Here is a 56,399-nt window from a genome sequence, read left to right on the forward strand (position 1 = left end):
CCACCCGGCTGAGCAGCAGCAGCGGCTCGTCCCGCGCGCCGCTCAGCACCACCTGGGTGCGCGGGTCGGGGATGACCTGGGACATGCGCAGCCAGCGGCCCCAATGGCTTTGCGAACCTTCGACCGGGGCGCCCTGCAGGCCGGCGGTCACCGGGTGGCGCTCGCCCTCGTCGGTCAGGCGCGGCAGGAACGGCTCGTCATAGACCCGGCCGGTCGGGCGCGCAGGCAGGATCGCGCCCAGCGGCGACAGGTTCAGGCTTTCGACCGAGGACATCTCGGGCCCGGCCGAGACCAGGATCGCGCCGCCCTCTTCGACATAGCGCCGGATGTTGTCGTAATATTGCGGCAGCAGGATGCCGCGCACCCGGTAGCGGTCGAAGATGATCAGGTCGAAATCCCGGATCCGCTCCATGAACAGCTCCTGGGTCGGAAAGGCGATCAGCGACATCTCCTCGACGGGGACCGCGTCCATCTTGTCCGGCGGCCGCAGGATGGTGAAGTGGATCAGGTCCACGTTCGCATCCGATTTCAGCAGGTTGCGCCAGGTCCGTTCCCCCGCGTGCGGCGCGCCCGAGACCAGCAGCACCCGCAGCCGGTCGCGCACGCCCTGGATCTGCACGGCGGCCGCGTTGTTGCGGTCGGTCAGTTCCGGCACCGCCGCCTCGGGCGGGTCGAATGCGATCGAGACCACGTTCTGCCCGGCATGTGCCGGCACCACCGGCAGGTCCAGCGTCACCCCCGGCGGCAGGTCGAGGCTGCGCATCTCTTCTCCGTCCAGCAGGATGCGCAGCCGGGCGGGGGTCTGCGCCACCTCGACGGGAACGGCGCCCTGGTCCTCGACGCGCAGGCGGATGGTGACGGGCTTGCCGATCAGCCCGTAGGCCGGCGCTTCCTCGATCACCAGCCGGCGATCCCAGTCCTGGGCCTGCCCGGTCAGCAGCACATGCACCGGCGCCGGGGCCGAGGCCGGGACCATCGGCGCATCATGGGCCAGCCCGTCGGTGACGGCGATCACCCCGGCCAGCCGGGCCTGCGGCTCGGCCGCCAGCGCACGGGTCAGCGCGGTGCCGGCCTGGGTGCCGTCCGGGTCGTCGCCCACGGTCACGCGACGGATTTCCGTATCGGGCAGGGCGGAAAGCTGGCGGGTCAGTTCCTCGACGGCGGCATCGGTCTGTTCGGCCCGGCCCGGCAGGGACTGGCTGGCGCTGCGGTCGTCGAGCAGGATCACGATGTCCGACAGCTTGTGGCGGATGCCCGATTCCAGCGCCGGCCCGGCCAGCGCCGCCGCCGCCGCCAGCCCGGCGATGCCGCGCCAGGCCCAGCCGCGCAGGCCGCGCCACAGCGACCACAGCGCCACCAGCAGCGCCAGCGCCGCAAGCCCGCCGACCAAGGGCCAGGGCAGCAGCGGATCGAAGGCAAGGCCACTCATTGCACGACCTCCTCCTGCCGCAGCCGCTCCAGCAGGGCGGGCACATGCACCTGGTCGGATTTGTAGTTCCCGGTCAGCACATACATGATCAGGTTGACGCCGAAGCGATAGGCCATCTCGCGCTGCCGCTCGCCCTCGAAGCCCGAACCGATGCTGAACATGGGCAGGCCGTTCTCATCCATCGCCCAGGCCTCGGCCCAGGCATTGCCGCCGATGATGACCGGCGAGACGCCGTCGTTGAGATTGCGGAAGGGCACGCCCTCGGCCGCCTGGGCATCGGCGGGGGGCGCCTCGGCCCAGACCTCGCGGCCCTGGTAGCGGCCGGGAAAATCCCTGAGCAGGTAGAAGCTGCGGGTGATGACGTGATCGGCGGGGATCGGCGCCAGCGGCGGGATGTCCAGCGGCGCCGCCAGCCCCTGAAGCGCGGCGCCGCCGTCCGGCCCGCCCAGCCCGGCGATGTCGCCGTCGCGGGTGTCGAAGAGGATCATCCCGCCCGAGCGCAGGAAATGGTTCAGCCGGACATAGGCCTGGGGCGAGGGCGGGGCCTGCGCCTCGGTCACCGGCCAGTAAAGAAAGGTCAGCAGCGACAGGTCGTCCCGTTCGGGGTCGATGCCGATGGGCGTGCCCGGCTCGACCGTGGTGCGGGCGGTCAGGACATGGGACAGGCCGCGCAGCCCCGCTTCCGAAGCGGCATCGACCTCGGCATCGCCGGTGATCACATAGGCCAGCGCCACCTCGTCGGCGGCGCGCATCAGATGGGGGTCGGGCGGGGCCGCGGGATCGTCCTGCGCCCAAAGCGCGCCGGCCCAGATCAGCGCGGCCAGGGTCAGAAGCCACCTCATGCCGTCGCCCCCTGCCTGCCGCGCGCCAGCCAGGCGCTGCCAAGCGCATCCAGCGCGAAAAGGACCGCCGCCAGCGCGACCAGCCAGCCGCGCAGGTCGAGGCCCGGCGCCTCGGCCGCGCGCTCGATGCGGGCGCCGGGCCAGTCGGCGGGCGCCATCGGCCCGCCCGCGTTCAGCGCCGCCACCCGCTCGCCGCCGCGATAAAGCCCGGCCGGGGCGCCCGGCGCCGGGCCGCGCGCGAAATCGGCCGCGGCGACCGGCGTGGCATCCTGCGGCTCGGTCGTGCGGCCGAAGCCGTCCAGCACCAGTTCGGGCAGCCAGAAGGGCTGTTCGGCGCGATCCGCCTCGGGCGCCGCGCTGCCGACCCGCGCGCTGCGCACCAGCCGGTCCAGCATCTCGACGAACAGGCCCGAGATCGCCAGGTTCGACCATTCCGCATTGGCCGTGGTGTGGAACAGCACCAACTGCCCCTGCCCCAGCGCCGCCCGCGTGACCAGGGGCGTGCCGTCGGAAAGCTGTGCGATGGTGCGGTCGCCCAGGTCGGGCGCGGGCTCGGCCAGAAGCTGGGCGCGCACGGTGGCGTCCTGGGGCACCGAAAGCCCGGCAAAGGGCCCGTCGGCGGCAAAGGGCGCGACGCTGCGCGGCTCGCCCCAGGCCAGGGCGCCGCCGATGTCGCGCCCGCCGGCGCGCAGCCGCACGGGCAGCAGCGGCTCTTCGGCCAGCCGTTCCGAGGCGGCCATGCGCGGCCCGGCAAAGCGGATCAGCAGCCCGCCGCCCTCGACCCATTCGCGCAGGCCCGGCTCTTCGGCCAGGCCGAACTGGTCGGCCAGCACGATCACGTCGGGCGAGGCTTGCAGCACGTCGCCCAGCCCCCCCTCGATCAGGTCGGTGGTCGGCGCCAGGGCCCGGCGCAGGTAGTGCAGCGGCGAGAGCAGCCGCTGGCCCTCGCCGGCGCGGTCGTCGCCGGCCAGCGCGACCTTGCGCCGGCGCAGGGAATCGTCGGCCAGCAGCACCGCCCCGGCCGAGCCATGGCCCTCGACCTCGAAGCGGGTGATGCGGTTGCGCAATTCCGAGGGCAGGTCGATGGGCACCAGCCAGCTGGTCACGCCCGCATCCGCCGAAGCCCCGCCGCCCTCGCCGGGGCGCAGCCGCGCCAGCTCGCGCGGCGTGCCCTGCGGGTCGAGGCCGATGGCCAGCACATCGGCAGCGGCCGCCCCGGTCGAGCGCAGCCGCAGCGCCGGCTGGTCGCCCGCCACCAGTTCCAGCGACTGCCGCGGGCCGTCGGGCGGCACCACGGTCACGCCGCCGCGCCCGGCAAGCGCCGCCAGCCATTCCGCCCGGCCGGGATGGTCCAGCCCGTCGCTGAGCCACAGCACCGACAGGCCCGCGGGCGCCTCGGCCAAGGCCGCCTGCGGGTCGGGGGGATAGCGCGTCTCCCATGCCGCGGGACGCAGGGCGCGCAGCTGCGCCGCAAGCTCGGTCGCGGGCAGGAAAGGCAGCGCGCCCGTCGCGGTGCCGTCGGCGACCAGCAGCGCCGCCGGCTGTCCCGCCGCCGCCGCGCGGTCCAGCGCGCGCAGGGCGCGGGCCTGGCGCTGCGGCCAGTCTGGCGCCGCCGCCCAGCCGGCATCCATCACCACCAGCAAGGGCCCCTGCCCGGCCTGATCCGGCGAGGGCTTCCACACCGGGCCGGCAAAGCCCAGGATCAGGGCCGCGATCGCCAGCACCCGCAGCAGAAGCAGCCACCAGGGCGTGTGCCGCGCCACCGGATGCGGATCCTTGAGCCCCAGCAGCAGCCGCGTGCCGGGAAAGCGCACCAGCTTCGGCGAAGGCGGCATGGCGCGCAGGATCAGCCACAGCACCGGCAGCGCCGCCAGCGCCGCGAGGATCCAGGGCGTCAGGAAGCCGATGGGACCGATCAGCAGCATCAGCCCTCCAGCACCGACCAGAGCCACAGCAGCGCCTGCGACGGCGCCGCCCCGGTGTCATGCGTGCCGAAATGCCAGCCCGCCATGCGCGCGGCGCCCGTCAGTTGCGCCCGGCGCTCGGCCAGCCGCGCCAGATAGGCCGCGCGCAGCCCGGCCGCGTCGCGCGTGTCGTGGCGCAAGGCCCCCGAGGCCGAGCGGAACAGCACCGCCCCCCGCCAGGGAAAGCCCTCTTCGTCCGGGTCCAGCACCTGCAGCAGCGCGCCCTGCACGCCCAGGCCGGCGGCACGGGCCAGATAGTCCAGCACCGGCTGCGGATCGCCCAGGAAATCGTCGAACAGGATGACGCGCTGGCCGGGACGCAGGGCCTCGGCCGGGGGCGCGTCCTCGTCGCCCGGCAGGGGCGCGCGCGCGACCAGCGCCTCGGCCATGCGCTCGGCCTGCAGGCGGCCGGGGCGCGGCGGCTGGCCGGCCAGCGCCACCCGCTCGCCACCCGCCAGCAGCGCCATGGCCAGCGCCAGCGCCAGCAGGTCGGCGCGGTCGCGCTTGCTGGGCCGCTCGGCGTTGCCGGTGTAATCCATGCCCGCCGCGGCCGAGACCCAGATCGCCGCCGATTGCGCCACCTGCGCCTCGCGGTCGCGCACGAATTGCGCATCCGACCGGGCCGAGCGGCGCCAGTCGATGCTGCGCGCCGTATCGCCCGCCGTGGCCGGGCGGTATTGCCAGAAATCCTCGCCCATGCCGGCGCGGCGCTGGCCATGCGCGCCGGGCACCAGCGCCGCCGCCAGCCGCTCGGCCGACAGCATCAGCGCAGGCAAGGCGGCCGAGGCAGCCTCGGCGCCGGCGCGCAGCTGATCGGCCTGGGGTTTCACGCCGCCGCCCGCATCCGGTCGCCGAGCAGGCGCGCGATCACGCCCTCGATGGTCTCGCCGCGGGCGCGGGCGGCAAAGCTCAGCGCCATGCGGTGGCGCAGGACCGGGGCGGCCATGGCCTCGACATCGTCGAGCGTCGGGGCAAAGCGGCCGTTCAGCGCCGCCCGCGCCCGCGTGACCAGCGTCAGCGCCTGCGCCGCGCGCGGCCCCGGCCCCCAGACCAGCGTGTCGGCGATCCAGCCCGGCGCCTCGGGCGCGCCGGGACGCGCCGCGCGCACCAGGTCCAGGATCGCGTCCAGCACCGTCTCGCCCACCGGCATGCGCCGGATCAGCGCCTGCGCCGCGACCAGCCCCTCGGCGTCGAAGACGGCATGGGCCCGGCCCTGCTCGACCCCGGTCGTCGCCAGCAGGATGGCGCGCTCCGTGTCGCGGTCGGGATAGTCCACGTCGATCTGCAACAGGAAACGGTCGAGCTGCGCCTCGGGCAGCGGATAGGTGCCCTCCTGCTCGATCGGGTTCTGGGTGGCCAGCACGTGGAAGGGCCGGCCCAGCGGGCGATGCTCGCCGCCGATGGTGACCTCGCCCTCCTGCATGGCCTGCAGCAGCGCCGATTGCGTGCGCGGGCTGGCGCGGTTGATCTCGTCGGCCATCAGCAGCCGGGTGAAGACCGGCCCCTCGATGAAGCGGAAGGCGCGGGTGCCGTCGGGCCGGATGTCCAGCACCTCGGAGCCCAGGATGTCGGCCGGCATCAGGTCGGGGGTGAACTGGATGCGCGCCGAGTCGAGCCCCAGCACGGTGGCCAGCGTATCGACCAGCATGGTCTTGCCCAGCCCCGGCTGGCCGACCAGCAGGGCATGGCCGCCCGACAGGATCGCCGCCAGAACCTGCTCGACCACGGCATGCTGGCCGACGAAGCGATGCTCGACGCTGGCGCGGGCCTGGGCCAGGCGGTCGGTCAGCGTCAGGACTTCGGAAACCAGTTTCTCATTCTCGGCCATGACAATGCCCCGTTTCTGTTCTAGGACAACATAAAGGCAGGTGTGACGGGGTCCACAGGGAATGGAGGAAAAGACTGACAATGCCGTGAGCGATGCGGCCGGAATCGCCGCCTCGGCCAGCCGCGCCTCGAAAAAGGGGCCGCCGCCGGTGCATCTGTGGAACCCGCCCTTCTGCGGCGACCTGGACATGGAGATCCGCGCCGACGGCAGCTGGTTCTACAACGGCACGCCCATCGGCCGGCCGGAAATGGTGCGGCTTTTCGCCTCGATCCTGAAGCGCGAGGGGGATGGCTATTTCCTCGTCACCCCGGTCGAAAAGGTCGGCATCCGCGTGGTCGACGCGCCCTTCATCGCCGTCGATGCCGAAATCGGCGAAGACATCGTCTTCACCACCAATGTGGGCGACCGGGTCAGCGCCGGCCCCGAGCATGCGATAGAAATGCGCGGGACGCCGGAGGAGCCGCGGCCCTATGTCCATATCCGCCGCGGTCTTTGGGCACTGATCGACCGCAAGACATTCTACCGACTGGCCGATGCGGCTATGCCCGGCGAAAACGGGCGTATGGAATTGCACTCGGGAGGGACGGTCTTTCCCCTGGAGCCCTGACCATGGCGCGATTCGCCGCCAACCTGACCTATCTGTTCACCGAAATGCCCATGCTGCAGCGCTTCGCCGCCGCAAAGCGCGCGGGCTTTCGCGGGGTGGAAATCCTGTTTCCCTATGACCTCGCGGTCAAGGAACTGGCCCAGGCCGCGCAGGCGGCGGGGGTGGAGTTCGTGCTGATGAACACGCCGCCGCCGAACTGGGCTGGCGGCCCGCGCGGCTTTGCCGCCGAGCCGGGCAACGAATCGCGCTTTCGCGGCGATTTCGACCGTGCCCTGCGCTTCGGCCGGGCGCTGGGGGTCAAGCATCTGCATGTGATGGCCGGCAAGGCCCAGGGCGGGCTGGCGCGGCGCACCTTCGTCGAGAACCTGAAATGGGCCTGCGCCCGCGACGCCCGCGCCAGCCTGACCATCGAGCCGATGAACCGCAACGACATGCCGGGCTATTTCCTCGACAGTTTCGAACTGGCGGCCGAGATCCTGGACGAGGTCGGGGCCCCGAACCTGGGCCTGCAATTCGACGTCTATCATGCGCAGATGATCCATCGCGATGCGCTGACCGTCTGGCAGCGCCATGCCCGCCGGGTGCGGCATATCCAGATCTCGGACTGGCCCAGCCGGCACGAGCCGCGGCAGGGCGACATCGACTTCGCCGAACTGTTCCGCGCCATCGACGCCTCGGGCTATGGCGGCTGGGTGAGCGCCGAATACACCCCCCGCACCTCGACCGAGGCCGGGCTGCGCTGGCTGCGCCTGGCCTGACCGGGCGGCGGGGCACCTCTGCCCGCGGTTTTCGGCCGCGTGCGCCGCACGGACCGCGTCCCCTCGGCCTGGACGGCAGGCGTTCGGCGGATCGCGGGCTTGCAGCCCTCGGCACCGGCCAAGCCACCGGCACCGCGACCGGGGCCAAGCTGCACTGACTGCGCCCGGCGCGACCGGGCGGCGGGGCATCTCTGCCTGCGGTTTTCGACCGCGCGCGCCGCACGGACCGCGTCCCCTCGGCCTGGACGGCAGGCGTTCGGCGGATCGCGGGCTTGCAGCCCTCGGCACGGCCAAGCCACCGGCACCGCGACCGAGCCCAAGCTGCGCTGGCTGCGCCTGGCCCGATCGGGCGGCGGAGCGCCTCTGCCCGCGGTTTTCGACCGCGTGCGACCCGCCCGGACCGCGCCCCCTTGGTCTGGACGGCAGGCGTTCGGCGGATCGCGGGCTTGCAGCCCTCGGCACGGGCCAAGCCATCCGGCACCGCGACCGGGGCCAAGCTGCGCTGACTGCGCCCGGCGCGACCGGGCGGCGGGGCATCTCTGCCTGCGGTTTTCGACCGCGTGCGACCCGCCCGGACCGCGCCCCCTTGGTCTGGACAGCCGGCGTTCGGCGGATCGCGGGCTTGCAGCCCTTGGCACCGGCCAAGCCACCCGGCACCGCGACCGAGGCCAAGCTACACTGGCTGCGCTTGGCCCGACCGGGCGGCGGAGCGCCTCTGCCTGCGGTTTTCGACCGCGTGCGCCGCACGGACCGCGTCCCCTCGACCCGGACGATGCGTCGGCGGATCGGAGGCTTGCAGCCGTGGGGCACGGCCAAGCCGCCCGGCACCGCGACAGAGGCCGGGCTTGCCGCGGCGGGGCGCTGTTCTTTGCGTTCCCCTCATGAGATTTGCCAGCCTGCTGGCGACTGTCCCTTGCGATCCCATGGCGGGGCTTGTCGGCCTTCGGATGAATGTCCTTTGCCACCCCCAGCAAGGCTTGCCGGCCTGCGAACAAATGGCCTCCGCGATCCCATGGTGGGATTTTCCGGTCGGCGGGCGAATACCCTTTGCGATCCCCTCGCAAGGTTTGCCAGCCCTCGAACCAAAGGCAGGTTCGGTGGAACCGATCCGCAGCACGCCGCCTCCGAACCGGAGTCGCAGCCCTGCGGCGAGCCGAGGTTTCGGCGCCAGGACCATGAGGGCGGCCCCTGGCAGGGAAAGAACGCCGCCGCAAAGCGCGTGGTGTTCGTCGGCGAATGCCGTGATCTTTGCGCTTCGCCGGCGCAGGATGCCACGGAAGGTCGGGGATAGCCGTTGCAATGCAACCGATCGACCCGCCGAGGGATCGAAGCCCTCGTTCTCCGGCAATGGCGCAGGCGCGGACCGGCTGCCGCGCCGTTCGAATCCCGCCGTCCAGCCCCTTGTCGCGCCTGTCCCGGCCGCCGTTATCGAGGCTCAGCGGCTAGGCATCCCCCGGCCGCCGCCTTGCCATCGCTTCGGCCATCGCCGCGTGCCCGCTGACCCTCAGCCCTGCGATGGCGCCCTGATAATCGCGCGCCTCGCGGTTCTGGCTCAGCTTGGACTTTGCCAGCGTCCGGCGGATCTCGATGCGAAAGGCGACGATGCCGGCCAGCATCTGCTGCATGTAATCGGCCGGCGCATCGGCCATGCGCCAGGCATCGGCGCCGTTCAGCCGCCGCTCGTGGCTGCGGGTCAGCAGGCCGACCGCCGCGCGCTTGGCGCGCTCGTCATGCTGGAAGGCAATGCCGCCATGGACATGGACCACCTGGTAGTTCCAGGTCGGGACGTGGCGGTGATGCTCGGGCTTGGTCGGGTAGAAATTGGGCGAGACATAACCGTCCTCGCCGCGAAAGATCGCCAGCACCTCCTGGCCCTCGGCGATCAGCCGGTGCATGTCGTTGGCCAGCGCCACATGGCCGATCAGCGTGCCGTCGGGGCCGGCCAGCAGCGGGACGTGGTTGGCGACCAGCCCCTCGGGGGTCTGCGCCACGATGCAGGCCAGGGGCGCCGCCTCGATGAGCGCGGCGATCTCCTGCGGGTCGATCTCGTGGAAATGCGGCGGGATATACATGGGCGATTCCGATGCTGGGACCGCCCGAGTTTGTCCGCTGGGCGCGCGGATGACAACGCCATCCGCCCACCGCAGTCGATGAACTAACAGGCTGCTGAAAAAGTCCTTGCGACAGGACAGCGCGGGCGGGGAGCCGGGAAATCCGCCTCAAATTTGCCGAAAACACCCCATTTCGGGCCGATATTAGCTGGATCCAGAACGATTTCCGCTGCGCCGCCCTCTCAAAATCCTTTTTCAGCAGCCTGCTAATAGGCCGCGCTGCCGGTGCCGGCGGGAAGCGCGCCATAGGGCAGCCAGACGGTCTTGGTCCGGCTGGCGGCGCGCAGGAACTCGCGGCCCTGCGCCTGCGGATCGCTCCAGTCGCGCGGCGCCGGGGTCCAGACCGGGATCAGGGTCTCGGCCGCGGCGCGCTGCACCTCGGCCAGCCCCTCGCCCTGGCCGGCATGCCAGATCGCCGAGACGCCGTCATGGCCGGCCAGCGCCCGCGCCAGTTCGTCACGCGGGCCGGTGACGATATTGACCACGCCGCCCGGCACGTCCGAACAGGCCAGCACCTGCGCCAGCGTCAGCGCCGCCATCGGTCGGTCCTGCGACGGGATCGCCACCACCGCATTGCCCATGGCGATGGCCGGCAGCACCAGCGCCATGAAGCCCGCCAGCGGCGCGGCCGTGGGTGCGACCAGCCCCATGACGCCATGCGGCTCGGGCTGGACGTGGCACAGGTGGCCGGGCTTGGCCGAAACCGTGGCGCCGTCGTATTTGTCGGCGAAACCGGCATAGAAGAAGCAGCGGCGGATCGCCGCATCGACTTCGGCCGGGCTGGCATAGCCGGCGAATTCGGCGCGGCGCTGCGCCAGGTTCTCGGCCAGGAAATACAGCACCTGCGCGCGGCCGTGGCCGCCCAGACCCTGCCATTTCGCCAAGGCCCCTTGCGCCGCTTCGACCGCGTTGCGGATGTCCTTGCGGTTGCCCAGGGGCACCAGTTCGTCCTGCGCCGCATAGCTGGCGCCGCCGTCCGGGCGCTTCTGCGCGCCGCCGATGTAAAGCTTGACCGTGCGGTCGATCTCGGGCGCCTCGGCCGGGGCGATTTCCGACGGCGCCGGGTCGCGCTGCGCGGCGACCGGGGCGGCCAGATAGTCCAGCATCCCCTCGCGCCCGCCCTCGCGGCCATAGCCCGAATCGCGCAGGCCGCCAAAGGGCGCGGCGGCGTCGAAGAGATTGGCGCAATTCACCCAGACCACGCCCGCCTTGATCCGCGCCGCCATGTCGGTGGCCACAGTCGCGCTTTCCGACCAGACCGAGGCCGCCAGCCCATAGAGGGTATTGTTGGCCAGGTCCGCCGCCTCGTCCGGGGTGCGGAAGGTCGAGAGCGTGGCGATGGGGCCGAAGATCTCCTCGACCATGCCGGGATTGGCGGGGGCGATGTTTCGCAGATAGCCCGGCGCGATGAAGCAGCCCGGCGCCGCGGCGCCGCCGACCAGTTCCGCCCCGGCGGCGGTCGCGCGGTCCAGGATGCGCAGGATGCGGTCCTTTTGCACCGGATCGACGATGGCGCCGACATCGGTGGACTTGTCGAGCGGCGCGCCCAGCCGCAGCTTGCCCATCCGCGCCCGCAACAGCGCCTCGAACCGCGCGGCGACCGATTCGGCGACCAGGATGCGCGAGCCGGCGCAGCAGACCTCGCCCTGGTTGAACCAGACCCCTTCGACCACGCCCTCGACCGCGGCGTCCAGGTCGGCGTCCTCCATGACCACGAAAGGCGACTTGCCGCCCAGTTCCAGCGTCAGCCGCTTGCCCGAGCCGGCGGTGGCGCGGGCGATGCCGCGCCCGACCTCGGTCGAGCCGGTGAAGGCGATCTTGTCTACCGGGGCCTGAACCAGCGCCGCGCCGGTTTCGCCATCGCCGGTGACGATGTTCACCACCCCGGCGGGCAGGCCGACATGGGCGCAGATCTCGGCGAATGCCAGCGCGGTCAGCGGCGTGTATTCGGCAGGCTTCAGCACCACGCAATTGCCGGCGGCCAGGGCCGGCGCCACCTTCCAGGCCAGCATCAGCAGCGGAAAGTTCCAGGGGATGATCTGGCCGCAGACGCCCAAGGCGGCATGGCCGGGAAACTCGGTCTCGGCCAGTTCGGCCCAGCCGGCATGGTGGTAGAAATGCCGCACCACCAGCGGCACGTCGATGTCGCGGCTTTCGCGGATCGGCTTGCCGTTGTCCAGGCTCTCCAGCACCGCAAGGAAACGCTCGCGCTTCTGGATGGTGCGGGCGATGGCATAGAGAAAGCGCGCCCGGTCGTGCCCCGGCATGGCGCCCCAGCTGCGCTGCGCCCGGCGGGCGGCGCGCACCGCCTTGGCGATGTCGCGGGCGGTGCCCTGCGTGACCTGCGCCAGTTCCTCGCCACTCGAGGGATCGCGGCTGGCGAAGGTCTCGCCCGGCCTGGTGAACCGCCCGGCGATGAAATGGCCGAAGCTGCCGCGTTCGCGCAGCCAATCGCGGACGGCCGAGGCGTCCTCGGGCGCGGGACCGTATTCCATGCTTTCCATGATCTCGCTTACCTTCGGCATCATCACCCCGCGGCCAGACGATGGGCGGCTGCATAGCGCCCGGTGACGTGATGGGAAACCTGCCGCTCGATGTCAGAGAGCAGCGAACTGGCACCGATGCGGAAAAGGCTCGGGTCCAGCCAGTCGCGGCCCAGCTCCTCGGCCATCAGCACCTGCCAGTTCAGCGCGTCCTTGGCCGTCTTCAGCCCGCCCGCCGGCTTGAAGCCGACGGCGAAGCCGGTCCGGTCGCGATAGTCGCGGATCGCCCGCAGCATGACCAGCGACACCGGCAGCGTGGCGTTCACCGGCTCCTTCCCGGTCGAGGTCTTGATGAAATCGGCGCCGGCCTGCATGGCGACATGGCTGGCCCTGGCGACATTGGTCAGGGTCTTCAGCTCGCCCGTCGCCAGGATCGCCTTCATCCGGGCCGCGCCGCAAGCCTCGCGCATCTCGCAGATCTCGTCGTAAAGCGCCGCCCATTCGCCGCGCAGCACCAGCGCGCGGGAAATCACGATGTCGATCTCGTCCGCGCCCTGGTCCAGCGCATAGCGGATCTCGGCCAGCCGCAGGTCGAGCGGCATCAGCCCGGCAGGAAAGCCGGTCGCGACCGAGGCGACGGGGATCGCGCTGCCCCGCAGCGCCCGTTTCGCCGCCGCCACCATGGTCGGATAGACGCAGACCGCGCCGGTAGTCAGGTGATCGACCCCCAGCGCCGCCAACTGGCCGGCATCGACCGGCTGGCGCGCCTTGGCGCAAAGCCGCGCCACGCGGTCGGGCGTATCGTCGCCCGCCAGCGTGGTCAGGTCGATGCAGCGCACCGCGTTCAGAAGCCAGGCCGCCTGCCATTCCTTTTTCAGGCTGCGGCGCGCGGTCAGGCTCGCGGCGCGGCGCTCGGCCGCCGGGGTGTTGACCTGGATGTTCTCTAACCAGTCGAGGCGAAAATCGGTGCCGGGGTTCTTGCGCTCCATCGCTCAGCGCCCCCGCAGCCCGTCCCACCAGCGCCGCATCCGCCCGCGTGCCCGGTCGCGCGCCGCGTCGGCGCGGGCGTCGAGCCGGTCCCATGCCTCGTCAGCCGAACGCACGGCCGGGTCGATGGTGCGCTCGCGGAACTGGTTCCACATCCGCCAAAGCAGGAACAGCAGCGCCCCCAGGATCAGCAGGATGATCTGTGCCGCCCAGTTGAAGGGCTTCACCTCGGGCCCCGCCACCGGCTTGATCGAGATGGCGTTGGGATAGACCGAGAGCCAGGCGATGCGCCAGCCGTATGAGGTCACGCTGACCCATTCCGGGCTCGCCGCGGTCGAGCGCAGGTCGGTCGCCTGCGCATGCAGGTTCGAGCTGTCGTATTTGAAATAGGGTGGCCAGATCCAGCCGGTATCCTCGTTGCGATAGACATGGGGCTTGCCGTTCGGGCGCACCGTGTCGATGAAGCGCACGTCGCGCTGGCCTTGGGCGTTCTGCACCGTGCCGGTATCGGGCGAGGCATAGAAGAACGCATTGGCGCCGATGTCGGTCAGCCGGTTGTAGGTGTTGGTGATGCGGACCGTCTGCTTCGAGGGCAGCGTGTAGTCCAGAAACAGAAAGACCACGATCCCGAAGATCACCCCAAGGACGGTCAGGAACCAGCGCATCGGCGCCCCCTCAATAGTAGTTCACGATCACGATGATCACGATGATCGCGACCACCGGCAGGACCAGCACCAGCAGGGCAAGCCGCCCCCGCAGGGTCTTGCTGAAGCCCACCATCGAACGCCGCACGAACTCGGCGCGTTCCGGGGACAGGCCCGCGCGCTCGGGATGGCGGCGATCCCATTCCTTTTCAAGCTCCTCGCGGCGCAGGCTGCGGATATAGGTTCCGATGAGCAGGTAAAAGACCAGCTCGACAAGCAGGACCATGCCGATCAGGCGAAGAAAGGCGATCATCGGGCAGACCCTGGTTGCGAAAAGCCAGCCCCATGGAAGGCCGGCGCGCTGCGACTGTCAATGACCCCATTGCCGCGCCGCCGCGCCCGGCCTAGCCTTGCGCCATGGACGCCCTTGCCCTCGAGATCGAAAACCGCCGCGACGACCTGGTCCGCCTGACCCAGGATCTGATCCGCATCCCGACGCTGAACCCGCCGGGCCGCAACTATCGCGAGATCTGCGAATACCTGCAGGCGCGGCTGGCGCCCCAGGGCTGGGCCTGCGAACTGGTCCGCGCCCATGGCGCGCCCGGCGACAGCGAGGCCTTTCCGCGCTGGAACCTGGTCGCCCGCCACCGCGGCGGCCCGCCCGGCGAATGCGTGCATTTCAACAGCCATCACGACGTGGTCGAGGTCGGCCACGGCTGGAGCCGCGATCCCTTCGCCGCGGAACTGGACGGCGGCCGCATCTACGGCCGCGGCGCCTGCGACATGAAGGGGGGCTTGGCCTCCAGCATCATCGCCGCGGAGGCCTTCGTGGCGCTCTACCCCGGCCATCCCGGCCAGATCGAGATCAGCGCCACCGCGGACGAGGAATCGGGCGGCTTCGGCGGCGTGGCCTACCTGGCCGAACAGGGCGCCTTCGCCCATGTCGGCCATGTCATCATCCCCGAGCCGCTGCACAAGGACCGCATCTGCCTGGGCCATCGCGGCGTCTGGTGGGCCGAGATCGAGACGCATGGCCGCATCGCCCACGGCTCGATGCCCTTCCTGGGCGACAGCGCCATTCGCCACATGGGCGCGGTGCTGGAGGAAATGGAGCGCACGCTGTTCCCGCTGCTGATGACCAAGCGCACCGAGATGCCGGTGATCCCCGAAGGGGCGCGGAACTCGACGCTGAACATCAACTCGATCCATGGCGGCGAGCCGGATCTCGGCCCGGATTTCACCGGCCTGCCCGCGCCCTGCGTCGCCGACCGCTGCCGCATCACCATCGACCGCCGCTTCCTGATCGAAGAGGAACTGTCCGAGGTGAAACGCGAGGTCACGGCGCTGCTGGAAAAGGTCAAGGCGGCGCGCCCCGGTTTCACCTACGAGATCCGCGACCTCTTCGAGGTGGTCCCCAGCATGACCGACCGCGAGGCGCCGGTGGTGCGCTCGACCGCCACCGCCATCCGGCGGGTGCTGGGCCGCGAGGCGGGCTATGTCGTCAGCCCCGGCACCTACGACCAGAAGCATATCGACCGCATCGGCAAGCTGCAGAACTGCATCGCCTACGGGCCGGGCGTGCTGGACCTGGCGCATCAGCCCGACGAATGGGTGGGCGTGCAGGACATGCAGGATTCCGCCCGCGTCATGGCGCTGGTGCTGGACGACATCCTGCGCGGCGCTTAGGGGATTCCCCCGACGGGCCGCCTGTGGCATGATCCGGCCAAAAGAATGAGCAGCCCAACGAGCAGCCCCATGGCCCAAGCATGACCCAGCGCCTGTCGATCAGCGCCATCATCTTCTTCGTCGTGATGATCCTCCTGGGCGTCTATTTCGCCTATGCGGCGGTGCAGGGCCCCTCGGGCATCCTGCGCCGGGTGCAGCTGCAGGCCGAGACGCAGGAACTGGTCCAGCAGCGCGACAAGCTGCAGGCCGAGGTGGACCGGATGCGCAACCTGGCGCGGCGGCTGTCGGACGAATACCTCGACATCGACCTGCTGGACGAACGCGCCCGCGACGTGCTGGGCCTGGTGCGCGCCGACGAGATCATCATCCGCTGACGGCCCCCAGGGCCCCCGGCCTCCGGTTTCTCCGTTGTCCAAATACCCCTGCGGCCGCGCCGCCGGCGCGACCGGCGACGGCTGGGGCAAGCGGCTTTCCGCATCTGCCCTCTGGACGGATGCACAACGCCGGTTTACTTCCCCCGAAAGCTTCGCCTAGAATTAGTTTAACGCTGAACTATCCCCGCCCCGAGGAGGAGGCCCATGGTCAGAAAGCCCGCAGCCAAGCAAAGCACGCCCAACGTGTCCAAGGATGAGCTGCTCAAATACTACCGCGACATGCTGCTGATCCGGCGATTCGAGGAAAAGGCCGGCCAGCTTTACGGCATGGGCCTGATCGGCGGCTTCTGCCACCTCTACATCGGCCAGGAAGCCGTCGTCGTCGGCCTCGAGGCCGCGGCGAAGGAAGGCGACAAGCGCATCACCTCCTACCGCGACCACGGCCACATGCTGGCCTGCGGCATGGAAGCCCGCGGCGTGATGGCCGAGCTGACCGGCCGCATCGGCGGCTATTCCAAGGGCAAGGGCGGCTCGATGCACATGTTCAGCCGCGAAAAGCATTTCTACGGCGGCCATGGCATCGTCGCGGCGCAGGTGCCGCTGGGCGCGGGCCTGGCCTTCGCCGACAAGTATCTGGGCAACGACAACGTCACCTTCGTCTATTTCGGCGACGGCGCCTCGAACCAGGGCCAGGTCTACGAGACCTACAACATGGCCGAGCTGTGGAGCCTGCCCGTCGTCTTCGTCATCGAGAACAACCAATATGCCATGGGCACCTCGATGAAGCGCTCGACCAAGTCGACCACGCTCTACGGCCGCGGCGAAGCCTTCGGCATCAAGGGCGAACAGGTGGACGGCATGGACGTGCTGGCGGTCCGGGCCGCGGGCGAAAAGGCGGTGGCGCATTGCCGCGCCGGCAAGGGGCCCTACATCCTGGAGGTCATGACCTATCGCTATCGCGGCCATTCGATGTCCGACCCGGCGAAATACCGCACCCGCGAGGAAGTGCAGAAGATGCGCGACGAACGCGACGCCATCGAACATGTGCGCGAACTGCTGCTGCAAGGCCAGCATGCCTCCGAGGACGACCTCAAGGCCATCGACAAGGAGATCAAGGACATCGTGAACGATTCCGCCGAGTTCGCCAAGGAAAGCCCCGAGCCGCCGCTGGAGGAGCTCTGGACCGACATCTACGCCCAGGACGTGCCGCAGGGCGGCGCGGAACAGAACGCCTGAGGGGAGGGAACCATGGCAACCGAAATCCTGATGCCCGCCCTGTCGCCGACCATGGAGGAAGGCACGCTGGCCAAATGGCTGGTCAAGGAAGGCGATAGCGTGAAATCCGGCGACATCATCGCCGAGATCGAGACCGACAAGGCCACGATGGAATTCGAGGCGGTCGACGAAGGCATCCTCGGCAAGCTGCTGATCGCCGAGGGCACCCAGGGGGTCAAGGTGAACACCCCCATCGCCGTCCTGGTCGAGGAAGGCGAATCCGTCGATGCCGCACCCAAGGCCGAGCCCGCGCCCGCCGAGGCCAGGGCCGAGGCTCCGGCCGCCCCCGCGCAGGCCGCGGCCCCCGCGCCGGCCCCGGTCGCAGACCAGTCGCCCGACTGGCCGGAAGGCACGCCGATGAAGACCATGACCGTGCGCGAAGCCCTGCGCGAGGCCATGGAAGAGGAAATGTCCGGCGACGAGACCGTCTTTCTGATGGGCGAGGAAGTCGGCGAATACCAGGGCGCCTACAAGATCAGCCAGGGCCTGCTGGACAAGTTCGGGCCCCGCCGCGTGGTCGATACGCCGATCTCGGAAATCGGCTTCGCCGGCATCGGCACCGGCGCGGCGCTGGCCGGGCTGCGTCCCATCGTCGAGTTCATGACCTTCAACTTCGCCATGCAGGCGATCGACCATATCATCAACTCGGCCGCCAAGACGCTTTACATGTCCGGCGGCCAGATGGGCTGCCCGATCGTCTTCCGCGGCCCGAACGGCGCCGCCGCCCGCGTGGCGGCCCAGCACAGCCAGGACTATGCCGCCTGGTATGCGCAGATCCCCGGCCTCAAGGTGGTGATGCCCTATTCGGCCGCCGACGCCAAGGGCCTGCTCAAGACCGCGATCCGCGACCCGAACCCGGTGATCTTCCTGGAAAACGAGATCCTCTACGGCCGCAGCTTCGAGGTGCCGGACCTGCAGGATTTCACCATCCCCTTCGGCAAGGCCAAGATCGTGCGCCCCGGCCGCGACGTGACTCTGGTCAGCTTCGGCATCGGCATGGTCCATGCGCTGGAGGCGGCCGAAAAGCTGGCCGCCGACGGCATCGAGGCCGAGGTGATCGACTTGCGCACCCTGCGCCCGCTCGACTACGGCACGGTTATCGAATCGGTCAAGCGCACCAACCGCTGCGTGACGGTGGAAGAGGGCTTCCCGGTCGCCTCGATCGGCAACCACCTCTCGGCCCATATCATGGAAAACGCCTTCGACTGGCTCGACGCGCCGGTGATCAACTGCACCGGCAAGGACGTGCCCATGCCCTATGCCGCGAACCTTGAGAAACACGCGCTGATCACCGCCGCCGAGGTCGTCGAGGCGGTGAGAAAAGTCACCTATCGCTAAGGGGAGGGCAGAAGATGCCGACTGAAATCCTGATGCCCGCCCTGTCGCCGACCATGGAGGAAGGCACGCTGGCCAAATGGCTGGTGAAAGAGGGCGACGAGGTCAAATCCGGCGACATCATCGCCGAGATCGAAACCGACAAGGCCACGATGGAGTTCGAGGCCGTCGACGAAGGCCGGATGGGCAAGATCCTGGTGGCCGAGGGCACGGCGGGGGTCAAGGTGAACACCCCCATCGCCGTGCTGCTAGAAGAGGGCGAATCCGCCGATGACATCGCCGCCGCCCCGGCGCCCAAGGCGGAAGCCCAGCCCGAGACGGCGAAAGCCGAAGCCGCCCCGGCAGCGACGGCCACCGCCGCCCCTGCCCCGGCCCCGCCGAAATCGGCCGATGGCGGGCGCATCTTCGCCTCGCCGCTCGCCCGGCGCATCGCGGCGGAAAAGGGCATCGACCTTGCCGGCGTGACGGGTTCCGGCCCGCATGGCCGCATCGTCAAGGCGGATGTCGAGGGCGCGAAGCCCGGCGCGGCCAAGCCGGCCGCCGCCGAGGCGCCGAAAGCCGCCCCGGCACCCGCCGCGGCCGCAGCCCCGGCCGGCCCCTCGGCCGAAACCATCCTCAAGATCTACGCCGACCGCGAGACCGAGGAAGTGGCGCTCGACGGCATGCGCCGCACCATCGCCGCGCGGCTTTCCGAGGCCAAGCAGACCATCCCGCATTTCTACCTGCGCCGGTCCGCCAAGCTCGACGAGCTGATGAAGTTCCGCGCCATGCTGAACAAGCAGCTGGACTCGCGGGGCGTGAAACTGTCGGTCAACGACTTCATCATCAAGGCCTGCGCCCTGGCGCTGCAAGAGGTGCCGGATGCCAATGCCGTCTGGGCCGGCGACCGCATCCTCAAGCTGAAACCGTCCGACGTGGCCGTCGCCGTCGCGGTCGAGGGCGGGCTCTTCACCCCGGTCCTCAAGGACGCGCAGCAAAAGACGCTCTCGGCGCTCTCGGCCGAGATGAAGGACCTGGCCAACCGCGCCAAGACCAAGAAGCTCGCGCCCCACGAATACCAGGGCGGCAGCTTCGCCATCTCGAACCTCGGCATGTTCGGGATCGAGAATTTCGACGCGGTGATCAACCCGCCGCATGGCGCGATCCTCGCCGTCGGCGCCGGCATCCAGACCCCGGTGGTCGAGAATGGCGAGGTGGTGATCCGCAACGTCATGTCGATGACGCTTTCGGTCGACCACCGGGTGATCGACGGCGCGCTCGGCGCCCAGCTGCTGGAAGCCATCGTCGGGCACCTGGAAAACCCGATGGGCATGCTGGCCTGAACCCGGCTGCCAGGAACGAAGGAAAGGGGGCCCTCGCCGGCCCCCTTTATTCTTTCGTGTCCAAATATCCCGCGGGGGTCCGGGGGCGCGAAGCCCCCGGTCCGGCCTTACTCCCCGGCCGCCTCGGGTGCCGCGTTCAGCCCGATCCGCCGCCGCAGCCAGCCGCCGATGCGCACCTGCCCGCCATGCACGACGGAAAACAGCGAGGGCACGAACAGCAGCGACAGCAGCGTCGACAGCAGCAAGCCCCCGATCACCGCGATGGCCATGGGCGCGCTGAACTCGGCCCCCTCGCCGGTGCCGATGGCCGAGGGCACCATGCCCGCCGTCATGGCGATGGTGGTCATCACGATGGGCCGGGCGCGCTTGTGGACCGCGTCCAGGATCGCCTCGCGCTTCTCGACCCCGCGGTCTATGGCGCTGACCGCGAATTCCACCAGCATGATGGCGTTCTTGGTCACGATCCCCATCAGCATCAGGAAGCCGATCACCACCGCCATGCTGATGGAATTGCCGGTCAGGAACAGCGCCAGGATCGCGCCGCCGATGGCCAGGGGCAGCGACATCAGGATCGAGACCGGGGTGACGAAATTATGAAACAGCAGCACCAGCACGACATAGGTCAGCACCACGCCCGAAACCATCGCCACGGTAAAGGCCTGGAACACCTCGCCCATGATCTCGGCATCGCCCGAGGGCTGAATCTCGGTCCCGGCCGGCAGCTCGACCTGCTGCTGCAAGGCCGTGACCTGCGCGTTCACCGGCCCCAGCAGCGCGCCGCCCGCCAGGTTCGCCGATACCGTGGTGCGATAGCGCCGGTCGTAGCGGCCGATCTCGGTCGCCCCGGCCGAGATCGAGACATCCGCCACCACCTCCAGCGGCACCTGCCCGGCCGAGCTGGGCACCCGCAGGTTGCGCACCGTCATCAGGTCGCGCCGCGCCTCCTGGTCCAGCCGCACCATGATCGGGATCTGCTTGTCGCCGGTGTTGAACTTGGCAAGGTTCGATTCCGTGTCGCCCAGCGTCGCCACCCGCAGCGTCGTCGCCAGCGCGCTGGCGGTCACGCCCAGCTGGGCCGCGACCTCGGGGCGGGGATGGACCTGGATCTCGGGCCGCTGCAGGCTGGCCGAGGATGTCACCCCCTCCAGCACCGGCAGGGTCTTCATCGCCGCCATCAGCCGCTCGGCCGCCTGGGCCGCGCCCGCCTCGCTGTCGCCCAGGACCGAGATCGACAGGTCGGCATTGCCCTCTTCGTTCTGGAAATTGATCCGCAGGTCGGGGATCTGCGACAGGTCGCGCTTCAATTCGTCCTCGATCACGAAGCTCGACCGCTCGCGTTCCTCCTTGGGGCCGTAATTGACCATCAGCTTGGCCTTGGCCACGTCGTCCTCGCCGCCGTTGACGAAGACCGAGCGCACCTCGGGCACCGCCTCGATGCGCTGCGAGATCATCCGCGCCGCGGCTTCGGTTTCCGACACCGTGGCGCCGGGCGGCAGCTCGATGCTGATCTGGCTGCGGCCGACATCCGAGGCCGGGATGAACTCGGTCGGCAGCAGCGTGGCGGAATAGATCGAGCCGGCGAAGACCCCCAGCCCCATCAGCAGCGTCAGCCCGCGATGGCGCAGCGTCCAGGCCAGCACCGCCATCAGGCCCCGCAGCACCGGCCCGTCGCGTTCCTCGGCCAGGCGGGTGTTGTCGCGCAGGAAATAGGCGGCCAGCATCGGCGTGATCAGCCGCGCCACCAGAAGCGAGAACAGCACCGAGACCGCGACGGTCAGCCCGAACTGCTTGAAATACTGCCCCGGAATCCCGCCCATGAAGCTGACCGGGGCAAAGACCGCGACGATCGAGAAGCTGATGGCGATGACGGTCAGGCCGATCTCGTTCGCGGCCTCCATGCTGGCCTCATAGGCAGGAACGCCCATGTTGATGTGCCGCACGATATTCTCGATCTCGACGATGGCGTCGTCGACCAGGATGCCGGTGACCAGGGTGATCGCCAAAAGGCTGATGCCGTTCAGCGTGAAGCCCAGCCAATGCATGACGAAGAAGGTCGGGATGATCGACAAGGGCAGCGCCACCGCGGCGATCAGCGTCGCGCGCCAGTTGCGCAGGAACAGGAACACCACCACCACCGCCAGCGCCGCGCCCTCGTAGAGCGTCTCCATGGTCGAGTGATAGCTGCCCGAGGTATAGGTGGTCGCATCGTCGATCAGGGTGATCCGGGTGCCGGGGTTGCGCGCCTCGATCTCGGCGATGCGGGCCTTGGTGCCGTCGCCCGCCTCCAGGTCGGATTCGCCCGAGGCGCGAAAGACGCCGAAGGCCACGACGGGCTGGCCGTCGAGCAGGGCGAACTTGCGTTCCTCGCTGGCGCCGTCGGTGACGCTGCCCAGCTGGTCGAGCCGCACCGTGCGCCCGCCCCCCTCGCCCGAGCCGATCAGGATCGGCGTCGCCGCCAGCCGGGCCACGTCGCCCGCCGATCCCAGCGCGCGAATGGAATATTCCGTGCCGGCCAGGTCGCCGCGCCCGCCGCCCATGTCGATGTTCTTAACGCGCAGCTGCTCCGAGATCTCGGCCGCCGTCAGCCCGAAGGCCATGATGCGGTCCGGGTCCAGGTCCACGTTGATCTGGCGGTCGGCACCACCGATGCGGGTGATGCTGGCCACGCCCGGCATCGTGGACAGGTCGCGCGACACCACGTCGTCGACGAAATCCGACAGTTCCTCGATGCTCATGCCGGGATTGCTGACGGCATAGGTCAGGATCGCCATGCCGCTGACATCGACGCGATGGACCAGCGGCTCGACGATGGATTCAGGCAGGTCGGCGCGGACATTGGCCACCGCGTCCTTGACGTCGTTCACGGCGCGGTCGGTGTCGGTCTCCAGCTCGAACTCGACATAGATCCGCGCCGAACTGTCGGTCGCGGCCGAGGTGATATGCCGCACCCCGGTGATCGAGGCGATGGAATCCTCGATCGGCTGGATCACCTGCCGGGTCAGCTCGCTGGGCGCCGCGCCCGGTTGGTTGACCACCACGCTGACCAGCGGCAGGTCGATGTTCGGCATGGCCGTCACCGCCAGCCGGCTGAAGCTGTAGAACCCCATCATCACCAGCACGAGGAAGATCGCGATGGGCGGCACCGGATGGCGTATGGACCAGGCCGAGAAGTTCATGGCGCCGCCCGCACCTGATCGCCGCTGCGGAAGAAGGCGCCGGCGCGGGCCACCACCGTCTCGCCCGATGCGACGCCCTCCAGGATCTCGCGCCGGCCCTGCCAGATCAGCCCGCTGCGGACCTCGCGCGTCTCGATCCGGCCGTCCTTGACCACCTGCACCCGCTCGCCCGTGGCATCGGCCAGCACGGCCGATGCGGGCACCGTCACCGCCTGCCGCCGGTCGGTGATGATCCAGCCGCTGGCGAACAGCCCGGTGCGCAGCCGCGGATCGGGGTCCAGCGCGATGCGCGCCGGCCCCAGCCGCGTCACCGGATCGACCGCCGCCGGCGCCAGCCGCAGCTTGCCCTCGACGTGGCCAAGGCCCGCGACCTCGATCTCGGCGGCATCGCCGGGCTTGAGCTGGCTCAGCGCGGTTTCGATCACATCCGCCTCAAGCTCGACCTCGCCGCCGGCAATCAGGGTGAACAGCGGCTCGCCGCCGCCGCCCGGAATGGCGCCTAGCCGGGCGGTCCGCGCCACCACCAGCCCACCGACCGGGGCGGTGATGCGGGCATGGTCCAGGTTCAGCCGCGCGATGCGCCGCGCCGCATCCGCCTGCGCCACGGCCGCCCGCGCCACGCCCAGCCCGTCCGAGGCCGAGGCGGCCGCCGCGCGCGCCGAAGCCTCGGTGGCGACGGCCTGGTCCAGCACCGCCTGGCTGGCATTGCCGCTTTGCCGCAGGCTGCGGGTGCGCTCCAGCGCCGAGACCGCCTGGGTCAGGCTGGCCTGGGTGCTGGCGATCTGGCTTTCGGCCTGGCTGACACCGGCCTCGGCGCGCTGATATTCGGCCTCGGCCTGCGCCAGCTGCGCCGACAGCACATCCTCGGACAGCCGCGCCAGCACCTGCCCCGCCTCGACACGGTCGCCGACCTCGGCCTCGATGCTGGTGATCTCGTGCCCCGAGACGAGGGCATGGACCTGCACCTCCTGCCGGGCGACCAGCGAGCCCGAGACCGGCACCCGCGCCTCGATCCAGTCCTGCTGGGCCGTGGCCAGCGTGACCACGGGCAATTCGGACTGCTCGACCGCGCCCGCCGTCTCGGCCATGACCGGCGCGGCCGGTCCCAGGGACAGGGCAAGCGCCAGCATCGCGATCCCGGTGATCCGGCAGGTTGCCGTCATCGTCCCCTCCAAACCAATCTGCGGCGCAACATAATGGCGCCGGCCATCGGCAACAATGCCGGCCGGGTTTCAGAACGAAACGCTGACGCCGGGTAGGTTCAACTCGCCGATCAGGTCGCGCAGTTCCTGCCGGGCGGCGATGTTGGACATGCTGAGCTGTTCCGTGCCGATGTCCTTGAGATCCAGCAGCGTCAATCCGCGCGGAAACAGCTCGCGGAAGATCACCCGCTCGGAAAAGCCCGGCGCCACGCGAAAGCCGATGCGCCTGGACAGGGTGGCGAGCGCGCCGCCGACCTTGCGCTTGTTGTGCATGGCCTGCGTGCCCAGCCGGTTGCGCAGCACCAGCCAGTCGATCGGCCCGGCCCCCGCCTCGCCGCGCAGCTGGCGGGCGGACCAGACCATCTCGGCATAGATCGAGGGGCCGAGGATCCTGCCCTCGGGCGACATCCGCGCCAGAAGGTCGAAATCGACGAAACTGTCGTTCATCGGCGTGATCAGCGTATCGGCCAGCGTATGCGCCATCTGGCTGAGCCGCGTGTGCGAGCCGGGGCAGTCCAGCAGGATGAAGTCGCATTCCGCCTCGAGCGCGGCCACCGCCTGCGACAAAGGGTCCGGGCCGCCCTGGGTCTCGGGCTCAAGGCGCCCGAGCAGGGGGGTGGGCAGGTCCAGCCCCTCGCGTTGGGCGAAGGCGGCACGATTCTCCAGGTAGCGGCCGAAGCTGCGCTGGCGCACGTCCAGGTCCAGCGCGCCGACCCGGTGGCCCATGCGGGCCAGCGCGGTCGCCACATGCATCGAGGTCGTGGACTTGCCCGAACCGCCCTTTTCGTTCCCGACCACGATGATATGCGCCACGAATCCCCCTGCGATGCCGGCCCGCGTCGCGCCGGACAATAGGCCGCGCCCGGCACGATGAAAAGCGCCGAGACCGGCCGAATCGCGGCCCGGCGCGCGCTTTTCGCTGCGGGACAGCCCTGCCCCGCCGGCCGTTCAACCATCTGTTCCAGCTTCATTCTTTCATCACGACAAAGCCGGTCGATATTTATCTTGCAAAAGACGATCAGCTATGTCGTTATATAGCCATGCCGGGATCTCCGGCCGGGTCAGTCAAGGGAAGGAGCCAAAGATGACCATGCTGAACCATCTGTCGGCCTTTGCCGATCGCGCGCTGCAGGCCGCCATGCCTGTCTCGCCTCGCTATGCCGTCAGCCTGATCGACCGGCGCACGGGCAAGCCGCATCGCATTTCCGACATTCCGCTGCGGCTGATCACCTGCGACCCCTTCGAGACCGCGCGCGACCTGATGCGCGACCGTGATCCGGCGCGCTGGGACACCGCCATCCATCGCCTCGACCGGAAAGGAGCGATCCAATGATCCACGCCGTTTTCTCCAAGCCGAACCGCGGCTATGCCACCATCGCGCTGTCGCCCTATCAAAGCGCGCAAGGCCCGGTGCTGCGCGAATATCGCGACGGCCGCGTGGTGATCGACACCGGCCGGGGCGAATTGACCGGCCTGGCGCTGAACCGCACGCCCAGCATGCCCGCCTGGATGCCGATCTTCGGCCTGGCCTATTGAGCCGCCGATCCGGCGCGGCCTGCCTGGCCCGGCCGCGTCCCCTCCCCTGGGCCGCCCACCGCCCACGAACGAAAAACGCCGCCCCTTTCGGGGCGGCGTTTGCAAGTCCGGTCGGCAGCGGGATCAGAAGCCCAGGCCGGCGTATTTGTTCTTGAACTTCGACACGCGGCCGCCGGTGTCCATCAGCTTGGCCGAGCCGCCGGTCCAGGCCGGGTGCGAGTTCGGGTCGATGTCCAGCGACATGGTGTCGCCTTCCTTGCCCCAGGTCGAGCGCACCTGATAGGTGGTGCCGTCGGTCATCTTGACCTCGATCAGGTGGTAGTCGGGATGGATGTCTGCTTTCATGGCGCGTCTCCTCAGGCCTTGGCTTCGGCTTTGGGCTTGTAGTTGCTGACCTCGGCGATGCGGGCGGACTTGCCGCGGCGATCGCGCAGGTAATACAGCTTGGCGCGGCGGACGCGGCCACGGCGCACGACGGTGATCGAGTCGATGTTGGTCGAGTAGAGCGGGAAGACGCGCTCGACACCCTCGCCGAACGAGATCTTGCGCACGGTGAACGAGGCGCCGATGCCGCCGCCCTTGCGCGAGATGACCACGCCTTCGTACATCTGCACGCGGGTGCGGGTGCCCTCGGTCACCTTGTAGCCGACGCGAACGGTGTCGCCGGCCTTGAAATCGGGGATGTCCTTGCCGAGCGCGGCGATCTGCTCGGCTTCCAGTTGGGCGATCAGGTTCATCGCTTTGGTTCCTTCGGTTGCTCGCGGTAGTCCCGCGATTGGTCTGATGCGCCCGAGAGCTGTCGGTCCTTTGCCGGGTCCACATGAGCCTGCTCATATGCCCGCCACAGGTCGGGGCGGCGTTCCTTGGTCAGCCTTTCGGCCATGTCGTGACGCCAATTGGCAATAGCCGCGTGATTGCCGGACAACAGCACGTCCGGGATCGCGCGGCCTTCCCAAAGGGCGGGCTTCGTGTACTGCGGATGTTCCAGCAGGCCGCCATGGTCCGGGGAAAAGGATTCCTCGGCCAGAGAGTCCTGATTCCCCAGCACGCGCGGTATAAGGCGAACCGTCGCGTCGATCAAGACCTGAGCCGCCAGTTCCCCGCCGGTCAGGACATAGTCGCCGATGCTGATCTCTTCGACGCCATGGGCGTCCAGCACGCGCTGGTCCACGCCCTCGAACCGGCCGCAGATCAGGGTCATGCCGGGCCCCTGCGCCAGTTCGCGGGCGCGGGCCTGGGTAAAGGGCCTGCCGCGCGGCGACAGATAGATCACCGGCAGGTCGGCCCCCGCCTCGCGCAGCGCCGCATCCATCACGTCGGCGCGGATCACCATGCCGGCGCCGCCGCCGGCGGGCGTGTCGTCCACGTTGCGGTGCTTGCCGATGCCAAAGGGGCGCAGGTCGATGCTGCGCAGGTTCCACAGCCCCTCGGTCAGCGCCCTGCCGGTCAGGGAAAGCCCCAGAACCCCTGGAAAAGCCTCGGGGAAAAGCGTGACGACCTGCGCGGTCCAGGCGCCCCTGACCTGCGGCTCGGCCATCAGGTCGCGCGGCTGCAGGCTGGCGCGGATCGACAGCCGGCCGTGGGATTTCATCGCCCCGCCGGTCATTCCTGCTCGTCCGGCGGGTCGGCGACGATGCGGCCCGCGGCCAGGTCCACCGTGGGCACGAAGGCACGGGTAAAGGGCAGAAGCAGCACCTGCCGCCGTCCGGGCCCGTGGATCTCCAGGATGTCGCCCGCGCCGTGGTCGTAGATCGCGCGGACCTTGCCGATCAGCGCCCCGCCGGTGTCATGGACCGACAGGCCGATCAGGTCGGCATGATAGAATTCGTCGTCCGGCAGGGCCGGAAGCTTGTCGCGGTCGGCCCAGAGCGTCACGCCCTTCAGCGCTTCGGCCTGTTCGCGCGTCTCGACGCCCGACAGCCGGGCGCCAAGTCCGCCCGTCACCGGCCGCGTCAGGCGGACGGTGAACGAGCGGCTGCCGTCTTCGGTATAAAGCGGGGCATATGCGGCAATATCGTTCGGTTGCGAGGTAAAGCTCTTCAGCCTCACCTCGCCCCGGACGCCAAAGGCGCCCGCGATCGCACCGACGCAGACCCGCTCGGTCATTATTCCGAAGCGGCTTCTTCGGCCGGGGCGTTGGCGGCGGCTTCACGCGCGGCGCGCTTTTCGGCGCGTTCCTTGGCGGCCTTGCCGGGCTCGCCCTTCTTCAGGTTCTTGCGCTCGGTCTTTTCCTTGACGCCGGCGGCTTCCAGGAAGCGGGCGACGCGGTCGGTCGGCTGCGCACCCTGCGAGAGCCAGTATTGCACGCGCTCGAGGTTCATCTTGATGCGCTCTTCCGAATCCTTCGGCAAGAGCGGGTTGTAGGTGCCCAGCTTCTCGAGGAAGCGGCCGTCGCGCGGCATGCGCGAATCGGACGCGACGATGGCGTAATGGGGGCGTTTCTTCGAGCCACCACGGGCCAGGCGGATTTTCATTGCCATTGCGTTTTCTCCTTTGGAATGGCGGGGTCGGCGGGGGAAAACCCCGCCTCAGGGGAGGAGTTTCTCGTGATGCCGGATCACTTCGGCGATCACGAAGTTCAGGAATTTGCGCGCGAATTCCGGGTCCAGGTCGGCCTCGCGCGCGAGGCGTTCCAGCCGCTCGATCTGTCTCGCCTCGCGGACGGGATCGGACGGAGGAAGATCGTGTTCGGCCTTCAGGCGGCCGACGGATTGGGTGTGCTTGAACCGCTCGGCCAGCGTATAGACCAGAATCGCGTCCAGCCGGTCGATGCTGGCACGATGCTCCTTGAGCAGGGTCGCGGCGCGGGCGGTCGGATCACTCATTCGGGTCTCCAGGGATTGAAATGCGCAGCACCGCATCTACACGGGACGCGCCATTCATGCCGCGGCTCCGGCGGGATGGCGAAAGACATGCGGCGGGGCGCGGTCATCGCCGAAATGCGGCGCCTCCGCCTTGGGATCGCGCAGGGCGCCCAGCCGCCGGGCAAGCGAGATCGAGCGCGCATTGGCCGGGTCGATATAGCTGACCGGCCGCGACCAGCCGAGCGTGCGGATGGCAAAATCGCGCGCCGCCAGGGCCGCTTCCTGCGCATAGCCCCGGCCCTCCAGCCCGGCGGACCACAGCGTCCAGCCGATCTCATGCTCGGGCCAGCCGTCGGGAAACCACGGCCCGACCGCCCCCAGCGCCCGGTCCGATCCACGCTCGGTCAGCACGAACATGCCATAGCCGCGCAGCACCCAATGGCCGATGAAATGGCCAAAGGCGCGCCAGGACTGGCCGGGCTGCACCATCGGCCCGCCGACGAAGCTGGCGCGGTCGCTTTCGAAGAAGTCGCGCCATGCCGGCCAGTCGCCGGCCTGCGGGGCGCGCAGGACCAGCCGCTGGGTCGTCAGCACGGGCGTGTCGGCAAGCCGGATCATGCGCTCACTTCTTCCCGAACAGGCCGGAAAGCCCGCCCGGCAGGCCCATGCCGCCCAACTGGCCGCCCAGCCCCTTGGGGTCTTGCAGCATCCGCGTGGCCTCGGCCATCTTCTCGGGATCGACATTGGCCATGTCGGGCAGCCCGCCGCCCTTGCCGGTCATGGCGCGCATGGCCTGCTTGAGCATGCCGCCCTTGCCCATCTTGCCCAGCTTCTTCATCGTGTCGGCCATCTGCTTCTGCATCTTCAGAAGCTTGTTGAGTTCCGACACCTCCATGCCCGCGCCCGCGGCGATGCGCTTCTTGCGGCTGGCCTGCAGCAGGTCGGGATTGGCGCGTTCCTTTTTCGTCATCGAGTTGATCAGCGCGATCTGGCGCTTGATCGCCTTGTCGTCGAAACCGGCCGCCTCGGCCTGCTTGGCCATCTTGCCCATGCCGGGCATCATGCCCATGATCGACTGCATCCCGCCCATCTTGAGCATCTGCTCAAGCTGGTTGCGCAGGTCGTTCATGTTGAACATGCCCTTCTGGAAGCGCTTCATCATGCGCTCGGCCTGCTCGACCTCCAGCACCTCCTGCGCCTTCTCGACCAGGGCGACGATGTCGCCCATGCCGAGGATGCGGCCGGCGATGCGCTGCGCGTCAAAGACCTCCAGCGCATCCATCTTTTCGCCCAGGCCGACGAAGCGGATCGGCTTGCCGGTCACGGCGCGCATCGACAGCGCCGCGCCGCCGCGACCGTCGCCGTCCATCCGGGTCAGCACGACGCCCGAGATGCCGACCTTGCCGTCGAATTCGCTGGCGACGTTCACCGCGTCCTGGCCGGTCAACCCGTCGACGACCAGCAGCGTCTCGCGCGGGCTGGCCACGTCGCGGACCGCCTGCACCTCGTCCATCAGCACTTCGTCGATATGCAGCCGGCCGGCGGTGTCGAGCATGTAGACGTCATAGCCGCCCAGCGTCGCCTGCTGCTTGGCGCGCCTGGCGATCTGCACCGCATTCTCGCCCGGCACGATGGGCAGGGTATCGACGCCGATCTGCTGGCCCAGGATCGCCAGCTGCTCCATGGCGGCCGGACGGTTGGTGTCCAGCGAGGCCATCAGCACCCGCTTCTTCTCGCGGTCCTTCAGGCGCTTGGCCAGCTTGGCCGTGGTGGTGGTCTTGCCCGAACCCTGCAGGCCAACCATCAGGATCGGCGCCGGGGGATTGTCGATGCGCAGCGCATCGGGCGCGCCCTCGCCCTGCAAGACCTTGATCAGCTCGTCATGGACGATCTTGACGACCTGCTGGCCGGGGGTGATCGACTTGGTGACGGCCGCGCCGGTGGCCTTCTGCGTCACCGCCTTGACGAAGCTGCGCGCCACGGGCAGCGAGACGTCGGCCTCCAGCAGCGCGACGCGCACCTCGCGCATGGCGGCGGCCACGTCATCCTCGGACAGCGCGCCCTGCTTGGTCAGCCGGTCAAAGACGCCGCCAAGGCGGTCGGACAGGTTTTCAAACATCGGCGGCCCTCCAATGGTTGCCGTTTGCCCGGGGAACGCGGGCGCGAATAAACAGGTGCGCCCCCGTGGGCGCAACGCGCTGACGGGGGGCGATCCCCGGACGAGGCGCGGGGACCGGAAGGACAGACCTTCCGGGAATCCCGGCGTGGATAGGGCCAATGCCCGCCAAAGTCAAGCGCGCCCCGGTTGACCCTGCCCCGGCTTTGGTGAAAACCTCGCGCCCCGGAGGACCGAGCCATGACCCATCCCATCAGCCGCTTTCCCGTGCCCTCGCTGGACGAGATGCCCGAAGACATCGCCCTGCGCATCCGCAAGGTGGCCGAGAAATCGGGCTTCGTCCCGAACGTCTTCCTGGCGCTGGCGCATCGCCCGGACGAGTTCCGCGCCTTCTTCGCCTACCACGACGCGCTGATGGAGCGCGAGGGCGGCCTCACCAAGGCCGAGCGCGAATTGATCGTGGTCGCGACCTCGGGGCTGAACCAGTGCCAGTATTGCGTGGTCGCGCATGGCGCCATCCTGCGCATCCGGGCAAAGAACGCCTTCATCGCCGACCAGGTGGCGGTGAACTGGCGCAAGGCCGACCTCACGCCACGCGAACGCGCCATGCTGGCCTATGCCGAAAAGGTGGCGCTGAACGCGCAAGGGATCGACGAGGCGGATCATGTCGCGCTGCGCGAGGCCGGCTTCGACCAGGACGAGATCTGGGACATCGGCGCCATCGCCGCCTTCTTCGGCATGTCGAACCGGCTGGTGAACGCGGGCGACATCCGGCCGAACGACGAATTCTACATGCTCGGGCGCGGCTGATGGCCGAGCTTTCGGCGGTGCCGCAGATGCGGCGCGAGGCGTTGCAGGGCCACGCGGCGATGCTGCTCTTCTCGGCCGCGATCGCGGGCTCCTTCTCGCTGGGCGCACGGGCGGCGAACCTGATCGACCCGGCGGCGATCTCGGCCGCGCGCTTCGCCATCGCCGCGGGCGTGGTCGGCGGCGTGGCCATGGCCGGGCCGGGCATCCCGCGGGAAACCTTCCGCGCGCCCTGGCGCTACCTGGTGCTGGGCGGGCTCTTCGCCGCCTATTTCGTGCTGATGTTCGAGGGGCTGAAAACCGCGTTGCCGGTCTCGGCGGCGGCGGTGTTCACGCTGACGCCGCTGATGTCGGCGGGCTTCGGCTGGCTTTTGATGCGGCAGCGCATGACCGGGCGCATCGCATTGGCGCTGGCGCTGGGGGCGGCGGGCTCGCTCTGGGTGATCTTCGGCGGCGACGCGGCGGCGCTGATGCGGCTCGAGTTCGGCCGCGGCGAGGCGATCTACCTGGTCGGCTGCGCGGCCCATGCGCTCTATACCCCGATGGTGCGCCGGCTGAACCGGGGCGAGACGCCGATCGTCTCGACCTTCGCCACGCTCTGCGCCGGCGGGCTGATCCTGCTTGTCTGGGGCAGCCGGGCGATCCTCGACACGGATTGGGCGCATCTGCCGGCCATCGTCTGGGTGACGCTGCTCTATGTCGCGATCTTCGCCAGCGCGCTGACCACGGCGCTGGTGCAATTCGCCACCATGCGGCTGCCCTCGTCCAAGGTGATGGTCTATACCTACCTGACGCCGGTCTGGGTCATCGGGCTCGAGGCCGCATTGACCCGCGGCCTGCCGCCGCTCGCCGTGCTGCCCGGGGTGCTGGCGACCGTCGCCGCGCTGCTTTTGCTGCTGAAGGACTGACGGCGCGGTTGCAATATGGGTATTTGGACAACGAAGAAGCCGAGGGCGCGGCGCCGGACTTCTTCGTTGCTCAAATACCCATGCGGCCGTGCCACCGGCTCAGGCGGCGGCCTCCTCGGGCTCGACCAGGGCCACGATGTCCATCATGATCCGGTTGAGCTCGAAATCCTTGGGCGTATAGACCCGGGCCACGCCCATCTTCAGCAGCCTGGCGGCATCCTCGTCGGGAATGATGCCGCCGACCACGACCGGGACATGCGCCAGGCCGGCGGCGCGCATCCGCTCCATCAGATCCTCGATCAGCGGCAGGTGGCTGCCCGACAGGATCGACAGGCCGACGACATGGGCATTGTCCTCGGCGGCGCGGGTCACGATCTGCTCGGGGGTCAGGCGGATGCCTTCATAGGTGATGTCCATGCCGCAATCGCGGGCGCGGAAGGCGATCTGCTCGGCGCCGTTGGAATGGCCGTCGAGGCCGGGCTTGCCGACCAGGAACTTCAGCCGCCGGCCAAGGCGGCGGCTGACCGCATCCACGGCCTCGCGGATCGGCTCCAGCCCCTCGGTGCGGTTCGAGGGGCTGGCCGAGACCCCCGTCGGGCCGCGATATTCGCCATGCACCTGGCGCATCACCGCCGCCCATTCGCCGGTCGTGGCGCCTGCCTTGGCGGCGGCGATGGAAAACGGCATCACATTCTGCCCCCTCTGCGCGGCATCGCGCAGCGCGGCGAGGGCGGCCTCGACGGCCGTCTCGTCGCGCGCTTCGCGCCAGGCGCGCAGCCGGGCGATCTGGTCCTGCTCGACCGCCGGGTCCACCACCATGATGCCGCCATCGCCCGCGGTCAGCGGCGAGGGCTCGCCCTGCTGCCAGCGGTTCACGCCGACGACCACCGTCTCGTTCGCCTCGATGCGGTTCAGCCGCTCGGCATTGGATTCGACCAGCCGCGACTTCATGTATTCGATGGCGGCAATGGCGCCTCCCATCTCGTCCAGCGTCGCCAACTCCGCGCGGGCGCCGGATTTCAGCTCCTCGACCTTGGCGGCGATCACCGGATTGCCGTCGAAAAGGTCGCCGTACTCCAGCAGGTCCGTCTCGTAGGCGACGATCTGTTGCATGCGCAGCGACCATTGCTGGTCCCAGGGCCGCGGCAGGCCAAGCGCCTCGTTCCAGGCCGGCAGCTGCACGGCGCGGGCGCGGGCGTTCTTCGACAGCGTGACGGCCAGCATCTCCAGGAGGATGCGATAGACGTTGTTTTCCGGCTGCTGCTCGGTCAGGCCCAGGCTGTTCACCTGCACGCCATAGCGGAAGCGGCGATATTTCTCTTCCTCGATGCCATAGCGGTCGCGGCAGATCTCGTCCCAGAGCTCGGTGAAGGCGCGCATTTTGCACAGCTCGGTCACGAAGCGGATGCCAGCGTTCACGAAGAAGGAAATCCGCCCGACCATGGCGGGGAAATCCTGCGGCTCGACCTTGGTCTTCAGGTCGTCCAGCACGGCGATGCCGGTCGCGAGCGCATAGGCCAGTTCCTGCTCGGGCGTCGCCCCCGCCTCCTGCAGGTGATACGAGCAGACGTTCATCGGGTTCCATTTCGGCAGGTGCTTCGCCGTATAGGCCGCGACGTCGGTGATCATCCTGAGCGAGGGCCTGGGCGGGCAGATATAGGTGCCGCGCGACAGGTATTCCTTGATGATGTCGTTCTGCACCGTGCCTTGCAGCCTGGCGATGTCGGCGCCCTGTTCCTCGGCCACGGCGATATAGAGCGACAAGAGCCAGGGCGCCGTCGCGTTGATCGTCATCGAGGTGTTCATCTGCTCCAGCGGGATCTGGTCGAAGAGCATGCGCATGTCGCCCAGGTGGCAGACGGGCACGCCGACCTTGCCGACCTCGCCGCGCGCCAGGACGTGGTCGCTGTCGTAGCCGGTCTGGGTCGGCAGGTCGAAGGCCACCGACAGGCCGGTCTGCCCCTTGGCGAGGTTGCCCCGATAGAGTGCGTTGGATTTTTCGGCGGTCGAATGGCCCGCATAGGTGCGGAAAAGCCAGGGTTTGTCTTTCTCGGCCACGATCTGCCCTCGCAACAATATTACGACTGGTGAAGCGATAACGTAATAATCATGCCCAGTCAATTCGCCGCAACGCAGAAAGGATTTTTTGCCGCGCTCCGCCTTGGCGCGGGCTGAATCGGCAGGCGATCAAGGCCCATTTTTGGGATTTCGCCGCCCATTTCCCAGGTCATTAGCGCCCATCCGATCGGCTCGATCAATTATTTTATTTTATTTTATTACAATCTGTTACCTGATATTATCGAAACCGGCAGTTCGGGTCGCTCGTCGCTCTGCCTGGCGACCAGCCCTTCAACTCCTCCCGTTGACGAAGCAGCCCCTGCCGAAGATGGTCGCGGCATGCCCGCCGGGGCTGGCGGCAATGCAGATGCAGAAGACCGCCACTCGCTCCGGGCCCCACCAGTTCCGCCCCTCTCCGCCGGGAAAGCGCCGCTTTCCCGAACGGGATCGGCTTGTCTTCGAAGGAGCGCCGTCATGCCTGTCGATACAGCCTTGCCCATGACCCGCATTCCCTTCGTCGAGCTGCGGTTTCCTCCAGAAGGCCCGTCCCAGGCCGAGATCCAGTCGCGCTTGCGGCGGCACTACCAGCGCCTGCGTGCCAGGCGCGACGGGATCGACCCGCCGATGAGGGCGGATGGACGGTCGATGAAACAGGCTGCCTGGACCGTCTGGATGACATTGATATCCCCTGGTCCGCGAGGCAACGCCTCCAGCGCCGCGCCGCCTGTCTGGCAGCGCGATCAGAGGCCATCTCCGGCCTCCAGCACTTCGCCCGGAAAGACCGCGAGAGGCTGGGAGGTATTCCATGAAGGGGCAAAGCTGATCCGGATCCCCAGCGAGCACCGTGCCGATGAGATCGCTGCCGAAATCCACGCCGACATGTCGTGGATGGCACGGGCGACCGAAACGCCAAGGCGCATGTAGAGCGCACAGCGAGCGATAAGCTCCTCATGGCGGCCGCTGTCGATGAGGCGGCCAGCCTCGATCACCGCGATCCGGTCGGCGTGCCGGATGGTGTGCAGCCGATGCGCCACCACGACCACGGTGCGGCCCGTTTCAACGCATCGAGCACCGCCAAAACCTCGGCCCCGTTCTCGGGGTCGAGGGCGGCGGTCACCTCGTCCAGAAGCAGCGCGGGCGCATCGCGCAGCATGGCACGGGCGATGGCGACCTGCTGGCGCTCGCCGCCCGAAAGGTTGCGCCCGCCCTCGCCGACCGGCTGTCGAGGCCCTGGGGCAGCACCCTGGCAAATCCCGTGACCTGCGCGCGCCGGGCCGCCTCATCCACCTCGGCATCCGAGGCCGAGGGCCGGCCCGCGCGGATATTCTCGCGGATGGTCGCATCGGTCAGCCATGCCCGTTGCAGCACGGCCGAGAACCGCGCAGACAGCATGGCGGCCGGAATTCGCCGCAGATCGGCGCCGCCCAGGGTGATCCGGCCTGCATCCGGGTCCATCACCCGCAAAAGCGTCGTCTTGCCCGCCCCCGATGGGCCGACGATGGCGAGCGTGCCCCCGTCGGGGACCGAAAGGCTGATATCCTGCAGGATCGCCCTTTCGCCCAGCGACAAGGCCACCCGTTCCAGGGCAAGACCGTTTCCGCGCGGGACTTCGGCGGGCTCGAGTTGCTCCAAAAGGGAAATGCCGCGGATCTCGGCGATCCGCGCCATCGCGGCCTTTATCCACCAGGTGAAGCTCCCGGCGGTAAAGATCAGCCGCAGGGCCGAGGCGTTCAGGCCAAGCAGCAGGATCAGCACCAGATCCTGCGCGGAGGCATCGCCGCCAAGGAAAACCGCTGCACCGACCGGAATCAGCACCAGCACGTTGCCGCGCAGCCCGGTATGGAGCAGGCTCATCTGCCAGAGCGACGCGGTTCCGGCGCGATACCCCGTCTCGCGCACTGCCGCGACCGCCTGCTCATGGGCATCAAAGCCGCGCTCGGCACCGACAAAGGCGCGGATTACCGCGATTCCGCCGACCAGATGGCGCGTAGCTTCGCGCAGCCGGGCCAGGGCGGCATACCAGCGACCGTAATCCTCTCGTGGGGCGCATATCGTCAGCGGATAGAGCCACAGCAACAGCGGAAACAGCGTCACTGCCGCCAGCACAAGCCGCCAATCGATCAGCGCAAGGGCTGCGAAGGTCAGACAGGGCAGCGCAATGCCCTGAGCCGGATCGGGAATGGCAGGGGCGATCGAATCCTCGATCTGGTCGATATCCTCGATCACGAGACGGCGCAGATCGGCGGTGCCCCGGCGGTCCGCGACCGCCTGCGGCAAGGCCGCGATCCCGTCCACCATCTCGTTGCGTAGGCGGAACAGCAAGGTGAAAGCCGCGCTGTGGGAAATGGTGGTGGAAGCCGACAGAAGCAGCGACTTCGCAGCCAGCGCCGTGATCGCCGCCAACGTAGCCTGCAAGACCTGCGCCGCAGTCTCCGGCTCCGCCAGCGCTTTGCCCGCGAGCCACCAGATCGCAAGAAAGGGGCCGAGCCCCTGCCGCAGCCCCTATGATCGCCAGCGTGGCCGATATTGCCAGACGAATCCGAACGCCAGTGATCGGAGTCGCCACGCCGGGCCTCTCTCCTTGTCGAGATGGTTTTCGTCCCCATGCCAGCGCAAATCCGACACGGCTTTCGTGTGCCGGTATCTTGGTTTTGGCGCATCAAATGCCTGAAGCCGCGCCCCAAGCCCCGTCACCTTATATGGACCGCCATCAATCATTCGGTCGCGGCTGGAAGAAGGCTCAGTGGGAGGTAAAGAGTTCCACGCATCGTTAGCGGCAGCAGTGATGCACGGGCCATTCAGCCTAACCGTAGACATCACTCGAACTGAGCCGTTTCGAATCTTGAGCATCACCACGGAGCCAATGTAGCCTTGTGTAGTGCTCATTCATTGCCCGCATCCTACCTCGGCCAACTTGAAGCACGGGGAAGCCCGACCCCGATCCTTCGTAAAATGATTTGAAATCAATTTATTAATGGTTCTCAGGGCAAGCCGGATGGTTTGATTCACAGTCCAGGCGGTTTTTCTGCATCGCTCGCGAATTGTCGCTTTCCGCCCCTTTACTGCTACATTTGATGATGGTGTTGGTCAGCGGTCGCATCGATCCTGTTGTCCGATTAAGCCGCCGGCGACGGAACGGAATATGCGACACCACCATTCGCCAGCAACTCGCCAGCCAGGTGCCCTTCATCCTCCGATCCCCGTATCGGGGGTATTTTACATCTGTTCCAGCGAAGGACACGAAAGCCTATGACGCCACCTAATTTATCCCTTGCAGCACAGGAAACGACCGGCTCACTGTTGCCTAGCCTTGGCCTGCTGCCAGCCGTGATCATCGCGGCCGCAGTGGGCGCTCCTGCGGTGGCGCAGGATGCGGAAGGCACGGTTGTTCTGGACACCGTCGTGATCGAGCGTCAGACCGGCGCCCAGGCATCCACCGATTATCGCGTCACCGAGGGCTCGTCCCCCAAGCTGACCGCACCGCTGGTCGATACGCCCAAGACCATCTCGGTCGTCACCCAGCGCCAGATGGAAGAGCGGAACGCGACCTCGGTCCTGGAGGTGCTGCGCACCACGCCCGGCATCACCTTGGGTTCGGGCGAAGGCGGCACGCCGATGGGCGACCGGCCCTTCGTGCGCGGCTATCAGGCGGCGACCGACATCATGGTCGACGGCATCCGCAACCTGGGCCGCACCACGCAGGAAGCCTTCGCCACCGAATCGGTCGAGATCGCCAAGGGACCGGGCGGCGCCTATTCCGGCCGCGGTGCAACGGGTGGTTCCATCAACCTGGTGTCGAAACAGGCCCGCGAAGGCGAGACCTTCCACGAATTTTCCGGCCTTGTCGGCAATGCCAGCCAGAAGCGGCTGACCTATGACGGCAATGTCGACCTTGGCGACGGGCTGGCTGCGCGACTGAACCTGATGTGGCAGGATTCCGACGTTCCGGGCCGCGACGTGCTTCAGGACGACCGCAAGGGCATCGCCGCGGCTTTGTCGAAAAGCTTCGGCGCGTCCAAGCTGTCGCTGAACCTCTATCACAGCAAGACCGATGCGACGCCGGACTTGGGCGTGCCGATGGCCAATACCGATGCGAGAGGTAATCCTGATTACCGGCCCGAGTTGAATGGTGGTGTGCGCTTCGGCAGCGGCACCAAGTCCGATCCCTGGCTACCGATCGAGCTGGCCGGCAAGGACGCCTTCTACGGCTCGGCCCTGCGCGACTATCGCGAGGTCGAGAACCAGAGCGCGATGCTGAAATTCGAGCATGAATTCAGCAACAATTTCAAGCTGCACTCGACCCTGGCCTGGATCGGCTCCGAGCAGGAATACATCATGAGCCGGCCAAGCGTGGTGCCGGAATATATCCAGCCACGCGGCGCTCTTGAGCCAATCCTTAACCCAGATTGGGATCCGGACCGCAACCTAGCCTATCGCGACCTACGCTCGGGCAAGAGGGATAACTCGGCGGTTGCCTTCCACACCGCGCTGACCGGCGATTTCCACACCGGCGCCGTCAAGCACGATTTCGCGGTGGGCCTGGAACTGTCGCGCGAAAAGGTCCGGCAAGCCTCATCCGAGGGCACTCCGCTGTTACCGATCTCGGACCTGGCCAACCCCAACCCCTGGGATCCGGTCACCGGCTCGCTGGTCTGGGGCGACTGGGGCACGCCGATCGAGACCACGTCCAAGGCGCTTTACATCTTCGACACGCTGACCTTCAACGAACAGTGGTCGCTGAACCTGGGCCTGCGCTATGACAAATACGAGGTCAGCGACGGGACCATCTCGCGCAAGGACAACCTGCTGAACTACTCGGCCGGCGTGGTCTACAAGCCGGCGCCGAACGGGTCGGTCTATCTGGCCTTCGGCACCTCCTCGAACCCGTCGGGCGAATGCGCGGGCATGGCCGGCGGCGCCGATGGCGCGGGGGCCTGCACGCTGACCAGCAACAGCGTCAACCTGGAGCCCGAAGAAAGCAAGAGCATCGAGCTGGGCACCAAGTGGGAGGTGTTGAACGACCAGCTCCTGCTGACCGCCGCCATCTTCCAGACCGAGAAGAAGAACGCCCGAGTCGAGGACGATCTGGGCAATGTCGCACTTCTGGGTCACAACCGCGCCCGCGGCTTCGAGCTTGGCGCAGCCGGCCAGATCAACGAACGCTGGGGCTTGTCGGCGGGCTATGCCTTTGTCGACGCCAAGACGATCGATGGCGGCTTCGACGACGGCGAACCCAGTGCGGATAACGGCAACTACCTGCAATTCGTTGCCCGGCACTCGTTCAGCCTGTGGACGACCTATGAGGTCTCCGACAGGTGGACCGTCGGCGGTGGTGCGACCTATACCGGCAAGCGTTACCTGAACGGCGAGAATACGGCCGCCCTGCCCTCGCAATGGCGGGTGGACCTGATGGCCGCCTACAAGATCAATGAGACGGCCGAGTTGCAGGTCAACGTCAATAACGCCTTTGACGAGCGGCTTTACGACGCCTCGCATGTCGGCATCTTTGCCAACCGCGCGCCCGGTCGCAGCGTGACCGCAAAGCTGAACTATCGCTTCTGATCCCCGAATCGGAAGCATCGGGGGCGGGTCCAATCGCCCGCCCCCCTCTTGCAGTGCGGGCGTCCCGAATGTCCGACAAAAACCCTTAACCTTCCTTGGCGCCGGTCCTATCCTGCGCCCGAATGCCACCGCTGGAGGACCGCCATGCTGATCACCATCCCGGACCTGCTGACGCCCGAGGAGGTCGCCTATATGCGGCAGATCCTCGAAGGCACCGCATGGGTCGACGGCCGCAGCACCGCCGGCGACCAGGCGGCCAAGGTCAAGCATAACCTCCAGGTGCCGGTGGACAGCCCCGAGGCGCGCGAGCTGGGCAATATCGTGTTGCGGGCCCTGGGCCGCAGCCCGGTCTATTCCTCGGCCGCGCTGCCCGCGCATATCCTGCCGCCGATGTTCAACCGCTATGACGAGGGCATGACCTTCGGCGCCCATGTCGACGGCTCGATCCGCGTCATACCGGGCACCGGCCAGCGCATCCGCACCGATGTCTCGACCACCGTCTTCCTGACCCCGCCCGAGGATTACGACGGCGGCGAACTGGTCGTGCACGACACCTATGGCCAGCACAGCGTCAAGCTGCCGGCGGGCCATGCCGTGGTCTATCCCGCGACCTCGCTGCATTCGGTGACGCCGGTGACGCGCGGCTCGCGCTGGGCCTCGTTCTTCTGGGCGCAGTCGATGGTGCGCGACGACTGGCGGCGGCACATGCTCTATGACCTGGACATGTCGATCATGCGCATCCGCGCGATGCTGCCCGACGACGACCCGGCGGTGACGGGGATCACCGCGCATTACCACAACATGATCCGCCACTGGGCCGAGACCTGACGGGTGGCCGGCCAGGCTGAGATCCCCGCCGATGTCGTGGCCCTGTGCGACTACGAGCGGCACGCGGCCGAGCGGATGCCCGCGCCCCTGCGGGCCTATGTCGACGGCGCCGGTGCGGACGGGCTGACGGCGCAGGCCAACCTGGCCGCATGGCAGGCGATCCGGCTGCAGGGCCGGGTGCTGGCGGACCTGCGCGGCGCCGATACCGGCCTGCGCCTGCTGGGCCTGGACCTGCCGCATCCGCTGATCCTTGCGCCGGTGGCCTTTCACGGCCTTGCCCATGCCGAGGCCGAACACGCGACCGCCCTTGGCGCGGCGGCGACCGGCAGCCTGATGGTTGTCTCGACCCAGTCCGGCCTGCCGCTGGAAGATATCGCGGCCCGCGCGCAGGGGCCCTTGTGGTTCCAGCTCTACATGCAGCCCGAGCGCGGCGATACGCTGTCGCTGGTCCGCCGGGCCGAGGCGGCGGGCTGTCGCGCGCTGGTCGTCAGCGTGGATGCGCCGGTGAACGGATTGCGCAACATGGAGCAGCGCGCCGGCTTCCGCCTGCCCGAGGGCATCCGCGCCGTCAACCTGGACGGCATGCGCCCGCCGCAGATCCGCAGCGAACCGGGGCGGGCGGCGACCTTCCTGGGCCTGATGGATGCCGCCCCGCGCTGGGAGGACATCGCCTGGCTGAAGTCGCAGACCCGGCTGCCGCTGCTGCTCAAGGGCATCATGTCGGCGCATGATGCCGAGCGCGCCGTGGCGGTGGGGGTGGACGGGGTGATCGTCTCGAACCACGGCGGCCGGGCGCTCGACACGCTGCCGGCGACGGCCGAGGCGCTGCCGGTCGTCGCCCGCCAGGTCGCCGGACGCATCCCGGTGCTGTGCGACGGCGGCATCCGCCGCGGCACCGATGCGCTGAAGGCCCTGGCGCTGGGGGCATCGGCGGTGCTGGTCGGGCGGCCGCAGATCCACGCCCTGGCGGTGGGCGGCGCGGCGGGGGTCGCGCATATGCTGACCATCCTGCGCGCCGAGCTGGAGGTCGCCATGGCCCTGACCGGACGCCGCGACCTGGCCGGGATCGACGAAACCGTGCTTTGGGGAAGCTAAAAATATCCGTCACAGATGAAATGAACCCCACCGATGATCATCTCTTCAATTTTCCATGGCCCGCCCTCATTTACGCCCGGCGGCGCGCCAATCATTCCGACCAGCTGGACTGTGAACTCATGTAAAAGCCGCCGCTGTCCAACGCTCTGGCGCTGACTGTCGCCTCGGATCATGGCGCCGACAACGATGCCCGGATGCTGAACTTTGGCAAGGAAGGCAGCATGGCCATCGAGCCGGGGTTCCACAAAGTTGAGCCGAGCGATATCGTCATTTTTCTGCCCACCAATTCCGATCATTGGGTCAAGGATCTGATCCAGCCCGAGGGCACCAAGTTTCTGGCATGCAAGTTGGATGAGGCCTATACCGTGACACTGGCCAAGGAAGGTCTCTATGTCGATTCCTGTCCACCGCACTTGATGATGAGCATGGTCGGCGTGATCCAGTTGGGGCTTCGAATTTGGACCAAATCCGTGAGGAACTGCCCGGTCATACCCGCCGCATGTTCCAGAACAGGGGTCGGCTGGACACGTATCTTGGGCAGGTTGAGGAATAGGATGGCGAAGAAGCGGATGTAGGTTATGACAGACCAGAATATGGGCCCTGTCGGTCTGCAAATGCACGGAATCGGCGACGGGAAGAATCCAAGCCTATAGAAACAAGCGCCGTCAACGCTGGAGAAGGCACATGAACATGGAAAATCTTCATCCGCCCCGTCATCTCGAAATTAATGGCGTCTCCCGTAGTTTTGGCGGAGTTCCCGCACTGAATGATATTTCTCTTTCCGTGGCGCATGGAGAACTCATCTGTCTGGCTGGCCACTCCGGTTGCGGCAAATCCACGCTCTTGCGTGTCATTGCAGGCATCGAGATGCCGGATCAGGGCCGCATTCTGCTGGATGGGTGCGGAATATCCGGGCCGAACAATTATGTGGAACCCGAAGAGCGCAATATCGGATTCATGTTTCAGGACTATGCGCTTTTTCCCCATCTCAACGTGCTGGACAACATCCTGTTTGGCCTGAAGCGCCTGACACGGCCCGCCGCGCAAGCACGATGCCTGGAAATCGTCGAGCGTCTGGGGCTCGAACACCTTTCGCGCAGGTTTCCGCACATGCTTTCGGGTGGTGAGCAGCAGCGGGTGGCGTTGGCCCGTGCGCTGGCACCGCAGCCGCAGATTCTGCTGATGGACGAGCCTTTCTCCAATCTCGACCGCGGTTTGCGGGATGGCATCCGCACTGAAACGATTTCCCTTTTGCGTGAGCTGGGCACCACCGTCATCATGGTAACGCATGACCCCGAGGAAGCCCTGTCCGCGGGTGATCGCGTGGTGCTGATGCGGGCGGGGGAGATCGTGCAGGAAGGTTCTGGCAGCGACCTCTATGACAGGCCGGCAAACGCTTATACGGCCGAGTTCTTCTCTACCTTCAACAAGGTCCAGGGCGCATGCTGGAATGGCTTTCTCGAGACGCCTCTCGGCAGGTTTGCGGCCCCCGGCTTTGCCGATGGACATACCGCCACCCTCTATGTGCGCCCGCAATGCCTACGCGTAAATTGTGGTGCCGAAGGGGTCGATTGCACGGTGGTCGATTGCGCCCTGATGGGTGAAATCGAACAAATCCAGGTATCCGTAGCAGCGCTTCCGGGGCCATTGAAAATTCGTTCGGCAAAGCGATCACGCCTCCGGTCCGGAGATGTTGCGCGTATTTCCGTGACACCTGAGCAGGTTTTTGTCTTTTGAAATCATAGCGCTTTCTCTTCGCCGCCATAACTTTGACTGCCAATGGTGTCGCGTCGGATCGACGTCCCTCGTTGCAGCAGCAGAAGCAGAAGCAACGCCGGAAATACTTTACTGCTACAGTCAACTATGTTTGTCCCTCGCTGGTGGGCAAAAGCCTACTATTTTACTCGCAATCCAAGGAGCGTCATGGCGATGGGATCCACGAAATTTGGCAGGGTCATGCTCGGGTCGGTGCTGTCTGTCCTTGCAGGCACGCAAGGTGTCCTCGCAGAGGAGCTCAACCTCTATACCATCCGCGAACCTGGGCTGATCCAGCCGCTGATCGATGCCTTCACGCAGTCGACCGGGGTCACGGTCAACACCATCTTCTTGCAGGACGGGGTCGCCGAGCGCGTCATCGCGGAAGGTGACAAGTCGCCGGCAGATGTTCTGATGACTGTCGATGCCGGCGTTCTCGTCGATCTTGTCGAGAAGGGCCTTACGCAGAGCGTCGAGTCGGAGGTCCTCAGCACCACGATTCCCGAGACGCTGCGGGATGACGATGGCCACTGGTTCGCTCTTTCGATGCGTGCCCGCGCGGTTTATGTGACCAAGGACCTCGACCTGACCGGGATCACCTACGAGCAGCTTGCCGATCCCGCCTGGAAGGGTAAAGTCTGCATTCGCTCCGGCCTGCATCCTTATAACGTCGCGCTGACCGGCTCGTTCATCGCACATCATGGTGAGGAAGCGGCCGAGAAATGGCTGACCGGCCTCAAGGCCAACCTCGCCCGCCCTGCGGCGGGCGGCGATCGCGATGTCGCGCGCGATATCATGGGCGGCCTTTGCGACATCGGCGTTGCGAATTCCTATTATGTCGGCCTGATGCGCAGCGGTGCCGGTGGTCCCGAGCAAGAGGAGTGGGCCAAAGCGATACGGATGATCCTGCCGACCTTCGAGAACGGTGGCACGCAGGTCAACATCACCGGCGCTGCCGTCGCCCGTCACGCACCCAACAAGGACCAGGCGGTCCAGTTCCTGGAATATCTCGTCTCGGACGAGGCGCAGGCGATCTACGCAAAGGCGAATTTCGAGTATCCGGTCAATGCGAATGCCACCGTCGATCCGCTGATCGCCGAATACGGTGCGTTGACGCCGGACACGATCGACATCGTCAAAGGGGTAAGGTTCCGCGCGGCTGCCAGCCAGATGGCTGAGCGGATCGGATTCGACAACTGATCAAGAAGCTCTCGGCGACGGCCTCCTGCGGGGACCGTCGCTCCTTCCCCAACTTATGAAGCCTGCCGAACCGACCTTGATGAATCAGATACCGTGGCGCCGTTCAGGGGCCGGATGGCGGTTTGGCGCGGTGCTTATCGCGGCGCTGGTCTGCCTTCCCGTGCTTGCCCTGCTCTTGATCGCGTTCCAGGGCAGTGCCGGGCTTTGGCCCCACATGCTCGCCAATGTTTTGCCGGCAGCACTGAAGAACACGGTCATTCTGCTGGCCGGCGTGGGCATGCTGGTGACGTTGATCGGCACCACAACCGCCTGGATGGTGACGGCCTACGACTTCCCCGGCCGGCGCGTTTTCGAATGGGCACTGCTGCTGCCACTGGCGGTGCCGACGTATATTATCGCCTATGCCTATCTCGATATCCTGCATCCGGTAGGTGCGGTGCAGGGTGCATTGCGAAGCCTTCTGGGCTATTCCAGCCCACGCGAGTTCCGCCTGCCCGACATCCGCTCGATGGGGGGCTGTATCCTGCTGCTGGGGCTGGTGCTCTATCCTTACGTTTACTTGACCACCCGAGCGATGTTCCTGACGCAGGCGGCAAATCTGGTCGAGGTCTCCCGCACGCTCGGAACACGTAGGGGCAGCGTCTTCCGCCGGGTGGCGCTTCCCCTGGCGCGGCCAGCGATCGCGGTCGGCGCCAGCCTGGCGCTGATGGAAGCGCTGAACGACATCGGCGCCTCGCAGTTCCTGGGAGTCAGGACACTGACGCCGTCGATCTATTCGACCTGGGTCAACCGTTCGGACATGCCGGGCGCCGCGCAGATCGCGCTGGCCATGCTGGTGATCGTGGTCCTGCTGGTGCTGGTCGAGCGCTATGCGCGCCGCAACCAGCGTTACGCGGCTGCGGCGCAAAGACCCCGCGCGATGTCTCCCGCCCGGCTGCGAGGGTGGCGCGCCGCCGGCGCGTTCTGCCTGTGCCTCTTTCCGGTCGCGCTCGGCTTCATCGCACCGGCGGCTTACCTTTGTCGGGAGGCTTGGAAGCGCGTCAGTTTCGCCGGGATCTCCCCGCGCATCTGGGGCGAAATCGTCAACACCGTCACGGTATCGGCCGTCGCTACCCTGCTCGTGCTCCTGTCCGGCCTGGTTCTTGCCTATGCCGCCAGGACCTATCCCGGCCGATCCACATCGCTGGCCGCACGTGCTTCGACGCTGGGCTATGCCGTGCCGGGAACCGTCCTGGCCATCGGCCTGCTCTATCCGGTCGGCCTATTCGATCGCTTCTGGGCCGGCGGGGTCGAATGGCTGATCGGTGCCGCGCCCGGCCTTCTGCTGCTGGGATCGGGAGCGGCGCTGGTGCTGGCCTATTCCGTTCGATTCATGGCAATCTCCACCGGCGGGATCGAGGCAGGGTTCAGCCGCATCCCACCCTCGTTGGACCATGCGGGACGGATGCTGGGCCGGTCCTCTATGGGCGTCTTCCGCAGCGTGCATCTGCCTCTGTCAAAAACCGCCATCGCTTCGGCAGGCCTGTTGGTTTTCGTGGATTGCATGAAAGAGCTGCCGGCGACGCTGCTGTTGCGGCCGCTGAACTTTGAAACCCTGGCGACCCATCTTTATGGCGAGGCCGCCAGAGGCACCTATGAGGAAGCCGCGATTGCCGCCCTGCTGATCGTGCTGATCGGCATCCTGCCGGTCGTCGTGCTGTCGCGGCTGGGGCGGGTCGAGACCTGATCCGCATCCGGCCTGCGGTCAGTGATCCCGGACCGACGGCGTCAAGGTGACGCGCGCGACAAAACCTTCCTGACTGGCAGGCGCGGGCGAGATGATTTCAAGCCTTCCGCCGGCCGCCGACACGATCTGCTGGCAAATATGCAGGCCCAGGCCGAACCCATCGCCACGGTGCCGGGCAAAGCGCCGCGTCAGCCCGGCCAGGTCGGCGGCGGCGACGGCCCTGCCCTCGTTCGCGACCTCGAGCACGGCGCCCTGCCGCAGACGAAGCCGAACCGGGCTGCCGGGCGGGCTATGCTGCAGGGCATTGTCGATCAGGTTGGACAGCACGATGGCAAAGGCGTCCGGGTCGATGCGCGCCATGACCGGCGCGGGCGGCAGCTCGACCGCCAGCCGGGCGGCTTCCGACGGTGCGCGCTCGGCGACGACCAGCCGGGTCAGGGCCGCAAGATCATGCGCCTGCGTGGAATCGCCGATTCCCGCATCGGCACGGGCCAGTTGCAACAGCCGCGCGACCAGCCGCCGCATTCGCTGCAAGGCACGTTCAAGCGCATCCAGGCGGGCGATCTGAGCCGGCGTGGTCGCGTTCTCTCGCATTTGCTGGGTCTGGGCCAGGGCTATGGCGACAGGGGTGCGCAATTCATGCGCGGCATTGGTGGCAAAGGCACGCTCGGCCTCCAACGCCTGCGCCAGACGGGCGATGAAGCCATTGACCACGCTGGCGATCTGCATCAGGTCCTCGGGCCAGTCGCCGGCGGCGATCATGTCCAGCCGGCTGCCGTCGCGGGCCGCGATCTCGGCCCCAAGTTCACGCAACGGCGCCAGCGAACGTCGCGACACCCAGCCGACGATCAACCAGGTCAGCGGCAGGAGCGCGACCATCGGCAGCAGGAAACCTGTCATCCCTTCGCGAAACGCCTCGCGGCGCTCGGCCAGCGGCGCGGCGATCTGCAAGGCCTGGCCGGCGGCGTTGAAGGGCGTGGCATAGAGCCGGTAGCCCGGCGCGGAAGCAACCCGACCAGGGAAGAGGTCGGCGGCGTCGGGCAGGACCGCCCGACCGGCCAATTCCGATTGCCGCAGCACCCTGCCGTCCCGCGCGACCAGCCGATAGAGCAGCGCCTCGTCCATCGGCACCGCGGGCTGGGGCACCTCGACCGCAATGCCCTGCATCTCCATGTGCGAGACCAGCGGCAGCAACGCATGGGCCGTTTCCACGAGTTGCTGGTCGAAAAGCTCGTCCTGTTCGGACCAGAGCACCGCCGCCATCAACACCACCGCCCCGGCCCAGACCGCCGCCAGCCCCAGCGTCGTGAACAGCGCGACCCGCCGCGACAGGCTCGCGCGCCGCATCAGGCCCGCCCCATGCGATAGCCGAAGCCGCGTTCGGTCACGATGGCGTCCCGGCCCAGCTTGGCGCGCAGCCGGCTGACATGGGCCTCGATGGCATTGCTTTCCACCTCGTCGCCGAAGCCATAGAGCGCGTCCTCCATCTGTGCGCGGCTGGTGGTCACGTCGGGGCGTCGGCTCAGCCGCTCGATCAGCGCCCATTCGCGCAGCGTCAGGTGGACGGGCTGGCCATCCAGCAGCACCTGCCGCCGCTCGGGCAGGATCAGCAGCCGGCCGAAGCGCCGCTCGACCTCGGCCGCTCCGGCGGCTCGACGGTGAATCGCCAGAATGCGGGCATGCATCTCGTCCAGGTCATAGGGCTTGACCAGATAATCGTCCGCACCGGCCTCGAGCCCGGCGATCCTTTCGGTGATGCGGTCGCGGGCGGTGACGATCAGCACCGGCACCCGCGCGCCGCGCCCACGCAGATCCCGCAAGAGCGCCAGCCCGTCTCCGTCTGGCAGCCCCAGGTCCAAGAGCACCAGATCGTAATCGGTCACGGTCAGCGCCGCCGCCGCGTCCTCGGCGTGCCCGGCAAGGTCGACGGCATGACCCGCGGCGCGCAGATAGGCGCCGACGGCCTCGGCCAGATCCGGCTCGTCCTCGACGACAAGCAACCTCATCGGCGACCTCTCTTCCTTCGTAAGCGAACCGTAATGTTGGCATCCCAGGAAGCACGCCGGAAGCCCCCGCGCCACAGCATCGGCCGGGCGGCACAAGGATGACGCACGATGACGGCAAATACCATCTGGCTCGGGATCGGCTTTCTCGGTCAGCTCCTGTTCACCTCGCGCTTCCTGGTGCAATGGATCGCCAGCGAACGCGCCCGCCGCAGCATCGTGCCCCTGGCTTTCTGGTGGTTCAGCCTTGCCGGCGGTGCGACGCTGCTCGCCTACGCGATCTGGCGGCGCGACCCGGTCTTTGCCGTCGGGCAGGCAAGTGGCCTGGTGATCTATACCCGCAACCTGATGCTGATCGGACGCGGAGCGTGCCAGGGAAAACCGGCATGATCCGTCGTCATCCGGTCGTCCTGGCCATGCTATGCACGCTGCTGGCAGCGCTGCTGGGGCTGCTGCTGCGCCCGCTGACCCCTATCGACGAGACCCGCTACCTCGCCGTCGCATGGGAGATGCACACGACCGGCAACTGGCTGGTGCCCAGCAAGAACTTCGCGCTCTATAGCGACAAGCCGCCGCTCTTGTTCTGGGCGATCAACCTCGTCTGGCTGGCGACCGGCGTCAGCGGTTTCGCCGCCCGGCTGGCGGGGCCGGGTTTCGCCTGCCTGGCCATCTGGCTGACGGCACGGCTGGCGCATCGCCTCTGGCCCGAGGATCGGGACGCGGGCGGCCGGGCGGCCATGGCCCTTGCCGGGCTCACGGTCTTTTCCCTGTCGGGCAGCCTGACCATGTTCGACGTGCCGCTGGCGACCGCGGTCCTGGCCGGGCTGATCGCACTGGACGCCGCCGGGCCGGGCGGCTGGCGGGCATGGGCCGGCTTCGGCGCCGCCATCGCACTGGGCGTGCTGATCAAGGGGCCGGTGATCCTGTTCCACTTGCTGCCCGCCGCGCTGTTTTTGCCGTTATGGAGCCGGAACGGGATCCGCTGGCGCGTCCTTCCGGCGCGCCTCGGTTTCGCGGTCGCGGTGGCACTGGGACTGGTCGCGCTGTGGCTGGTCCCGGCGGCCATCACCGGCGGTCCGACCTGGCGCGAGGCCGTCCTGTGGCATCAAAGCGCCGGGCGGCTGGCCGAATCCCTCGCCCATGCCCGGCCCTGGTGGTGGTATCTGGCCCTGCTGCCGGTCTTAGGCTTTCCGCTGTTGTGGAGCCCAGCCCTATGGCACGAAGCCCGGCAGACCTCATGGCGGCAAGACCGCGGGCTGAGGCTCTGCCTGATCTGGGCAGGCGCGGCGCTGGCGCTGTTCAGTCTGACCAGTGGCAAGCAAGTGCATTACCTGGTGCCGGACCTGCCCGCACTGGCGCTGGTCGCTGCCCGGCTCGGGCGGAACGCGCCTGGCTTCGGCCTGCAACCGGCGATCATCGCAATCGGCCTGGTCGCGCTGGCGGCGGCGGTGGCTGGGTTCGGCCCGTTGCCCCTGCGGGTGCGGATGCTTTTCGATCCTGCCAGCACCTTTCTGGCCTGGGCGCTGCTGGCAGGGACGCTGTGCTGGCTGGCGGCGCGGCAGCGGGGCGCAGCCGGCGCGATGATCCTGTCGCTGGGCCTGCTGCTGGCCACGAACCTGCTGATCGGCACAACCCGCACGGCGCAGGTCTATGACGCCGCCCCCATCGCCGCCCGACTGTCCGCACATCGCGCCGAAGGACTGGCCTTCACCGGCGCCCCCTATCATGCCGAGTTCAACTTTGCCGCCCGGTTGACCGAACCGGTCGCCGAACTGCCCGACCCGGCCGCGTTGCGGTCCTGGGCCGCATTGCATCCGCAAGGGCTGATCGCCGGCCGGACCGATCGCTTCGCCCCGCCCTGGCCTCCGCGCGAGACGATCCTGTTCCGCAATCGCGATTACGGGATCTGGTCCGTCGCGGATGCTCCCCTGGCTGAAAGGAACCCCCAATGAACAACATGCACCCCTCGGTCTCGGTGGTCGTCCCCGTCCGCGACGAAGTGGCGGCCATCAAGCCGCTGATCCACGAAATCGCCACCGCGATGGCCGACCGCGACTACGAGATCATCGTGGTCGATGACGGATCGGAGGACGGCACCGACCGCATCCTGCAAGCGCTGGCGGCGCGGATGCCGCGGCTGCGCCTGCACCACCATCCCCGTTCGCGCGGGCAATCCACGGCAATCCGCAGCGGCGTGCGGCTGGCGCGGGCATCACTGGTCGTAACGCTTGACGGCGACGGGCAGAACCCCCCCGACCAGATCCCGCTGCTGCTTGCCCCCTTCGCGACCGACCTGCCGGGCCTTGGGCTGGTGCAGGGTCAGCGGGCGGTGCGGCGCGACAGCGCGGCGAAACGGTTGGCCTCGCGCTTGGCCAATGGCATCCGGGCCGCGCTGCTGCACGACGGGGTGCGCGATTCCGGCTGCGGGCTGAAGGCGTTCCGGCGCGAGGCCTATCTGGACCTGCCCTTCTTCGACCACATCCACCGCTTCATGCCGGCGATGATGCTGCGCGAGGGTTGGCGGGTAGAAACGGTCAATGTCACCCATCGCCCGCGCCTGAGTGGCCGCTCGAAATATTCGAACCTTGCGCGCGGGCTGGTGGGCATCCCCGACCTTCTGGGCGCGGCATGGCTGATCCGCCGCTCGGGCCGCCAAGGGCTGGCCGCACCCGAACCGCCGCAGCCCCGCCCTGCCGCCCTCGGCTGCGAAGACGTGGCGCGGCCATGAGGATCGCCGTGGCGGGGCTTGGCTATGTGGGGCTGGCGAATGCGGTGCTGCTGGCGCAGAACCACGAGGTGACGGGCATCGATCTGTCGCCCGAACGGGTGGCGCAGGTCAATGCCGGGAAAAGCCCGGTCGTGGATGACGAATTGACGGACTGGCTGCGCCGCCGCAATCCGCGACTGCGGGCGACGCTGGACGGCGATGCCGCCTATCGGGGCGCGGATGTCGTGATCATCGCCACGCCCACGGATTACGACCCCCTCGCCCATTCCTTTGACACCTCCAGCGTCCGTTCGGTGATCGCGCAGGTGGCCGCCGTGAACCCGCAGGCCGCCATCGTGGTCAGATCCACGGTGCCGGTCGGGTTCACCGCCGCGCAGGCAGAGGCTTCGGGCGGCGCTCGGATCGTCTTCGTCCCCGAATTCCTGCGCGAGGGCATGGCGCTGCACGACAGCCTGCATCCCAGCCGCATCGTCGTCGGCGAGCGTTCGGACCGCGGGCGCCGCATCGCCGCCCTGTTTCTGGAAGGCGCGCTGCGCAACGATGTCGAGGTGCTGCTGACCGACCCGAGCGAGGCCGAGGCGATCAAGCTCTTCTCGAACACCTGTCTTGCCATGCGCGTGGCCTTCTTCAACGAGTTGGACAGCTATGCGCTGGCCCGCGGCCTCGACAGCCGCCAGATCATCCGCGGCGTCTGTCTCGATCCGCGCATCGGCGCGCATTACAACAACCCCTCCTTCGGCTATGGCGGCTATTGCCTGCCCAAGGACAGCAAGCAGTTGCTGGCCAATTACGGGCAGGTGCCGCAGAACCTGATCACCGCCATCGTGGATGCCAACCGCACGCGCAAGGATTTCCTGGCCGAGCAGATCATCGCCGCCGCGCCCGCCACCGTGGGCATCTACCGGCTGGTGACCAAGGCGGGCTCGGACAATTTCCGCCAAAGCGCCGTGCAGGGGATCATGAAGCGCATCAAGGCCAAGGGGATCGAGGTGATCGTCCACGAGCCCGAATTGCACGAGGATCGCTTCTTCGGCTCGAAAGTGCAGCCCGACCTGCAAAGCTTCAAGGCGGAATGCGACCTGATCCTGGCCAACCGCCACAGCCCGGCGCTGGACGACGTGCAGGACAAGGTCTTCACCCGTGACCTTTTCGGAGTCGATTGATGCGCCGCGCCCTCGTCACCGGCTGTTCCGGCTTCATCGGCTTTCACCTTTGCCGCCGCCTGCTGGCGGACGGGTTCGGCGTGGCCGGCATCGACAACCTGTCGGACTATTACGACCCCGCCCTGAAGCGGCAGCGCCAGGCGATCCTTCAGGCCGACCCGACCTTCTCGGTCGTCAACGACAGCATCGAGACCCCCGGCCTGCTGGAACGCATGTTCCGCGACCACCGGCCCGAGATCGTCGTCCACCTGGCCGCGCAAGCGGGGGTGCGCCATTCGATCGACCATCCGCGCGCCTATCTTTCCAGCAATATTGCCGGAACCTTCGAGTTGCTGGAGGCCGCGCGGGCGGTGCCGCCCCGGCACATGCTGCTGGCCTCGACCTCCTCGGTCTACGGCCCCAACGACCAGATGCCCTGGCGCGAGACCGACCCGACCGACCATCCGATGTCCTTCTATGCGGCGACCAAGAAGGCCACCGAGGCGATGGCGCATGCCTATGCCCATCTCTACGGGCTGCCGGTGACCATGTTCCGCTTCTTCACCGTCTACGGCCCCTGGGGCCGACCCGACATGGCGCTGTTCAGGTTCACCCGTGCCATCCTGCGTGGCGAGCCGATCGACGTCTACAATCGCGGTGAGATGCGGCGCGACTTCACCCATGTCGACGACCTGGTCGCGGCCATCCGTGCCCTGATCGACGCGCCGCCCCCGCCCGAAGGGAAAGAGCGAGACGAGGGCGTTTCCCCGGTGGCGCCATGGCGGGTCGTCAATATCGGCAACTCCCATCCGGTGATGCTTGGCGAACTGATCGCAGCGGTCGAACAGGCGACGGGGCGATATGCGATCCGCAACCTGCTGCCCATGCAGCCGGGGGACGTGCCCGCGACCTGGGCCGATACCTCGGCTCTGCGCCGGTTGACCGGCCTGTCGCCCAACACGGAGATCCGCAAGGGCGTGCAGGATTTCGTCGACTGGTATCTGCACTATTACCACCAGAATGCCGCCGGGATGGCCTGTCGTGGTAAGAGCACTTCCGATGCCTCACCTTCCGAAAACAGGAAGGAACAGAACCTGCTTGCCGATCCCCTCGATATCAATCGGAAGACATTTCACCGGAATCCCATATAGCTGCTCGAGATTGGAGGCCGACAGCACCGAATCCGCTGGCCCGCAGATCGTTTGCAAGCCATCGAGCATCAACAGGACATCGTCGGCATATAAGAGGCATGTTGTGGGGAATGCGTGGAAAAGAGGATTGCATGTCGCCCGTCCTCCTTCAAACGGCTGAGCACTGACAGCCGCAGGGACTGGTTGGCGAGGTCAAGCACCAAGGCCGGATCGTCCAGAACCAGCAATTCCGATCCTGTCGACAAGGCGCGTGCCAGCATGACGAGTTGGCGCTCGCCCCCCGAAAGCCGATCGAAAAGGCTGGGCATTGGCCGCTGCGTCGACGCGCTCCAGTGCCTCTTCTGCTGCGCGATAGTCCTCCCTGCCAGGGGAGCCGAACACTCCCAATGCAGCAGCGCGTCCCATCACCACAATATCCAGGCAGCGATATGACAGCGAAATTGGGAAGGACTGGGGAACATAACCGACGATCCGAGGCGCCCGCAGCGAGCCTTTCGCGACGGATAGCAACCCGCAACCGTCTTGATGAGGCTTGTTTCTCCCCGGCCGTTAGGCCCCAGAATGGCCAGACATCTTCCATTTTTGACCTGAAAGTCGACATTGCGGACGATCCATCGCTTTTTGCGTCGGAAACCGGCGTTTTCCAATTTGTCATGTCCCGATCTCCTGTCGACGCTTGCGCCGCAGAAGCAAGACATCCTGGACCACGTCGGCGGCGCTAGCCGGTCCTACCCTGCGGTGGCAATGCGCTCCAGACGGCCCCGTTGTGCCCGATAAAGCTCCTCCAGTTGCGGCGCCTTTACTCTTTCCATCCAGTGCGCCCAATGCGGATTTCGTTGACCGGATGTCCACTGGCTGTGGAATGATAACCCGATCGGTCCATATATACCTGTCTGACTTTATCAGGTTTGCCCTGGTTCGTATCGGAGGCTGCCATGCCCTTGCCGAGCAATATGGGCCTTGTCCTCCGACGATGAGGCTGCCCTTGCGGTGCGGGTGGCGCCCGAAGGTATCAAGGTCCGGCACGGGAGGGCGAGCGGTCATATGATTGTCCTGGCGCAGGATCGACAGCCGCCGCGCCAGCACGTCGCCGGGCGCTGACGGCGGACAGTGGCGACATGCAGCCACTCCACGCTGACTCTGCCCGTATCGGGCAAAGACAACCGTTTGATGATCCATGGCAGGCTGGTTTTTCCCTCGCCATTCGGTCCGATGATCGAGGTGACGCGCCCGCCGGCAGCGTGACCGCTACGCCGTTGACGACCGGGGGCGCCAAATCACCTGCTGACTCCGCTTGCGATGATCATCTGGTGGCGCGGCGGCACGTTCGGCGCCTGTAGCAAGAAAGTAGTATTGGCTGCGCGCAAGCCCGGTTCGGCGGTGGTTCGTCCTGCCCTGCGACCCAGGTTCCGGTCCCTTCCAAGAGCAGGATCGAGGCGTTGCTTGTTGCACTTCCTCACCCAGAGAAGCAATATAGCGGTCCCCAGACGCATATCGGAGAGAGACGTGGCCTTGTTTCGAATCACGGCATATCTCGGCACCCCTGTCTGCCTGGGGAAAACCTATCTCACGCTTGATGCGATTCTTTACGGGATATTGGCAGAAATGCGGGAAGTGCGGGGGGTCGATACCGATCCGATTAAGGATATCCCGCTGAGGCAAGTCGACGGCTTGTTTCTCTCAAGCCGTGCCTACTTCAATAACCCGGTCCATCATGGTGAGATAAAAACCGGCGGAGTCAGGCTGGCGAAGGATCTGGCAGATACGCCGCTGTTCTTGCAACCATCGCGTGATCGTTATTACAAGGTCAACACGACGAATGGACCCCTGAAAGCTCATCTGACCCGCTACCAATGCATTGCTGCGCAATCGGTTTCATGGATCGCAGAGGGGGAGGCGGCCAAAGTGCAACGGCTGCTCGAGTCCGCTGATGGTATCGGCGCACGCCGGAAGGAGGGTTACGGCGTCCTGCGGCGGATCGAGCTTGAATCAGCTGATGGGCTTTCTCCCCTTCTCGACGAAAAGGGCGAAGCCCGGCGTCCGATCCCGGTGCGATTTTCGGCGCATTCGGCACCGGCAACTGCCTCCCTTACCGCCGTGGATACCTGGCGACCCCCTTATTGGGATGCGTCCAACGCAGAGGAATGCCATATTCCCCGCCCCGCCTGATCTTGAGAGGGCTACGGCCCCACCGTCAAGGCAGGGCCGCAGCTTCATGGACAGGACCGCTCTGAACGACATGCCGGCAAGAAATGGATCAGAATGGTGATCGATCCCTGGGCCTCGTCGACCCCTGCTGAAATGCGGGGCTGTTCTGCTTGGTGATCATGTTCATCACACCGCCGTTTTCGACCCCGACCCGTGGTCGGGGCTAAGAGACCATCCTGCACGCCACGTCGCGCGCCACCCCGCTCTGCCGAGGGCGGAGCGCCCCCCTTTATTCCTCCTGTTGGAAACTGTTTCAAGCATCATGCGTGTTCTGACCTATCTCAAAGCGGGGCGCTGAACTGGCGATCTTTCTGAAACGCCCCGGCACTGCATTCAGCATGGCACCTGACCACGGCCTCGGCTGGTCAAGAAAAAGCATATCGGCTTCTTCCTGATTGAGCGGCCAGCGCGGATCACCGATCCAGATCTTGACGCTATCATCATGCGCCCGGATGCCACGTCCGATTCCCTGCCGCAATCGCCTGCGCGCCTCGGCCAGTTGCCTGCCGAAAACCATCGCTCTTCCCACCCTGTCCCCACCCGTCACATCCACCAGATACCGTTGCAAGACACTGTCCTCAAAGGTTTGCGGACGAATCGGGAAACGCGGAATGATCACATGCGCGATCGCATGAGGCAGGCTTACCCCCTCCCACGCCGAGGCGGAAATCCATATCGAATCGGATCTCGACAGGAACTTTGTGACGGCCATGGTCATGGGCACGCCGGAGCGTTGCGCCATGAGCCGC

The 56,399-nt window shown here is 67.5% G+C and carries 53 protein-coding genes and 2 pseudogenes (1 of these 55 running past the window's edge); 24 read left to right on the plus strand and 31 right to left on the minus strand.

Annotation, left to right across the window (positions count from 1 at the left end):
• The 5 genes from IT40_RS12950 to IT40_RS12965 form a co-directional block, all read right to left on the minus strand.
• Positions 1 to 1,429 (minus strand): membrane protein (locus tag IT40_RS12950; RefSeq protein ID WP_036755689.1); only part of this gene is annotated, 1,429 nt, incomplete at its 3' end.
• Positions 1,426 to 2,271 carry a DUF4159 domain-containing protein gene (locus IT40_RS30640; RefSeq protein WP_338117739.1) on the minus strand — a complete coding sequence of 282 codons (846 nt, stop codon included), beginning with the start codon at positions 2,269 to 2,271 and terminating at the stop codon, positions 1,426 to 1,428. The genes IT40_RS30640 and IT40_RS12950, both read right to left, overlap by 4 nt.
• Entirely contained in the window at positions 2,268 to 4,196 is a 1,929-nt protein-coding gene (locus tag IT40_RS12955) for a BatA domain-containing protein (protein ID WP_338117903.1), read from the minus strand. The genes IT40_RS30640 and IT40_RS12955 overlap by 4 nt, the downstream gene beginning before the upstream one ends.
• Positions 4,196 to 5,065: a DUF58 domain-containing protein gene (locus tag IT40_RS12960; RefSeq protein ID WP_036755691.1), complete on the minus strand. Its 870-nt coding sequence runs from the start codon at positions 5,063 to 5,065 to the stop codon at positions 4,196 to 4,198. The genes IT40_RS12955 and IT40_RS12960 overlap by 1 nt, the downstream gene beginning before the upstream one ends.
• Positions 5,062 to 6,063: an AAA family ATPase gene (locus tag IT40_RS12965; RefSeq protein WP_036755694.1), complete on the minus strand. Its 1,002-nt coding sequence runs from the start codon at positions 6,061 to 6,063 to the stop codon at positions 5,062 to 5,064. The genes IT40_RS12960 and IT40_RS12965 overlap by 4 nt, the downstream gene beginning before the upstream one ends.
• A 61-nt stretch (positions 6,064 to 6,124) precedes the next feature.
• Between IT40_RS12965 and IT40_RS12970 the strand changes: the two genes are divergently transcribed.
• On the plus strand, positions 6,125 to 6,670 hold the full coding sequence (locus tag IT40_RS12970; protein ID WP_036755697.1) for a DUF1285 domain-containing protein: 546 nt from the start codon (positions 6,125 to 6,127) through the stop codon (positions 6,668 to 6,670).
• A 2-nt stretch (positions 6,671 to 6,672) separates the two neighbouring features.
• Complete coding sequence (locus IT40_RS12975) at positions 6,673 to 7,428, plus strand: hydroxypyruvate isomerase family protein (RefSeq protein ID WP_036755700.1); 756 nt, start codon at positions 6,673 to 6,675, stop codon at positions 7,426 to 7,428.
• A gap of 1,442 nt (positions 7,429 to 8,870) precedes the next feature.
• On the opposite strand, the gene IT40_RS12980 is transcribed toward IT40_RS12975, so the two are convergent.
• From IT40_RS12980 to IT40_RS13000, 5 genes are all read right to left on the minus strand, one after another.
• On the minus strand, positions 8,871 to 9,500 hold the full coding sequence (locus IT40_RS12980) for an FMN-binding negative transcriptional regulator (protein WP_036755703.1): 630 nt from the start codon (positions 9,498 to 9,500) through the stop codon (positions 8,871 to 8,873).
• Positions 9,501 to 9,745: 245 nt separating this feature from the next.
• The gene (locus IT40_RS12985) at positions 9,746 to 12,064 is read right to left on the minus strand and encodes an aldehyde dehydrogenase family protein (protein WP_036755841.1); all 2,319 of its coding nucleotides are present in this window, start codon (positions 12,062 to 12,064) and stop codon (positions 9,746 to 9,748) included.
• Positions 12,065 to 12,066: 2 nt separating this feature from the next.
• A complete protein-coding gene (deoC, locus tag IT40_RS12990; RefSeq protein ID WP_036755705.1) occupies positions 12,067 to 13,011 on the minus strand; it encodes a deoxyribose-phosphate aldolase in 945 nt (314 codons plus the stop codon).
• A 3-nt stretch (positions 13,012 to 13,014) separates the two neighbouring features.
• Positions 13,015 to 13,674: a DUF1523 family protein gene (locus IT40_RS12995; protein ID WP_036755708.1), complete on the minus strand. Its 660-nt coding sequence runs from the start codon at positions 13,672 to 13,674 to the stop codon at positions 13,015 to 13,017.
• A gap of 10 nt (positions 13,675 to 13,684) precedes the next feature.
• Positions 13,685 to 13,966: a hypothetical protein gene (locus IT40_RS13000; RefSeq protein ID WP_036755711.1), complete on the minus strand. Its 282-nt coding sequence runs from the start codon at positions 13,964 to 13,966 to the stop codon at positions 13,685 to 13,687.
• Between the two features lie 104 nt (positions 13,967 to 14,070).
• Between IT40_RS13000 and IT40_RS13005 the strand changes: the two genes are divergently transcribed.
• The 5 genes from IT40_RS13005 to IT40_RS13025 all read left to right on the plus strand — a co-directional run bounded on the left by IT40_RS13005 (position 14,071) and on the right by IT40_RS13025 (position 19,645).
• Positions 14,071 to 15,339: an acetylornithine deacetylase/succinyl-diaminopimelate desuccinylase family protein gene (locus IT40_RS13005; protein WP_036755713.1), complete on the plus strand. Its 1,269-nt coding sequence runs from the start codon at positions 14,071 to 14,073 to the stop codon at positions 15,337 to 15,339.
• 80 nt (positions 15,340 to 15,419) lie between these two features.
• The gene (locus tag IT40_RS13010; protein ID WP_036755717.1) at positions 15,420 to 15,713 is read left to right on the plus strand and encodes an FtsB family cell division protein; all 294 of its coding nucleotides are present in this window, start codon (positions 15,420 to 15,422) and stop codon (positions 15,711 to 15,713) included.
• 204 nt (positions 15,714 to 15,917) lie between these two features.
• Positions 15,918 to 16,949, plus strand: coding sequence for a pyruvate dehydrogenase (acetyl-transferring) E1 component subunit alpha (gene pdhA, locus IT40_RS13015; RefSeq protein WP_036755720.1), 1,032 nt, complete (start codon positions 15,918 to 15,920; stop codon positions 16,947 to 16,949).
• A gap of 12 nt (positions 16,950 to 16,961) precedes the next feature.
• A complete protein-coding gene (locus IT40_RS13020; protein ID WP_036755724.1) occupies positions 16,962 to 18,326 on the plus strand; it encodes a pyruvate dehydrogenase complex E1 component subunit beta in 1,365 nt (454 codons plus the stop codon).
• A 14-nt stretch (positions 18,327 to 18,340) separates the two neighbouring features.
• Entirely contained in the window at positions 18,341 to 19,645 is a 1,305-nt protein-coding gene (locus tag IT40_RS13025; protein WP_036755727.1) for a pyruvate dehydrogenase complex dihydrolipoamide acetyltransferase, read from the plus strand.
• 107 nt (positions 19,646 to 19,752) lie between these two features.
• On the opposite strand, the gene IT40_RS13030 is transcribed toward IT40_RS13025, so the two are convergent.
• From IT40_RS13030 to IT40_RS13040, 3 genes are all read right to left on the minus strand, one after another.
• Complete coding sequence (locus IT40_RS13030; RefSeq protein ID WP_036755729.1) at positions 19,753 to 22,821, minus strand: efflux RND transporter permease subunit; 3,069 nt, start codon at positions 22,819 to 22,821, stop codon at positions 19,753 to 19,755.
• Positions 22,818 to 23,984, minus strand: coding sequence for an efflux RND transporter periplasmic adaptor subunit (locus IT40_RS13035; protein ID WP_036755733.1), 1,167 nt, complete (start codon positions 23,982 to 23,984; stop codon positions 22,818 to 22,820). Before IT40_RS13035 ends, IT40_RS13030 begins: the two co-directional genes overlap by 4 nt.
• 69 nt (positions 23,985 to 24,053) lie before the next feature.
• Entirely contained in the window at positions 24,054 to 24,836 is a 783-nt protein-coding gene (locus tag IT40_RS13040) for a division plane positioning ATPase MipZ (protein WP_036755844.1), read from the minus strand.
• 271 nt (positions 24,837 to 25,107) lie between these two features.
• Between IT40_RS13040 and IT40_RS13045 the strand changes: the two genes are divergently transcribed.
• Positions 25,108 to 25,356, plus strand: a complete 249-nt coding sequence (locus IT40_RS13045; RefSeq protein ID WP_036755737.1) for a hypothetical protein — start codon at positions 25,108 to 25,110, stop codon at positions 25,354 to 25,356.
• Positions 25,353 to 25,559: a hypothetical protein gene (locus tag IT40_RS13050; RefSeq protein WP_036755739.1), complete on the plus strand. Its 207-nt coding sequence runs from the start codon at positions 25,353 to 25,355 to the stop codon at positions 25,557 to 25,559. Before IT40_RS13045 ends, IT40_RS13050 begins: the two co-directional genes overlap by 4 nt.
• Before the next feature lie 123 nt (positions 25,560 to 25,682).
• On the opposite strand, the gene rpmE is transcribed toward IT40_RS13050, so the two are convergent.
• From rpmE to ffh, 8 genes are read right to left on the minus strand one after another with little or no spacing between them, the layout of a single operon-like run.
• Entirely contained in the window at positions 25,683 to 25,904 is a 222-nt protein-coding gene (rpmE, locus tag IT40_RS13055; protein WP_011750118.1) for a 50S ribosomal protein L31, read from the minus strand.
• 11 nt (positions 25,905 to 25,915) lie between these two features.
• On the minus strand, positions 25,916 to 26,296 hold the full coding sequence (gene rplS / locus IT40_RS13060) for a 50S ribosomal protein L19 (protein ID WP_024844932.1): 381 nt from the start codon (positions 26,294 to 26,296) through the stop codon (positions 25,916 to 25,918).
• Positions 26,293 to 27,165 (minus strand): tRNA (guanosine(37)-N1)-methyltransferase TrmD, encoded by an 873-nt coding sequence (trmD, locus tag IT40_RS13065; protein ID WP_036755741.1) that lies wholly within the window; start codon positions 27,163 to 27,165, stop codon positions 26,293 to 26,295. Before trmD ends, rplS begins: the two co-directional genes overlap by 4 nt.
• Positions 27,162 to 27,665, minus strand: coding sequence for a ribosome maturation factor RimM (gene rimM, locus IT40_RS13070; RefSeq protein WP_036755743.1), 504 nt, complete (start codon positions 27,663 to 27,665; stop codon positions 27,162 to 27,164). Before rimM ends, trmD begins: the two co-directional genes overlap by 4 nt.
• Positions 27,665 to 28,039, minus strand: a complete 375-nt coding sequence (gene rpsP, locus IT40_RS13075; protein ID WP_036755747.1) for a 30S ribosomal protein S16 — start codon at positions 28,037 to 28,039, stop codon at positions 27,665 to 27,667. Before rpsP ends, rimM begins: the two co-directional genes overlap by 1 nt.
• Before the next feature lie 48 nt (positions 28,040 to 28,087).
• A complete protein-coding gene (locus IT40_RS13080; protein WP_036755750.1) occupies positions 28,088 to 28,384 on the minus strand; it encodes a chorismate mutase in 297 nt (98 codons plus the stop codon).
• A gap of 54 nt (positions 28,385 to 28,438) precedes the next feature.
• Positions 28,439 to 28,981, minus strand: a complete 543-nt coding sequence (locus IT40_RS13085) for a GNAT family N-acetyltransferase (protein WP_036755752.1) — start codon at positions 28,979 to 28,981, stop codon at positions 28,439 to 28,441.
• A gap of 4 nt (positions 28,982 to 28,985) precedes the next feature.
• Positions 28,986 to 30,482 (minus strand): signal recognition particle protein, encoded by a 1,497-nt coding sequence (ffh, locus tag IT40_RS13090; protein ID WP_036755754.1) that lies wholly within the window; start codon positions 30,480 to 30,482, stop codon positions 28,986 to 28,988.
• A 237-nt stretch (positions 30,483 to 30,719) separates the two neighbouring features.
• On the opposite strand from ffh, the gene IT40_RS13095 reads away from it, so the two are divergent.
• On the plus strand, positions 30,720 to 31,289 hold the full coding sequence (locus IT40_RS13095) for a peroxidase-related enzyme (protein ID WP_036755757.1): 570 nt from the start codon (positions 30,720 to 30,722) through the stop codon (positions 31,287 to 31,289).
• Positions 31,289 to 32,194 carry a DMT family transporter gene (locus tag IT40_RS13100; protein WP_036755761.1) on the plus strand — a complete coding sequence of 302 codons (906 nt, stop codon included), beginning with the start codon at positions 31,289 to 31,291 and terminating at the stop codon, positions 32,192 to 32,194. The genes IT40_RS13095 and IT40_RS13100 overlap by 1 nt, the downstream gene beginning before the upstream one ends.
• 99 nt (positions 32,195 to 32,293) lie before the next feature.
• On the opposite strand, the gene IT40_RS13105 is transcribed toward IT40_RS13100, so the two are convergent.
• From IT40_RS13105 to IT40_RS13115, 4 genes and pseudogenes are all read right to left on the minus strand, one after another.
• The gene (locus IT40_RS13105; protein ID WP_036755846.1) at positions 32,294 to 34,252 is read right to left on the minus strand and encodes a protein meaA; all 1,959 of its coding nucleotides are present in this window, start codon (positions 34,250 to 34,252) and stop codon (positions 32,294 to 32,296) included.
• A 740-nt stretch (positions 34,253 to 34,992) separates the two neighbouring features.
• A complete protein-coding gene (locus tag IT40_RS29270; RefSeq protein WP_036755764.1) occupies positions 34,993 to 35,295 on the minus strand; it encodes a hypothetical protein in 303 nt (100 codons plus the stop codon).
• Complete coding sequence (locus IT40_RS30805) at positions 35,238 to 35,504, minus strand: ATP-binding cassette domain-containing protein (RefSeq protein WP_084197097.1); 267 nt, start codon at positions 35,502 to 35,504, stop codon at positions 35,238 to 35,240. Before IT40_RS30805 ends, IT40_RS29270 begins: the two co-directional genes overlap by 58 nt.
• 5 nt (positions 35,505 to 35,509) lie before the next feature.
• Positions 35,510 to 36,667, minus strand: a pseudogene (locus IT40_RS13115) (ATP-binding cassette domain-containing protein); the annotation flags it as partial.
• Positions 36,668 to 37,552: 885 nt separating this feature from the next.
• On the opposite strand from IT40_RS13115, the gene IT40_RS13120 reads away from it, so the two are divergent.
• The 7 genes from IT40_RS13120 to IT40_RS13150 all read left to right on the plus strand — a co-directional run bounded on the left by IT40_RS13120 (position 37,553) and on the right by IT40_RS13150 (position 46,418).
• Positions 37,553 to 39,814 (plus strand): TonB-dependent receptor, encoded by a 2,262-nt coding sequence (locus IT40_RS13120; RefSeq protein ID WP_166436074.1) that lies wholly within the window; start codon positions 37,553 to 37,555, stop codon positions 39,812 to 39,814.
• Between the two features lie 144 nt (positions 39,815 to 39,958).
• Positions 39,959 to 40,642: a Fe2+-dependent dioxygenase gene (locus IT40_RS13125; protein WP_036755770.1), complete on the plus strand. Its 684-nt coding sequence runs from the start codon at positions 39,959 to 39,961 to the stop codon at positions 40,640 to 40,642.
• A 3-nt stretch (positions 40,643 to 40,645) separates the two neighbouring features.
• Positions 40,646 to 41,737: an alpha-hydroxy acid oxidase gene (locus tag IT40_RS13130; protein ID WP_036755773.1), complete on the plus strand. Its 1,092-nt coding sequence runs from the start codon at positions 40,646 to 40,648 to the stop codon at positions 41,735 to 41,737.
• A 194-nt stretch (positions 41,738 to 41,931) separates the two neighbouring features.
• Complete coding sequence (locus tag IT40_RS13135; protein WP_052095906.1) at positions 41,932 to 42,312, plus strand: plastocyanin/azurin family copper-binding protein; 381 nt, start codon at positions 41,932 to 41,934, stop codon at positions 42,310 to 42,312.
• A 109-nt stretch (positions 42,313 to 42,421) separates the two neighbouring features.
• Positions 42,422 to 43,474, plus strand: coding sequence for an ABC transporter ATP-binding protein (locus IT40_RS13140; RefSeq protein ID WP_243700110.1), 1,053 nt, complete (start codon positions 42,422 to 42,424; stop codon positions 43,472 to 43,474).
• A 186-nt stretch (positions 43,475 to 43,660) separates the two neighbouring features.
• A complete protein-coding gene (locus IT40_RS13145) occupies positions 43,661 to 44,692 on the plus strand; it encodes an extracellular solute-binding protein (RefSeq protein ID WP_084197102.1) in 1,032 nt (343 codons plus the stop codon).
• A 79-nt stretch (positions 44,693 to 44,771) separates the two neighbouring features.
• Positions 44,772 to 46,418 (plus strand): ABC transporter permease, encoded by a 1,647-nt coding sequence (locus tag IT40_RS13150; RefSeq protein WP_243700111.1) that lies wholly within the window; start codon positions 44,772 to 44,774, stop codon positions 46,416 to 46,418.
• Positions 46,419 to 46,436: 18 nt separating this feature from the next.
• On the opposite strand, the gene IT40_RS13155 is transcribed toward IT40_RS13150, so the two are convergent.
• Together IT40_RS13155 and IT40_RS13160 are read right to left on the minus strand one after the other, a co-directional pair.
• Positions 46,437 to 47,765, minus strand: coding sequence for a sensor histidine kinase (locus IT40_RS13155; RefSeq protein ID WP_036755779.1), 1,329 nt, complete (start codon positions 47,763 to 47,765; stop codon positions 46,437 to 46,439).
• The gene (locus tag IT40_RS13160; protein ID WP_036755782.1) at positions 47,765 to 48,424 is read right to left on the minus strand and encodes a response regulator; all 660 of its coding nucleotides are present in this window, start codon (positions 48,422 to 48,424) and stop codon (positions 47,765 to 47,767) included. Before IT40_RS13160 ends, IT40_RS13155 begins: the two co-directional genes overlap by 1 nt.
• A gap of 108 nt (positions 48,425 to 48,532) precedes the next feature.
• Here IT40_RS13160 and IT40_RS13165 point away from each other — a divergent pair, with 108 nt between their 5' ends.
• From IT40_RS13165 to IT40_RS13185, 5 genes are read left to right on the plus strand one after another with little or no spacing between them, the layout of a single operon-like run.
• The gene (locus IT40_RS13165) at positions 48,533 to 48,811 is read left to right on the plus strand and encodes a lipid-A-disaccharide synthase N-terminal domain-containing protein (RefSeq protein WP_036755784.1); all 279 of its coding nucleotides are present in this window, start codon (positions 48,533 to 48,535) and stop codon (positions 48,809 to 48,811) included.
• Positions 48,808 to 50,373 carry an ArnT family glycosyltransferase gene (locus IT40_RS13170; RefSeq protein WP_052095908.1) on the plus strand — a complete coding sequence of 522 codons (1,566 nt, stop codon included), beginning with the start codon at positions 48,808 to 48,810 and terminating at the stop codon, positions 50,371 to 50,373. The genes IT40_RS13165 and IT40_RS13170 overlap by 4 nt, the downstream gene beginning before the upstream one ends.
• Positions 50,370 to 51,149: a glycosyltransferase family 2 protein gene (locus IT40_RS13175; RefSeq protein WP_052095909.1), complete on the plus strand. Its 780-nt coding sequence runs from the start codon at positions 50,370 to 50,372 to the stop codon at positions 51,147 to 51,149. The genes IT40_RS13170 and IT40_RS13175 overlap by 4 nt, the downstream gene beginning before the upstream one ends.
• Positions 51,146 to 52,312, plus strand: coding sequence for a nucleotide sugar dehydrogenase (locus IT40_RS13180; RefSeq protein ID WP_036755787.1), 1,167 nt, complete (start codon positions 51,146 to 51,148; stop codon positions 52,310 to 52,312). Before IT40_RS13175 ends, IT40_RS13180 begins: the two co-directional genes overlap by 4 nt.
• Positions 52,312 to 53,442 (plus strand): NAD-dependent epimerase/dehydratase family protein, encoded by a 1,131-nt coding sequence (locus IT40_RS13185; protein WP_084197104.1) that lies wholly within the window; start codon positions 52,312 to 52,314, stop codon positions 53,440 to 53,442. The genes IT40_RS13180 and IT40_RS13185 overlap by 1 nt, the downstream gene beginning before the upstream one ends.
• Before the next feature lie 68 nt (positions 53,443 to 53,510).
• On the opposite strand, the gene IT40_RS28615 is transcribed toward IT40_RS13185, so the two are convergent.
• From IT40_RS28615 to IT40_RS30815, 3 genes and pseudogenes are all read right to left on the minus strand, one after another.
• Positions 53,511 to 53,750 carry an ATP-binding cassette domain-containing protein gene (locus IT40_RS28615; protein ID WP_116171017.1) on the minus strand — a complete coding sequence of 80 codons (240 nt, stop codon included), beginning with the start codon at positions 53,748 to 53,750 and terminating at the stop codon, positions 53,511 to 53,513.
• Between the two features lie 96 nt (positions 53,751 to 53,846).
• Positions 53,847 to 54,140, minus strand: a complete 294-nt coding sequence (locus IT40_RS30810; RefSeq protein ID WP_116171018.1) for an ATP-binding cassette domain-containing protein — start codon at positions 54,138 to 54,140, stop codon at positions 53,847 to 53,849.
• Between the two features lie 342 nt (positions 54,141 to 54,482).
• Positions 54,483 to 54,668, minus strand: a pseudogene (locus IT40_RS30815) (hypothetical protein); the annotation flags it as partial.
• Positions 54,669 to 54,954: 286 nt separating this feature from the next.
• Between IT40_RS30815 and IT40_RS28630 the strand changes: the two are divergent.
• The gene (locus IT40_RS28630) at positions 54,955 to 55,611 is read left to right on the plus strand and encodes a hypothetical protein (RefSeq protein ID WP_147307246.1); all 657 of its coding nucleotides are present in this window, start codon (positions 54,955 to 54,957) and stop codon (positions 55,609 to 55,611) included.
• A 292-nt stretch (positions 55,612 to 55,903) separates the two neighbouring features.
• On the opposite strand, the gene IT40_RS13190 is transcribed toward IT40_RS28630, so the two are convergent.
• On the minus strand, positions 55,904 to 56,399 hold the 3' portion of the coding sequence (locus IT40_RS13190; RefSeq protein WP_036755790.1) for a helicase C-terminal domain-containing protein. Its footprint extends 1,628 nt past the window's final position; 496 of the gene's 2,124 nt are visible here — the last part of the coding sequence; its start codon lies beyond the right edge, outside the window; the stop codon is at positions 55,904 to 55,906.

It is taken from the genome of Paracoccus versutus, from assembly GCF_000763885.1.
Taxonomy (GTDB): domain Bacteria; phylum Pseudomonadota; class Alphaproteobacteria; order Rhodobacterales; family Rhodobacteraceae; genus Paracoccus; species Paracoccus versutus.

Coding starts and splice junctions, on each gene's coding strand:
- IT40_RS30640 (WP_338117739.1), bottom strand. CDS start 2,271: ATGAGGTGGCTTCTGACCCTGGCCGCGCTGATCTGGGCCGGCGCGCTT.
- IT40_RS12955 (WP_338117903.1), bottom strand. CDS start 4,196: ATGCTGCTGATCGGTCCCATCGGCTTCCTGACGCCCTGGATCCTCGCG.
- IT40_RS12965 (WP_036755694.1), bottom strand. CDS start 6,063: ATGGCCGAGAATGAGAAACTGGTTTCCGAAGTCCTGACGCTGACCGAC.
- IT40_RS12970 (WP_036755697.1), top strand. CDS start 6,125: ATGGAGGAAAAGACTGACAATGCCGTGAGCGATGCGGCCGGAATCGCC.
- IT40_RS12975 (WP_036755700.1), top strand. CDS start 6,673: ATGGCGCGATTCGCCGCCAACCTGACCTATCTGTTCACCGAAATGCCC.
- IT40_RS12980 (WP_036755703.1), bottom strand. CDS start 9,500: ATGTATATCCCGCCGCATTTCCACGAGATCGACCCGCAGGAGATCGCC.
- IT40_RS12985 (WP_036755841.1), bottom strand. CDS start 12,064: ATGCCGAAGGTAAGCGAGATCATGGAAAGCATGGAATACGGTCCCGCG.
- deoC (WP_036755705.1), bottom strand. CDS start 13,011: ATGGAGCGCAAGAACCCCGGCACCGATTTTCGCCTCGACTGGTTAGAG.
- IT40_RS12995 (WP_036755708.1), bottom strand. CDS start 13,674: ATGCGCTGGTTCCTGACCGTCCTTGGGGTGATCTTCGGGATCGTGGTC.
- IT40_RS13000 (WP_036755711.1), bottom strand. CDS start 13,966: ATGATCGCCTTTCTTCGCCTGATCGGCATGGTCCTGCTTGTCGAGCTG.
- IT40_RS13005 (WP_036755713.1), top strand. CDS start 14,071: ATGGACGCCCTTGCCCTCGAGATCGAAAACCGCCGCGACGACCTGGTC.
- IT40_RS13010 (WP_036755717.1), top strand. CDS start 15,420: ATGACCCAGCGCCTGTCGATCAGCGCCATCATCTTCTTCGTCGTGATG.
- pdhA (WP_036755720.1), top strand. CDS start 15,918: ATGGTCAGAAAGCCCGCAGCCAAGCAAAGCACGCCCAACGTGTCCAAG.
- IT40_RS13020 (WP_036755724.1), top strand. CDS start 16,962: ATGGCAACCGAAATCCTGATGCCCGCCCTGTCGCCGACCATGGAGGAA.
- IT40_RS13025 (WP_036755727.1), top strand. CDS start 18,341: ATGCCGACTGAAATCCTGATGCCCGCCCTGTCGCCGACCATGGAGGAA.
- IT40_RS13030 (WP_036755729.1), bottom strand. CDS start 22,821: ATGAACTTCTCGGCCTGGTCCATACGCCATCCGGTGCCGCCCATCGCG.
- IT40_RS13035 (WP_036755733.1), bottom strand. CDS start 23,984: ATGACGGCAACCTGCCGGATCACCGGGATCGCGATGCTGGCGCTTGCC.
- IT40_RS13045 (WP_036755737.1), top strand. CDS start 25,108: ATGACCATGCTGAACCATCTGTCGGCCTTTGCCGATCGCGCGCTGCAG.
- IT40_RS13050 (WP_036755739.1), top strand. CDS start 25,353: ATGATCCACGCCGTTTTCTCCAAGCCGAACCGCGGCTATGCCACCATC.
- rpmE (WP_011750118.1), bottom strand. CDS start 25,904: ATGAAAGCAGACATCCATCCCGACTACCACCTGATCGAGGTCAAGATG.
- rplS (WP_024844932.1), bottom strand. CDS start 26,296: ATGAACCTGATCGCCCAACTGGAAGCCGAGCAGATCGCCGCGCTCGGC.
- trmD (WP_036755741.1), bottom strand. CDS start 27,165: ATGACCGGCGGGGCGATGAAATCCCACGGCCGGCTGTCGATCCGCGCC.
- rimM (WP_036755743.1), bottom strand. CDS start 27,665: ATGACCGAGCGGGTCTGCGTCGGTGCGATCGCGGGCGCCTTTGGCGTC.
- rpsP (WP_036755747.1), bottom strand. CDS start 28,039: ATGGCAATGAAAATCCGCCTGGCCCGTGGTGGCTCGAAGAAACGCCCC.
- IT40_RS13080 (WP_036755750.1), bottom strand. CDS start 28,384: ATGAGTGATCCGACCGCCCGCGCCGCGACCCTGCTCAAGGAGCATCGT.
- IT40_RS13085 (WP_036755752.1), bottom strand. CDS start 28,981: ATGATCCGGCTTGCCGACACGCCCGTGCTGACGACCCAGCGGCTGGTC.
- ffh (WP_036755754.1), bottom strand. CDS start 30,482: ATGTTTGAAAACCTGTCCGACCGCCTTGGCGGCGTCTTTGACCGGCTG.
- IT40_RS13095 (WP_036755757.1), top strand. CDS start 30,720: ATGACCCATCCCATCAGCCGCTTTCCCGTGCCCTCGCTGGACGAGATG.
- IT40_RS13100 (WP_036755761.1), top strand. CDS start 31,289: ATGGCCGAGCTTTCGGCGGTGCCGCAGATGCGGCGCGAGGCGTTGCAG.
- IT40_RS13125 (WP_036755770.1), top strand. CDS start 39,959: ATGCTGATCACCATCCCGGACCTGCTGACGCCCGAGGAGGTCGCCTAT.
- IT40_RS13135 (WP_052095906.1), top strand. CDS start 41,932: ATGCTGAACTTTGGCAAGGAAGGCAGCATGGCCATCGAGCCGGGGTTC.
- IT40_RS13140 (WP_243700110.1), top strand. CDS start 42,422: ATGAACATGGAAAATCTTCATCCGCCCCGTCATCTCGAAATTAATGGC.
- IT40_RS13145 (WP_084197102.1), top strand. CDS start 43,661: ATGGCGATGGGATCCACGAAATTTGGCAGGGTCATGCTCGGGTCGGTG.
- IT40_RS13150 (WP_243700111.1), top strand. CDS start 44,772: ATGAATCAGATACCGTGGCGCCGTTCAGGGGCCGGATGGCGGTTTGGC.
- IT40_RS13155 (WP_036755779.1), bottom strand. CDS start 47,765: ATGCGGCGCGCGAGCCTGTCGCGGCGGGTCGCGCTGTTCACGACGCTG.
- IT40_RS13160 (WP_036755782.1), bottom strand. CDS start 48,424: ATGAGGTTGCTTGTCGTCGAGGACGAGCCGGATCTGGCCGAGGCCGTC.
- IT40_RS13165 (WP_036755784.1), top strand. CDS start 48,533: ATGACGGCAAATACCATCTGGCTCGGGATCGGCTTTCTCGGTCAGCTC.
- IT40_RS13170 (WP_052095908.1), top strand. CDS start 48,808: ATGATCCGTCGTCATCCGGTCGTCCTGGCCATGCTATGCACGCTGCTG.
- IT40_RS13175 (WP_052095909.1), top strand. CDS start 50,370: ATGAACAACATGCACCCCTCGGTCTCGGTGGTCGTCCCCGTCCGCGAC.
- IT40_RS13180 (WP_036755787.1), top strand. CDS start 51,146: ATGAGGATCGCCGTGGCGGGGCTTGGCTATGTGGGGCTGGCGAATGCG.
- IT40_RS13185 (WP_084197104.1), top strand. CDS start 52,312: ATGCGCCGCGCCCTCGTCACCGGCTGTTCCGGCTTCATCGGCTTTCAC.
- IT40_RS28615 (WP_116171017.1), bottom strand. CDS start 53,750: ATGCCCAGCCTTTTCGATCGGCTTTCGGGGGGCGAGCGCCAACTCGTC.
- IT40_RS30810 (WP_116171018.1), bottom strand. CDS start 54,140: ATGTCTTGCTTCTGCGGCGCAAGCGTCGACAGGAGATCGGGACATGAC.